50 protein-coding genes, 1 tRNA gene, 2 pseudogenes and 1 riboswitch (2 of these 54 running past the window's edge) are annotated in these 56,733 nt (G+C 70.2%); of the genes and pseudogenes, 26 read left to right on the forward strand and 27 right to left on the reverse strand.

What is annotated here, in order from left to right; genetic code table 11:
* Window positions 1-92, forward strand: the 3' end of a protein-coding gene (locus ABD901_RS03310; protein WP_345120956.1) for a sensor histidine kinase. Its footprint begins 1,405 nt before the window's first position; only the last 92 of its 1,497 coding nucleotides appear in the window; its start codon lies off the left edge, out of view; the stop codon is at window positions 90-92.
* Window positions 93-553: 461 nt separating this feature from the next.
* Here ABD901_RS03310 and ABD901_RS03315 read toward each other — a convergent pair whose 3' ends face one another.
* Window positions 554-1,216 (reverse strand): response regulator, encoded by a 663-nt coding sequence (locus ABD901_RS03315; RefSeq protein WP_345121158.1) that lies wholly within the window; start codon window positions 1,214-1,216, stop codon window positions 554-556.
* Window positions 1,217-1,496: 280 nt separating this feature from the next.
* Entirely contained in the window at window positions 1,497-3,317 is a 1,821-nt protein-coding gene (locus ABD901_RS03320) for a histidine kinase (RefSeq protein ID WP_345120958.1), read from the reverse strand.
* A 168-nt stretch (window positions 3,318-3,485) separates the two neighbouring features.
* Here ABD901_RS03320 and ABD901_RS03325 point away from each other — a divergent pair.
* A pseudogene (locus ABD901_RS03325) lies at window positions 3,486-4,220 on the forward strand (ABC transporter ATP-binding protein); the annotation flags it as partial.
* Between the two features lie 266 nt (window positions 4,221-4,486).
* Complete coding sequence (locus ABD901_RS03330; RefSeq protein WP_345120961.1) at window positions 4,487-6,952, forward strand: FtsX-like permease family protein; 2,466 nt, start codon at window positions 4,487-4,489, stop codon at window positions 6,950-6,952.
* A gap of 374 nt (window positions 6,953-7,326) precedes the next feature.
* On the opposite strand, the gene ABD901_RS03335 is transcribed toward ABD901_RS03330, so the two are convergent.
* From ABD901_RS03335 to ABD901_RS03345, 3 genes are all read right to left on the reverse strand, one after another.
* Entirely contained in the window at window positions 7,327-7,821 is a 495-nt protein-coding gene (locus ABD901_RS03335; protein ID WP_345120963.1) for a Rieske (2Fe-2S) protein, read from the reverse strand.
* A 17-nt stretch (window positions 7,822-7,838) separates the two neighbouring features.
* Complete coding sequence (locus ABD901_RS03340; RefSeq protein WP_380139880.1) at window positions 7,839-8,372, reverse strand: DUF6529 family protein; 534 nt, start codon at window positions 8,370-8,372, stop codon at window positions 7,839-7,841.
* 805 nt (window positions 8,373-9,177) lie between these two features.
* Entirely contained in the window at window positions 9,178-9,867 is a 690-nt protein-coding gene (locus tag ABD901_RS03345) for a hypothetical protein (RefSeq protein ID WP_345120967.1), read from the reverse strand.
* Window positions 9,868-10,097: 230 nt separating this feature from the next.
* On the opposite strand from ABD901_RS03345, the gene ABD901_RS03350 reads away from it, so the two are divergent.
* From ABD901_RS03350 to ABD901_RS03380, 7 genes are all read left to right on the forward strand, one after another.
* Window positions 10,098-12,002: an adenylate/guanylate cyclase domain-containing protein gene (locus ABD901_RS03350; RefSeq protein WP_345120969.1), complete on the forward strand. Its 1,905-nt coding sequence runs from the start codon at window positions 10,098-10,100 to the stop codon at window positions 12,000-12,002.
* Window positions 11,999-12,655 (forward strand): Crp/Fnr family transcriptional regulator, encoded by a 657-nt coding sequence (locus ABD901_RS03355; protein WP_380137562.1) that lies wholly within the window; start codon window positions 11,999-12,001, stop codon window positions 12,653-12,655. The genes ABD901_RS03350 and ABD901_RS03355 overlap by 4 nt, the downstream gene beginning before the upstream one ends.
* A gap of 153 nt (window positions 12,656-12,808) precedes the next feature.
* Window positions 12,809-15,172, forward strand: a complete 2,364-nt coding sequence (locus tag ABD901_RS03360) for an immune inhibitor A domain-containing protein (protein WP_345120971.1) — start codon at window positions 12,809-12,811, stop codon at window positions 15,170-15,172.
* A gap of 31 nt (window positions 15,173-15,203) precedes the next feature.
* The gene (locus ABD901_RS03365; RefSeq protein ID WP_345120973.1) at window positions 15,204-15,632 is read left to right on the forward strand and encodes a hypothetical protein; all 429 of its coding nucleotides are present in this window, start codon (window positions 15,204-15,206) and stop codon (window positions 15,630-15,632) included.
* Between the two features lie 58 nt (window positions 15,633-15,690).
* Entirely contained in the window at window positions 15,691-16,272 is a 582-nt protein-coding gene (locus tag ABD901_RS03370) for a DsbA family protein (RefSeq protein WP_345120974.1), read from the forward strand.
* A gap of 559 nt (window positions 16,273-16,831) precedes the next feature.
* Window positions 16,832-17,458, forward strand: a complete 627-nt coding sequence (locus ABD901_RS03375) for a GOLPH3/VPS74 family protein (protein ID WP_345120975.1) — start codon at window positions 16,832-16,834, stop codon at window positions 17,456-17,458.
* 59 nt (window positions 17,459-17,517) lie between these two features.
* A complete protein-coding gene (locus ABD901_RS03380) occupies window positions 17,518-19,026 on the forward strand; it encodes an APC family permease (protein WP_345120976.1) in 1,509 nt (502 codons plus the stop codon).
* Window positions 19,027-19,141: 115 nt separating this feature from the next.
* Here the strand turns inward: ABD901_RS03380 and ABD901_RS03385 are convergent, their stop codons facing one another.
* From ABD901_RS03385 to ABD901_RS03395, 3 genes are all read right to left on the reverse strand, one after another.
* Complete coding sequence (locus ABD901_RS03385; RefSeq protein WP_345120977.1) at window positions 19,142-19,336, reverse strand: hypothetical protein; 195 nt, start codon at window positions 19,334-19,336, stop codon at window positions 19,142-19,144.
* Window positions 19,333-20,403, reverse strand: a complete 1,071-nt coding sequence (locus ABD901_RS03390; protein ID WP_345120978.1) for a LacI family DNA-binding transcriptional regulator — start codon at window positions 20,401-20,403, stop codon at window positions 19,333-19,335. Before ABD901_RS03390 ends, ABD901_RS03385 begins: the two co-directional genes overlap by 4 nt.
* Window positions 20,404-20,542: 139 nt before the next feature.
* Window positions 20,543-21,655, reverse strand: coding sequence for an MBL fold metallo-hydrolase (locus tag ABD901_RS03395; RefSeq protein WP_345120980.1), 1,113 nt, complete (start codon window positions 21,653-21,655; stop codon window positions 20,543-20,545).
* A 271-nt stretch (window positions 21,656-21,926) separates the two neighbouring features.
* Here ABD901_RS03395 and ABD901_RS03400 point away from each other — a divergent pair, with 271 nt between their 5' ends.
* Both ABD901_RS03400 and ABD901_RS03405 read left to right on the forward strand, forming a co-directional pair.
* Window positions 21,927-23,216 carry a helix-hairpin-helix domain-containing protein gene (locus ABD901_RS03400; RefSeq protein ID WP_345120982.1) on the forward strand — a complete coding sequence of 430 codons (1,290 nt, stop codon included), beginning with the start codon at window positions 21,927-21,929 and terminating at the stop codon, window positions 23,214-23,216.
* Window positions 23,216-24,295, forward strand: a complete 1,080-nt coding sequence (locus ABD901_RS03405) for an OmpA family protein (RefSeq protein ID WP_345120984.1) — start codon at window positions 23,216-23,218, stop codon at window positions 24,293-24,295. Before ABD901_RS03400 ends, ABD901_RS03405 begins: the two co-directional genes overlap by 1 nt.
* Before the next feature lie 159 nt (window positions 24,296-24,454).
* Here the strand turns inward: ABD901_RS03405 and ABD901_RS03410 are convergent, their stop codons facing one another.
* Window positions 24,455-26,071: an alpha/beta hydrolase gene (locus ABD901_RS03410; RefSeq protein ID WP_345120987.1), complete on the reverse strand. Its 1,617-nt coding sequence runs from the start codon at window positions 26,069-26,071 to the stop codon at window positions 24,455-24,457.
* Between the two features lie 366 nt (window positions 26,072-26,437).
* Between ABD901_RS03410 and ABD901_RS03415 the strand changes: the two genes are divergently transcribed.
* Window positions 26,438-27,199: an RNA ligase family protein gene (locus ABD901_RS03415; RefSeq protein ID WP_345120989.1), complete on the forward strand. Its 762-nt coding sequence runs from the start codon at window positions 26,438-26,440 to the stop codon at window positions 27,197-27,199.
* Window positions 27,196-28,332: an AAA family ATPase gene (locus tag ABD901_RS03420; RefSeq protein ID WP_345120991.1), complete on the forward strand. Its 1,137-nt coding sequence runs from the start codon at window positions 27,196-27,198 to the stop codon at window positions 28,330-28,332. The genes ABD901_RS03415 and ABD901_RS03420 overlap by 4 nt, the downstream gene beginning before the upstream one ends.
* A 10-nt stretch (window positions 28,333-28,342) precedes the next feature.
* On the opposite strand, the gene ABD901_RS03425 is transcribed toward ABD901_RS03420, so the two are convergent.
* Window positions 28,343-28,639, reverse strand: a complete 297-nt coding sequence (locus ABD901_RS03425; protein WP_345120993.1) for a hypothetical protein — start codon at window positions 28,637-28,639, stop codon at window positions 28,343-28,345.
* 190 nt (window positions 28,640-28,829) lie between these two features.
* Here ABD901_RS03425 and ABD901_RS03430 point away from each other — a divergent pair, with 190 nt between their 5' ends.
* The 3 genes from ABD901_RS03430 to ABD901_RS03440 are packed head-to-tail and all read left to right on the forward strand — an operon-like array spanning window position 28,830 to window position 30,783.
* Window positions 28,830-29,891, forward strand: a complete 1,062-nt coding sequence (locus ABD901_RS03430) for an App1 family protein phosphatidate phosphatase (RefSeq protein ID WP_380139882.1) — start codon at window positions 28,830-28,832, stop codon at window positions 29,889-29,891.
* A gap of 41 nt (window positions 29,892-29,932) precedes the next feature.
* The gene (locus tag ABD901_RS03435; protein ID WP_345120997.1) at window positions 29,933-30,358 is read left to right on the forward strand and encodes a MarR family winged helix-turn-helix transcriptional regulator; all 426 of its coding nucleotides are present in this window, start codon (window positions 29,933-29,935) and stop codon (window positions 30,356-30,358) included.
* Window positions 30,355-30,783 carry a hypothetical protein gene (locus ABD901_RS03440; protein ID WP_345120999.1) on the forward strand — a complete coding sequence of 143 codons (429 nt, stop codon included), beginning with the start codon at window positions 30,355-30,357 and terminating at the stop codon, window positions 30,781-30,783. The genes ABD901_RS03435 and ABD901_RS03440 overlap by 4 nt, the downstream gene beginning before the upstream one ends.
* Before the next feature lie 71 nt (window positions 30,784-30,854).
* Here ABD901_RS03440 and ABD901_RS03445 read toward each other — a convergent pair whose 3' ends face one another.
* Window positions 30,855-31,877: a coiled-coil domain-containing protein gene (locus ABD901_RS03445; RefSeq protein WP_345121001.1), complete on the reverse strand. Its 1,023-nt coding sequence runs from the start codon at window positions 31,875-31,877 to the stop codon at window positions 30,855-30,857.
* A gap of 9 nt (window positions 31,878-31,886) precedes the next feature.
* Window positions 31,887-32,033: riboswitch (cyclic di-AMP (ydaO/yuaA leader) on the reverse strand.
* Window positions 32,034-32,280: 247 nt separating this feature from the next.
* Here ABD901_RS03445 and ABD901_RS03450 point away from each other — a divergent pair.
* Window positions 32,281-32,865: pseudogene (locus ABD901_RS03450) on the forward strand (chitinase); the annotation flags it as partial.
* Here the strand turns inward: ABD901_RS03450 and ABD901_RS03455 are convergent.
* Genes ABD901_RS03455 through ABD901_RS03465 form a run of 3 tightly spaced genes read right to left on the reverse strand, consistent with a single transcriptional unit; the run spans window position 32,862 to window position 35,789 of the window.
* Window positions 32,862-33,653 carry an SAM-dependent methyltransferase gene (locus ABD901_RS03455; RefSeq protein ID WP_345121005.1) on the reverse strand — a complete coding sequence of 264 codons (792 nt, stop codon included), beginning with the start codon at window positions 33,651-33,653 and terminating at the stop codon, window positions 32,862-32,864. The pseudogene ABD901_RS03450 and the gene ABD901_RS03455 overlap by 4 nt on opposite strands.
* A gap of 56 nt (window positions 33,654-33,709) precedes the next feature.
* Window positions 33,710-34,177, reverse strand: a complete 468-nt coding sequence (locus tag ABD901_RS03460) for a hypothetical protein (RefSeq protein WP_345121007.1) — start codon at window positions 34,175-34,177, stop codon at window positions 33,710-33,712.
* Window positions 34,178-34,226: 49 nt separating this feature from the next.
* Window positions 34,227-35,789, reverse strand: coding sequence for a tetratricopeptide repeat protein (locus ABD901_RS03465; protein WP_345121010.1), 1,563 nt, complete (start codon window positions 35,787-35,789; stop codon window positions 34,227-34,229).
* Window positions 35,790-35,832: 43 nt separating this feature from the next.
* Between ABD901_RS03465 and ABD901_RS03470 the strand changes: the two genes are divergently transcribed.
* Window positions 35,833-37,044, forward strand: a complete 1,212-nt coding sequence (locus ABD901_RS03470; RefSeq protein ID WP_345121012.1) for an ATP-binding protein — start codon at window positions 35,833-35,835, stop codon at window positions 37,042-37,044.
* On the opposite strand, the gene ABD901_RS03475 is transcribed toward ABD901_RS03470, so the two are convergent.
* Genes ABD901_RS03475 through ABD901_RS03485 form a run of 3 tightly spaced genes read right to left on the reverse strand, consistent with a single transcriptional unit; the run spans window position 37,010 to window position 39,931 of the window.
* Window positions 37,010-37,789, reverse strand: coding sequence for a protein phosphatase 2C domain-containing protein (locus ABD901_RS03475; protein ID WP_345121014.1), 780 nt, complete (start codon window positions 37,787-37,789; stop codon window positions 37,010-37,012). The two genes, ABD901_RS03470 and ABD901_RS03475, sit on opposite strands and share 35 nt — an antisense overlap.
* A gap of 22 nt (window positions 37,790-37,811) precedes the next feature.
* On the reverse strand, window positions 37,812-38,825 hold the full coding sequence (locus ABD901_RS03480; protein ID WP_345121016.1) for a UDP-N-acetylmuramate dehydrogenase: 1,014 nt from the start codon (window positions 38,823-38,825) through the stop codon (window positions 37,812-37,814).
* Window positions 38,826-38,836: 11 nt separating this feature from the next.
* Entirely contained in the window at window positions 38,837-39,931 is a 1,095-nt protein-coding gene (locus tag ABD901_RS03485; protein ID WP_345121018.1) for a hypothetical protein, read from the reverse strand.
* Between the two features lie 209 nt (window positions 39,932-40,140).
* Here ABD901_RS03485 and ABD901_RS03490 point away from each other — a divergent pair, with 209 nt between their 5' ends.
* Window positions 40,141-40,770: a hypothetical protein gene (locus ABD901_RS03490; RefSeq protein ID WP_345121020.1), complete on the forward strand. Its 630-nt coding sequence runs from the start codon at window positions 40,141-40,143 to the stop codon at window positions 40,768-40,770.
* A 74-nt stretch (window positions 40,771-40,844) separates the two neighbouring features.
* Here the strand turns inward: ABD901_RS03490 and ABD901_RS03495 are convergent, their stop codons facing one another.
* The 3 genes from ABD901_RS03495 to ABD901_RS03505 form a co-directional block, all read right to left on the reverse strand.
* Window positions 40,845-42,410 carry a tannase/feruloyl esterase family alpha/beta hydrolase gene (locus ABD901_RS03495; protein ID WP_345121022.1) on the reverse strand — a complete coding sequence of 522 codons (1,566 nt, stop codon included), beginning with the start codon at window positions 42,408-42,410 and terminating at the stop codon, window positions 40,845-40,847.
* 193 nt (window positions 42,411-42,603) lie between these two features.
* Complete coding sequence (locus ABD901_RS03500) at window positions 42,604-43,320, reverse strand: response regulator (RefSeq protein ID WP_345121024.1); 717 nt, start codon at window positions 43,318-43,320, stop codon at window positions 42,604-42,606.
* On the reverse strand, window positions 43,317-44,486 hold the full coding sequence (locus ABD901_RS03505; RefSeq protein WP_345121026.1) for a sensor histidine kinase: 1,170 nt from the start codon (window positions 44,484-44,486) through the stop codon (window positions 43,317-43,319). The genes ABD901_RS03500 and ABD901_RS03505 overlap by 4 nt, the downstream gene beginning before the upstream one ends.
* Window positions 44,487-44,600: 114 nt before the next feature.
* Here ABD901_RS03505 and ABD901_RS03510 point away from each other — a divergent pair, with 114 nt between their 5' ends.
* Both ABD901_RS03510 and ABD901_RS03515 read left to right on the forward strand, forming a co-directional pair.
* Window positions 44,601-45,335 carry an ABC transporter ATP-binding protein gene (locus ABD901_RS03510; RefSeq protein WP_345121028.1) on the forward strand — a complete coding sequence of 245 codons (735 nt, stop codon included), beginning with the start codon at window positions 44,601-44,603 and terminating at the stop codon, window positions 45,333-45,335.
* On the forward strand, window positions 45,332-46,102 hold the full coding sequence (locus ABD901_RS03515) for an ABC transporter permease (RefSeq protein WP_345121031.1): 771 nt from the start codon (window positions 45,332-45,334) through the stop codon (window positions 46,100-46,102). Before ABD901_RS03510 ends, ABD901_RS03515 begins: the two co-directional genes overlap by 4 nt.
* A gap of 966 nt (window positions 46,103-47,068) precedes the next feature.
* On the opposite strand, the gene ABD901_RS03520 is transcribed toward ABD901_RS03515, so the two are convergent.
* Window positions 47,069-47,140 (reverse strand) — tRNA-Lys (locus ABD901_RS03520).
* Between the two features lie 424 nt (window positions 47,141-47,564).
* On the opposite strand from ABD901_RS03520, the gene ABD901_RS03525 reads away from it, so the two are divergent.
* The gene (locus tag ABD901_RS03525; RefSeq protein WP_345121033.1) at window positions 47,565-48,458 is read left to right on the forward strand and encodes a hypothetical protein; all 894 of its coding nucleotides are present in this window, start codon (window positions 47,565-47,567) and stop codon (window positions 48,456-48,458) included.
* Between the two features lie 302 nt (window positions 48,459-48,760).
* On the opposite strand, the gene ABD901_RS03530 is transcribed toward ABD901_RS03525, so the two are convergent.
* A complete protein-coding gene (locus tag ABD901_RS03530) occupies window positions 48,761-49,444 on the reverse strand; it encodes a hypothetical protein (protein WP_345121035.1) in 684 nt (227 codons plus the stop codon).
* Between the two features lie 148 nt (window positions 49,445-49,592).
* Here ABD901_RS03530 and ABD901_RS03535 point away from each other — a divergent pair, with 148 nt between their 5' ends.
* Window positions 49,593-49,838, forward strand: coding sequence for a hypothetical protein (locus ABD901_RS03535; RefSeq protein ID WP_345121037.1), 246 nt, complete (start codon window positions 49,593-49,595; stop codon window positions 49,836-49,838).
* A gap of 547 nt (window positions 49,839-50,385) precedes the next feature.
* On the forward strand, window positions 50,386-50,784 hold the full coding sequence (locus ABD901_RS03540; protein ID WP_345121039.1) for a hypothetical protein: 399 nt from the start codon (window positions 50,386-50,388) through the stop codon (window positions 50,782-50,784).
* A gap of 229 nt (window positions 50,785-51,013) precedes the next feature.
* Here ABD901_RS03540 and ABD901_RS03545 read toward each other — a convergent pair whose 3' ends face one another.
* Window positions 51,014-51,361 (reverse strand): DNA polymerase ligase N-terminal domain-containing protein, encoded by a 348-nt coding sequence (locus ABD901_RS03545; RefSeq protein ID WP_345121041.1) that lies wholly within the window; start codon window positions 51,359-51,361, stop codon window positions 51,014-51,016.
* A gap of 301 nt (window positions 51,362-51,662) precedes the next feature.
* Window positions 51,663-52,517 (reverse strand): SDR family oxidoreductase, encoded by an 855-nt coding sequence (locus ABD901_RS03550; protein ID WP_345121043.1) that lies wholly within the window; start codon window positions 52,515-52,517, stop codon window positions 51,663-51,665.
* A gap of 118 nt (window positions 52,518-52,635) precedes the next feature.
* On the opposite strand from ABD901_RS03550, the gene ABD901_RS03555 reads away from it, so the two are divergent.
* Entirely contained in the window at window positions 52,636-53,046 is a 411-nt protein-coding gene (locus ABD901_RS03555) for a winged helix-turn-helix transcriptional regulator (RefSeq protein ID WP_380137583.1), read from the forward strand.
* A 423-nt stretch (window positions 53,047-53,469) separates the two neighbouring features.
* Here the strand turns inward: ABD901_RS03555 and ABD901_RS03560 are convergent, their stop codons facing one another.
* From ABD901_RS03560 to ABD901_RS03570, 3 genes are all read right to left on the reverse strand, one after another.
* Window positions 53,470-53,982 carry a HEAT repeat domain-containing protein gene (locus ABD901_RS03560; protein ID WP_345121163.1) on the reverse strand — a complete coding sequence of 171 codons (513 nt, stop codon included), beginning with the start codon at window positions 53,980-53,982 and terminating at the stop codon, window positions 53,470-53,472.
* 749 nt (window positions 53,983-54,731) lie between these two features.
* Complete coding sequence (locus tag ABD901_RS03565; protein WP_345121047.1) at window positions 54,732-55,658, reverse strand: hypothetical protein; 927 nt, start codon at window positions 55,656-55,658, stop codon at window positions 54,732-54,734.
* Window positions 55,659-55,938: 280 nt separating this feature from the next.
* Window positions 55,939-56,733 carry the 3' portion of a YwqG family protein gene (locus ABD901_RS03570; RefSeq protein WP_345121050.1) on the reverse strand. It continues 51 nt past the right edge of the window, so the window shows 795 of its 846 coding nt (coding positions 52-846); its start codon lies beyond the right edge, outside the window — the gene reads right to left on this strand; the stop codon is at window positions 55,939-55,941.

The raw sequence follows: 56,733 nt of genomic DNA on the forward strand, positions 1-56,733 counted from the left end.
TGGCAGCCCACGGCGGCAAGGTAACCCTGCAGACGGCCCCGAACGAAGGCGCCACCTTCCGAGTTTCCATCCCTCTTTTCCGCACCCCGTAGCCCTCTTTGTCGGCTGCCATCCGCTTTGGGTGGCGCCCGACAAGTCGGCGCGATCACGGCGGTCTGAGGTGGCGGCCTTGCTCTTTGGGGTCACTGGTTCGGCCTCTGCAGCGCGCCCGCCAAAATGCCTGACGCGTGTGGTTCTCGGCTGCGGATGGCCTGGACCACCGACTGATGACCACGACGGACCCGCCGGCGGCAGACGGCCCCGCAAGCACCCGGGACCCGGACCACGCTTACTGCTTTGGGTCGGGCCGGCCGAAGGCGCCCGCAACTCCCGGTTAGTTGTGGCTGTCAGCGCACAGTCGGCGTGAATCTGCGCTCGTGCCACAACGGCCCCGCCGCGCACCCACACGAAGCGACCACCGCTCTGGGTCCGCACGGAGGCCGCTGCACAGCCTTCACTACCGGGCTGAACAGCGTCCGGCAATTGCTGGCAGACAGCAGCTGATCGGGCGCTCTTACTCGCTCACAGCGACCAGCCCCGTCTCGTACGCCACGATCACCAACTGCGCCCGATCCCGAACGCCGAGCTTCGCCAGGATCCGCCCCACGTGCGTCTTCACCGTCGCAAGACTCACCCCGAGATGCTCGACAATCTCGCCATTGGACAGCCCGAGCCCAATGAGCATGAGCACCTCCCGCTCCCGATCGGTAACCCCATCAAGCCTCCGCGGCACAGGCCGAGCCGTATACGGCCGCCGCACAAACTCAGAGATCAGCCGCCGAGTAACCGACGGCGACAACAACGCCTCCCCGCCGGCCACCACCCGAACCGCATTGAGCAACTCCACCGGCGGCGTGTCCTTGAGCAGAAACCCACTCGCCCCCGCCCGCAACGCCCCGTACACGTACTCATCCAAATCAAACGTCGTCAGCATCAACACACGAGCGCCCTCTAGCGACGGATCCCCGCAGATCCTGCGCGTGGCCTCGATCCCGTTCATCTCCGGCATCCGCACATCCATGAGCACCACGTCAGGCTGCCGAAGCGCAGTGAGCCGAACCGCCTCCTCCCCAGTACCGGCCTCCCCAACGGTGGTGCAGTCCCCACTGAGATCGACCAGCGCCCGAAAACTCCCTCGCAGCAGCGCCTGATCGTCCGCAATCAACACCCGAATCACGCGCACCACCCCTCCACCACGCGCCCACATCCCCAACCACAACCATCCAGGAGCGCCTTGCCACGTGCCCTGACACCGCTTCCTGGCAGTGCCTCGCCGCCTCGCCGGACGTCGTCCGCTCCCAACCGTCGGACGTTGCTGGCTCCCCACCGCCGGGCGTCGTCGGCTTTCGACCCTCGGCCGTCGTCCGCTCCCGACCGCCGAGCGCTGTGCCGCGCGTTGTTTCCCGGACGCGCACTCCTACACGCGGCGCCGCCGTTCGCCGACGCAGCCGGCGGCATCATGTTGGACTCCCGACCGGCAGCCTCGCGGTCACTCCGAAGCCACCACCCTCCCTGGGCCCGGCGCTGAACGTCCCCCCGTGCATCGCCACTCGCTCCCTCATCCCGATCAGCCCGTGCCCGATCCCATTCACGCGCACCGACCGGCTTCCGTCATCGGTCACCTCGACCCGTACCTCATCCCGCCCCACCACAACCCGCACCCGACACTTTGCTGGCGCCGCGTGCTTGACCACGTTGGTGAGGGCCTCCTGCACAATCCGGTACACAGCCAGCCCCACCGCCTCAGAAACCTCTGCCCTTCCACACGCCCCGCGCTCGTCCCAGACGTCCCCTGCATGGCCCACCGCGCGCAGGTCCTTGCCGCCTCGCGCTTTACCCGCCCCGAGCTCATCTCCGGCGCTCCCCGCCTGACCCACGATCCGTTCGTTTCCGGTGCCCCCTGTTACACCCGCCGTGCGCTCGTCTCCAGCACTCCCCGGTAGACCCATCGTGTGCCCGTCTCCGGTGTCCCCTGTTGAACCTGCCGCGTGCTCGTTGCTGCCGTTTCTCGGCTGGTCCACCGTCTCTTTGTCTCCGGCGCCGGTTGTCTGATCTACCGCGGCGCGATCCGTCGCGTGCCGGTTGCCCGTCTCGCCCGCTCTACGCTCGTCGTTCGCGGCGCTGCTCAACGTCTGCTCGTTCAATGGGCGTTCGACGATGGGCTGTTCACATTCCTCTCCGGCGGCGCTCATGTCCGGGCGTGCGCGTTGCCGATGGAGTGCGCTGATCTCTGCGGTGTCGCCGTCGCTGTCGGCGGTTCCCGTCATGCCATGGTCGCCGTTGCGGTCGGCGGTTCCCGTTGTGCCGTGGTCGCCGTTGCTGTCGGCGGTTCCCGTCGTGCCGTGGTCGCCGTCGGGTTCCAGAGCGGCGGCCAGGCGGTGTGGCTCACGCGTCGCGGCGCGCTCGGGGTGTTCGACCTCGAGCTGCACCTCGACGCCGCCCACTGTCGCCTGTTCGGCGAGGTGCGACAGGTCGCCGAGTCCTGGCGTCGGCGCGTATGGCGTGTCCTCCCGCAACATGTCCAGGACCCGGCGAACCTCGAACATCGCCGACCGGCCCGTCGTCTCGATGACCCGGAGCGCGTCGCGGGCCTCCGCCGGGTCGGCCTCCGCGACGTGGTTGCCGATCGACGCCTTCACCACGATGAGCGTCATCGTGTGCGCGACGATGTCGTGGAGCTCCCGCGCGACCCGGAGTCGCTCCTCGACGGCGGCCTGGCGCACCAACTGATCGCTGAGTTGGTGCGACTGATGCCGCCGCTCGCCGACGCTGTAGCCGATGGCATACGCGGGCACGACGAAGAGCAGGCCCAGTAGAACGGATAGGAGTGACACGTATGGATCCGACGGCGGGGCTTCCTGCGGGTGCAGGAACGTCGGCCAGGCCATGCCGAAGCTGACCAGCGCTGCGCAGCCGAATGCGGTGCCGCCGCCGTTCCAGTCCCGGGCGGCCGTGCCGAGGCTGTATGACACCAGCGCCAGCGCGCACGCCGGCGCGAGAGAAGCGAAAGTCGGGATGATCGCCGTCAGTAAGGCGAGCGTGCTCGCGATCGAAACGATGATCGCGACCGTGTAGGGCCAGCGACGCCGGACGGCGACCGGTAGGCCGATCACCAGACCGGTGCTGACGGAAAGCCAGATGGGCTCGTGCGGGCCACCGCTCTGCGGCGTCGCGTCGGCTGCGGTTACACACAGCAGCGCGACGAGCGACGCCACAACGACGTCGATCGCATAGAGGTCGACCGGGCGGAGCCGCCTGGTCAGCAGGGCAGTGGCCATGGCGTCGACGGTAGCGGGCAGGGGTGGATTGCGCGTCGGCCCGAGAGCCGTCATACCCAGGGATGAAGAACGGGCCTCCGGAGGCCCGCTGTACCATCCTGGTCCGAACAGAAAGTGACCATCCTGGTCCGATGCGCAACCCCGGCGCCCCGCGGCATGGTTTCAGCCATGACGACGCAGACGGTGGTCCTGGAGAACGTCCGGGCCACATACGGTGAGGGCGCCAGGCGGCTGGTTGCGCTCGACGACGTGTCGGTCGGGTTCGAGCGCGGCACCTTCGCCGCGGTGATGGGGCCCTCCGGCTCCGGCAAGTCGACACTGCTGCATTGCGCGGCCGGGCTCGACCGACCGGCGGTCGGCTCCGTCACCGTCGACGGGGTCGCGCTCGACGAGCTGACCGAGGACGACCTGACGCGTCTGCGCCGGGACCGGATCGGCTTCGTCTTCCAGGCGTTCAACCTGGTGTCGTCGCTGACCGCCGAGCAGAACGTCGCCTTGCCAATGCGGCTCGCAGGACGCCGACCGCCCGTATCGGATGTGGTCGCCGCGCTCGAAGCGGTCGGGCTCGGGGAACGCCGCCGCCATCGTCCCAGCGAGTTGTCCGGAGGCGAGCAGCAGCGCGTGGCGGTCGCGCGGGCGCTGATCAGCCGGCCGGCGGTCGTCTTCGCGGACGAGCCGACAGGCGCGCTGGACAGTGTCACCTCGCGGCACATCCTCGACCTGCTTCGGGCGCTCGTCGACGAGCACCAACAGACCGTCGTGATGGTGACCCACGACCCGGTCGCCGCCGCTCGCGCCGACCGCGTGGTGTTCCTCGCCGATGGACGGATCGTCGAGGACCTTCAAGGCCCGTTGACCGCGGAGGAGATAGCCGCGCGCACCGCGATCCTGGAGTCCGGTCAGACAGAGAGCTTGGAGTCCGGTCGCACCGCGAGTCTGGAGTCCGGTCGTTCCGCGAGCCTGGAGCCCGGTCACACAGCAGGATCCGAGTCCGGTCGTACAGAGAGCCTGGAGCCCGGGCGCAAAGCGAGCCCGGGGTCGGAACGCATGGCGGGCGCAGCGTGTCTGGAGCCCGGGCCCGCGGCGGGCATATCGCGTCCGACGCACCGACGCGCGACGGGCACTACGGACCGGCCGTCCGGTCGCAGGCCACAGATCGAGGACGACCCATGCTGACCGTTCGACGAGTCGTCGGAGCGCTCGTCGCAGTAGTTGTCGGCGTTGCGCTCGTCGCGCTCGCCCTGCTGCTGCTCGTGTCAGGGCGACCGAAGATTCCGGACCGGCTCGCCGAGGCCGCGATCGTGGTGAGCGGTCCGGAGAGTCAATCGGCGGCGGATCCGTTCACACCGGCGCGGCCGTGGTCCTCGTCCCGGGCGGAGGAGCTGAGCGCTCGGTTGGCGGGTCTGCCGGGGGTCGCCGCCGCCATTCCTGATCGCACCTTCTACATGCAGGCGCTGATCGACGGGCGGCCGCCGGGTGTGGAGGGACAGCGGCAGGACACGTACGAGGGGCACGGCTGGTCGTCGGCCCGCCTGGGTGGGCTGCAGCTGACGGCGGGCGTGCCGCCGGAGAATGCTGGCGAGGTCGTGGTCGACCGCGCGCTCGGGCTCCGGACCGGCGACCCGGTGACGCTGCTGACGGCCTCGGGACCGGCGTCGTACACGGTGACGGGGCTGGTCGATGCGCCCGGGTACTTGGTGGCGGATGACGTCGCTGCTGAGCTCGCGCCCGGCGTGCGAGCGATCGGGCTGGTGCTGCAACCGGGGGCCTACGTCGAACAGGTGGCCCAGGCTGCGCGGTCGGTGGTCGGGGCCGACGGGCGAGTGCTCGACGGAGACGCGCGGGGCGACCTGGAGCCGCGGGACGACGCGCGAACGCGGTGGATCGGCATGCAGGTGCTGACCGGGGTCGCGGTGCTGGCCGGGTTCGTGACCGTGTTCATCGTGGCTTCGACGTTCGCGTTCAGCGTTGCGCAGCGCAGGCGGGAGCTGGGGTTGCTCCGCGCGATCGGAGCGACGCCGCGGCAGGTGCGGCGGATGGTGTACGGCGAGGCGCTGCTCGTCGGGGCGGTCGGCGGCGTTGTCGGCGTTGTTGTGGGCGCGGCCACGGCACCGGCGGTCGGGTGGGTGCTGGTGGATGCCGGGTTCGAGCCGGAGACGTATGCGGTGCGGTACTCGCCGTTGCCGATTGTGGGCGCGCTCCTTGTGGGACCGGTGGTTGCGCTGTTGGGGGCATGGTCGGCTGCGCGGCGTGCGTCGCGGGTTCGGCCCTTGGAGGCGCTGCGAGAGGCGGCCGTCGAGCAGCGCGCGATGGGGCGGGTGCGTTGGATTCTTGGTGGGGTGGTGCTGGCGATCGGCGTTGGGTTTGCCGTCGCCACTGCGGGCTCGAGCGATGCGCAGGACGGTGCGAATTTCGCGCTTCTCAGCGCGATGGCGTTGGTCACGGGGGTGGTGGCGCTCGCGCCGGCGGTGGTGCCGCCGATCGTGCGTCTGTGTCGCAGTCCGTTGAAGAGGGGCGGTGGCGCGATCGGTCTGCTCGTTCGCGAGGGCGCGCTGACGGCGTCGCGACGGACGGCGTCCACGGCCGCGCCTGTGCTGCTGACGGTGGCGTTTGCGGTGCTGGTCGCGGGCATGGTGCGGACGAGCACGGCCGCGTACGCGGCGGGTCGGGTGGCCGATGTCGATGCGGACTGGGTGCTTGTTCCCGATCGCACGCCTGGGCTGTCCGACGCCGCGCTGACCGCCACGGCGGCTGTGCCGGGTGCGGGTTCAGGGGACGCCGTTGTGTCGGGGGCCGCACTGTTGCCGACGACGCTGTACACGGCCGGGGAGAACAGCGTCCGAGCGTTGAGCGGGGTCGGGGTCGATCCTGCCGCCTTCGTCAGTGCGAACCGGGCGGTGCAGGTCGTTGCGGGGGCGCTCGACGGGCTGGCCGACAAGGATGCTGTCGCCGTCGCCGAGGGAGCGCAGCGGGGTGTCGGGGAGACGTATCCGGTCGTGTTCGCCGACGGGGAGCGGGTCTCGCTGCGAGTGGTTGCCGTCGTTGCCGACGGGGTGATTCCCGGCGATCTGCTGCTGGGGCGGGCGACGGTGCGCGGGCATGATCCGTCGGCGTTGACGTCGGTCGTGTACCTACGCGGCGGCGATGCGGGGAGGTTTGCGCCGGCTACGGAGTCCGGCGCGCGAGTGATCGACGTGGCGACCTGGGCGGCTGAGGTGGATGCGGCCGAGGACCGGCTCGTGTGGTTGTTCACGTTGATGCTGATCGGGGTGTCGGCCGGGTACGGGGCGGTTGCGGTCGCCAACACGCTGCTGATGGCGGCCGAGGGGCGGGCGGCCGACCTGCGGGTCGTGCGGTTGGCGGGGGCGACGCGGCGGCAGGTCGTCGGGTACGTCGCGGCGGAGTCGGCGCTGGTGGTCCTGATCGGCGCGGTGCTCGGCGGGGCGGTGGCGTTCGGGGCGTTGCTGAGCATCAGGGCGGGGCTCAGCGAGCAGGTCGGGGCGGCGGTCGAGCTGGTGGTGCCGTGGTCGGTGATCGGCGGGGCCGTCGGGCTCTGCCTCTTGCTGGCGCTGCTCGCGGCGGCCCTGCCCACTCGGCGAGTGCTCCGCGCACCCACGGCCAGGATGCCGTCATGAGCGTTGTCGAGGTGCAGTGCGCTCATCGGTCGTTCGTCGGGCGGGTCGGCGCCGTCCACGTGTCCATCGAGCTCTTGCGCACCTCCTGGGCGCGCTCCTGTATCGCCGCCCGCTCCTCGGCGGTGAATCAGTGGTTGAGCCCCTTCGAGTGGACGGAGTTGCGGCTGGCGGACGGCGCGAAGGTTCGTTGGGTGGGCGGTGGCGGTGGCGGGCGAGGAGGTCGAGGTGCGCGTGGACAGGCTGTGTTGGAGCGACACAGGGGCGTGGGGTGCGACGGGGTGTCTGGGGCGACGGGCGGTGTGCTGGGTTCGGGCAGCCGATCGCCCGCCGCACGTCCTGTGTGGACGGTCGGCGGGCGGTCGACCCTGTGGGAGTTAAGCCTTGGAGATGGAGTCGCCGTTGACCTTGATGTTGATCTGGGACAAGGGCTTCTTCGCGGGGCCGTTGGCTACCGAGCCGTCGGCGACCTTGAACTTGCTGCCGTGGCAGGGGCAGTTGATGGTGCCGTCGGAGACGTCGCCGACTACGCAGCCGGCATGGGTGCAGACCGCGGTGAAGCAGCGGAAGGTGCCGGCCGTGGGCTGGGTGACGACGATCTTCTGGTCGGCGAAGATCTTGCCGCCGCCTACCGGGATGTCGTTGGTTCGGGCGAAGCCGGCGGGTGCGGCGTTGCCCGCCTGGGCCGCGTTGTCATCGTTGCCACTGCCGCTGGCCGCTCCGCCCGCGTTGGCGGGGTTGTCGTTGCCGGCCGCGTCGGGCGCCGGAGGTGCTGCTGCGTCGACACCGTAGGCCGCGCATCCGGTCAGGGCCGTAGTCAGACCGATCGCGCCGGCGCCGGCCAGCAGGGTCCGTCGAGAGGGGGTGCACATGGTTCTTCGCGTTCCCTTCAGAACTTGACGCCGAACGTGGTGAAGAACCACAGGGCGGAGGTGACGAACAGGCCGGACAGCGCGGTGAAAACGAGGCCGCCGAAGAGGGGTAGCGCCCAGTTCGGGACGCCCTTCTTGGTGAGGATCAGCATCTTGGCGGCGAAGGTGCCGTAGAAGAAACAGCCCAGAAGGGAGTGGATGAGGACGCGGGTGTTGTAGTCGTCGAAGCCGAGGGCGTAGAGGCAGTGCAGGGCGACCGGGATGGAGGCCAGGAAGGCTAGGCGGCCGGACCAGCGGTGGACGGTGCCGAGCCAGTTGGCGTTCTTGAAGAGTTGGATCTTGCCGTACATGACGAGGGCAGTGAACAGCTGGACGACGGCCAGGACGAAGGCGAGCGTGGCCAGCCAGACCTTGACCGTTGCCGGGCTGGAGAAGCCGGCGACGTTCACGGCGACGCCCGTCGGCTCGTGGAGCTTGCCGTAGACGCCTAGGCCCGCGGCGACCAGGCAGGCGACCAGGAACGGGACGATGAGCGCCGTCACGGTCTTCAGGCTGGGCGGGGTCGCCGCGGCGGCCGCAGGTGCTTCCGGGGCACCCGCGACCGGGGCACCTACGACCGGGGCACCTACGACGACCGGGGGAGCTGTCGAGACCCGGGAAGCTGCCGAGACCGGGGAAGCTGCCGGAACCGATGCAACCGCGACGACTGGTGAACCCGCTTCGCCGACGTTGGGGGCACCTGCGGCGCCCGCGATGCCGGTGCCGATGCCGGGCGCAGTGGGGGCCGCGAACGGAGGCGGAGCCAGGCCGGGGCCGGTCGCGGGCTGTGCCGCGTACGTGCCAGGCGAAGGCTGTGGTGGGAAGCCGCCGGGTGCGGGCTGGGGCGCGAAGCCGCTGGGTGTGGGCTGTGCTTGGTAGAGGGGCGACGCGGGTTGGGGAGTGAAGGGCTCCGAGGTGGCAAGCGGCTGGGCGTACGAGCTCAGCGACGGGGGCGGGGAGTTCGGGTCCGTCAAGGGGTCGACCGTGTAGGCGACCGGGGTGGACAAAGAGGCGGACAGGGTCGGGTCGGGGAGAGGGGCGTAGGCGTTTGACGTGGGCTGTGGTGGGGTCGGCGTTGCGGCGAGAGCCGCTGCGTCGAAGTGGTCGGTCAAGGAAGGGAGTTGGTCGGTCTGCGGAGGGAGAGTGAACGACGGCGCGCCTGAAGGGGGGAGGGGGCCGGGCTCGGGGATGGGAGGGAACTGCAGGCCGCCCTCCGACGGGCTGGGCTGGTCCGAGGCCGCCGGGGTCGGCGCCGGGATCTGGCCTGCCTTCGGGGCGGGCTGGTCGATCGGGGCGGTCATGTCGGGGCTCCTGACGTCAGTATCCGGTGGCGGGGGAGGTGGCCTCGATGGTCACCGCGGTGCCGTCGACCGTTGCGGTCTTCGCGTTGATGTCGAAAGGCGGGGCGGCCGTGAGGGTGCCGTCGGGGCGGGTTTCGACGCCCACCTGCTTGCCGTCGGGGAGGACGACCCAGCTCGCGTCGAGCTTCTTGCGGAGGCTGGCCTGCGAGCGGTAGAGGCCGGACGGGGGAGCCACGACCTTGACGGTGAAGGTCCAGGTCTTCGTGCCCGCGGTCACGGTGCCCTTGAGCTGGCCGTTGGCGTAGGTGCCGGTCAGGGTGCCCTTGGCGCTCTGCAGACGGGCCTCGCCGTTGGTCATCGAGCCGTCCAGCCAGGCCTCGGCTGACTTGCCGTCGCAGACGTACGCGATCGCCTTGCCGTTGTTGACGACGATGCCGAGGGAGGCCGCGCCGCCGTCTACGGCGCCGGCGTACGTGACTGTGCCCTGCTGGGCGGCGTTGCCGGTGCCGTCGCCCGGAGGCGGGGCGGAGGTGCGTGGGGCCGCGGGAGACGCGGCGGAAGCGGCCTGCGAGGCGGCCGCGGTGGTGGGGGTGGCCGCGGTCTTGTTGCGGGCCACGTCATTGCTGAGGTCGACGTTCATCGCGTACAGGACGCCGGCGACCGCTAGGCCGGCGCCGAGCGTGATGATCGGTGCCTTGAATTTCATCGGGAACTCCCACAGGTTGGTCGCACCGTTCAGGTGCTTCGCGACTATGAGACCGAGGTTGGCGTAGCGTGTCTGCGTCCAAAGACGCAGAACGCTCGTGCAGCAAATGCGACAGAACGGCCGAGCGGTGCCAGCCGTGGAAGCAGACGGACGGGCGCAGGCCGCGGAAAGCCAGCCGCGGCCATCCAGTAACCCGGGAACCAACTGCCGAGAAGCAAGGGAAGCGGACAATGGCACGCGTCGTCGTCTGGGCAACGCATCTCGCGCTGCCGCTGGCCGGGCTGTGGCTGTTGCTCAGCCGGCCGGGGGCCGATGTCATCTGGCAGCACCACGAGACGCACTTCTGGCTGGTGCTGGTGGTCGCGGCGGTCAACGTCGCGATCGGGGCGGCGATGAGCGTCGCGGCGCGGCGGCGCGGGGACGGGCGGCTGTTCCTGGTGTCGCTGGTGTTCCTCGCCGCGGCGGGGTTTCTGCTCGCGCACGCGCTGGCCACGCCGGGGGTGCTGATCGGGCACCCGAACGCCGGGTTCGACCAGGCGATGGCGGTCGGGCTGATCATCGGCGCGGTGCTCGCGGTGCTGTCGTCGCTGCGGCTGCCGGCGCGGATCACGCGGTGGCAGCTCTGGCTGCGGAACGCGCTCGGGCTGGCGCTGTTCGCGTGGATTGTGCCTTCGCTGCTCGACGTGCCGCCGTTTTCGAACCAGACGCAGATCCGCGACGTCGAGGGGCCGTTGGTCTGGGCCGCGTGGGTCGCCGTCGCGCTGTACGTCGCGGCCGCGGTTCGATTTTTCATCTTGTACCGCAGGACGCCCGGCGCCGTCCTGATCTCCGTCGTGACGGCGTTCGCGCTGCTGGCGGAGGCGATGGTCGCGGTGACGCTCGCCGACAAGTGGCGGCTGTCGTGGTGGGAGTGGCACCTGATCCTGACGGCCGCGTTCCTCTTCGTCGGGTACTCCGCCTACGTGCAGTACCGCCGCGAAGGCAGTGCCGCAGGGCTGTTCGACGGCATCGCGATGGCCGAGACCACGCGGCGGATCCGCAAGCAGTACGAGGACGCGCTGGAGGAACTGGTCAGCGCGCTGCAGGACTCGGAGCGCGGCGCGGCGCCCGAGCGGCTGGCGGCGCGGATGGCCGAGCGGTTCGGGCTGACCGAGAAGCAGGCGGAGGTGCTGGATCGCGCGGCGGCGGCGCTGGTGGCCGAGCGCGAGCTGTCGGAGCGGCTCGGTGCCCTGGTCGCCGTGGGCGAGCAGGCGCGGGTGGGTGCGGGCGAGGAGGAGTTCCTGCGGGGTGCCCGGGCGGCCGTGGCAGGCTCATTCGGTACCGTCGATATCTCATTGATCCACGATGGACGGATGGAGCCCGTGGAGGGCGCGCTGCCCCTGACGGTGAAGGGGCAGCTGGCGGGTGCGGTGACGATCCCGTCCACCACGCGGCCAGAGCTGCGCCAGACGCTGGCCAACCAGCTGTCGATCGGGCTGGAGAACGCCCGGCTCTACGGCGAGCTCGCCACGCTGTTCCGCCAGTACATGTCGCCCGACGTCGCGGCGGCGCTGCTGGCCGATCCGGACCAGGCGGCGCTCGGCGGGCGGCTCGTCGACGTGACCGCGCTCTTCGCCGACCTGCGCGGGTTCACGACGTTCTCGGAGGCGGTCGAGCCGGGCGACATCGTGGAGATGCTCAACCGGTACCACGGCGTCGCCGTCCCCTGCATCCTCGACAACGGCGGCACGATCGTGCAGTTCGTCGGCGACGCGCTGCTGGCGCTGTTCAACGCGCCGGCCCGGCAGGAGGACCACGAGGCGCGGGCGGTGCGTGCGGCGCTGCAGATGCAGGAGGCGGTGCGCGGCATCGCCGAAGGGCATCCGGACTGGCCGCGGTTCCGGGTGGGCGCGAACACCGGGCCGGCGCTGGTCGGCAACATCGGCAGCGAGCTGCTGCGCGGGTTCAACGCGATGGGCGACGCGGTCAACGTCGCCGCGCGGCTGCAGACGATCGCCGAGCCGGGGCAGGTGGTGATCGGCGGGGCCACGTACGACGCGGTTGCCGATCGGGTGACCGCCACGCCGCTCGGGGACCTCGAAGTGAAAGGTCGCCGACAGACAGTGCGCGCCTACGCGGTAGAGAATCTGGTGTGACCGAGTTCTTCGATCTCCTGCACCCCGACGAGCAGGCCGCCCTCGAGGCCGCCGGGCACCGCCGGCAGTGGAAGCGCGGCACGGTCATCTTCCGCGAGGCGAGCGTCTCGGAGACCGTGATCGTGCTGCGCTCCGGGCGGGTCAAGGTCTCCTCCGACACCGCGTCGGGCACCGAGGTGCTGCTGGCGGTGCGCGGGCCGGGCGCTCTGCTGGGCGAGCTGTCCGCGATCGACGGCGGGCCCCGGGCGGCGACCGTCACCGCGCTGGAGCCGGTGACCGCGCTGTCCGTGCCGTCGGTGGACTTCGAGCGGTACCTCCTGGGGCACGCCCGCGTGTCGTTCCTGCTCATGCGGGAGCTGACCCGCCGGCTGCGCGACGCCGACCGCAAGCGCATCGAGTTCGGCGCCTACGACACGACCGGGCGGGTGGCGGCGCGACTGGTGGAGCTGGCGGAGCGCTTCGGCGAGCGGACCGAGGAGGGGCTGCGCATCAGCCTGCCGCTGTCGCAGGACGAGCTCGCCGGCTGGACCGGGTCGTCCCGCGAGGCGGTGACGAAGGCGCTGCGCACGCTGCGTGAGGAGGGCTGGATCCAGACCGGGCGGCTGCACGTCATCATCCACGACCTCGATGCCCTCAGAGACCGGGCTCAATGAGGGGGCAGACCCTTGTTTTGACCCTTGCAACTATGCGCATATCCCGTTGTTGATCTTTGGTGGCCATCCCGCTCCCCTACTCTCTCGCGACAGGTGCACCGAGGCATCGACGCGGGTGCCTCGGTGCTGACACGCCCCACCAGGGAGGTACCTGTGCGTAAGTTGACCGTGGGACTGCTGAGTCTCACGCTTGCGTCGGGGATGGGGGTGCTTGTCGGCGGGGGAGCCGCCCACGCCGTACCGGCCCAACAATCACCATCCGTCGATGCCGCGTCGCCCTCCGACGAGTTGCCCAACCCGTTGGAGGACAAGCGGCGCGATGCTCGTGAGGTCGCGCTCTCGCAGGTCCTGACGGGCCAGGCCGCACCGGAGAAGCGCGGGGCGAGCACGGTCGTCAAGATCGGCAACGGTAGCAAGACGAAGGGTCACGTCGACAAGTACGTCGAGCTCAGCCGCGAGAAGACCGACAAGATCTTCGTCGTGCTCGCCGAGTTCGGCGACCAGCGTCACCCGAGCTACCCGGACCAGGACACCGCGCCCGCGGTTCCGGGCCCGGCGCGGTTCGACGGCCCGCTGCACAACCAGATCCCGCAGCCGGACCGGACCAAGGACAACTCGACAATCTGGAAGCAGGACTTCAGCAAGCAGTACTTCGAAAACATGTACTTCGCGTCCGGCAACGGCGCGGAGTCGCTCAAGACGTACTACGAGAAGCAGTCCTCCGGCCGCTACAGCGTCGACGGCCTGGTCACCGACTGGGTGAAGGTCCCGTACAACGAGGCCCGCTACGGACGCAGCAACGGTTACCCGTGTGCGAGCAACGTCTGCAGCAACACCTGGTACCTCATCCAGGACGCGATCAACGCCTGGGTCGACGGGCAGCACGCCCAGGGCAAGTCCGACGCCGAGATCAAGGCGACGCTGGCCTCCTACGACCAGTGGGACCGCTACGACTACGACGGTGACGGCAACTTCAACGAGCCCGACGGGTACATCGACCACTTCCAGATCGTCCACTCCGGTGGCGACCAGGCCGACGGTGACCTGATCCAGGGCGAGGACGCGATCTGGAGCCACCGCTGGGCGGCGTTCCAGAACTTCACCAGCGGCCCGGACTTCAACAAGCTCGGCGGCACCCAGATCGGCACCACGGGCCTGTGGGTGCGCGACTACACGATCCAGCCGGAGAACGGCGGCCTGAGCGTGTTCGCGCACGAGTACGGTCACGACCTCGGCCTGCCGGACCACTACGACACATCAGGTGCCGGCGGCAACGCCGAGAACCCGGTGAACTGGTGGACGATCATGGCGCAGAGCCGGGTCAGCCTGCCGAGCGACAACGGCATCGCGGCCCGCGCCGCCGACCTCGGCGCGTGGGACAAGCTGCAGCTGGGCTGGCTGGACTACAAGACCGTCCAGTCCGGGCAGACCAAGCTGGTCGACCTCGGGCCACACGAGTACAACAGCAAGAAGGACCAGGCGGTCGTCGTCGTCCTGCCGAAGAAGCAGGTCGCCACGCCGCTGCCCGCCCCGCCGCAAGGCAGCAAGTCGTGGTGGAGCGGCGCCGGCAACAACCTCGACAACTCGCTGAGCCGCACGGTCTCGATCCCGGCCGGCACGACGACCCTGACGTTCAAGGCCAACTGGGACATCGAGGACTGCGGTCCCGACGCCTGTGACTACGCCTACGTCGAGGTCGACGACGGGAGCGGCTTCAAGGCCATCCCCGGCTCGATCACCACCGCGGCCGAGGGCAACGGCATCGACGGCACCAGCGGCGCGTGGGTCCCGGCGACGTTCGACCTGTCGAACTACCAGGGCAAGACGGTGGGCCTGCGGTTCCACTACTTCACCGACCCGGCGGCCGGCGGCCAGGGCTTCTTCGCCGACGACATCGCCATCACCAACGGCGGCACCACAGTGTTCGCCGACGGTGCCGAGTCGGGCGCCAACGGGTGGACCGCGGACGGCTTCAGCGCCGTCGGCAGCCAGCTGGTGACCGAGTACGACAACTACTACATCGCTTCGCACCGCACCTACGAGTCGTACGACCGGTACATGCAGACCGGCCCGTACAACTTCGGGTTCCCGGCCACGCCCCAGTGGGTCGAGCACTTCCCGTACCAGACGGGTCTGCTGATCACGTACTGGGACACGTCCTACAGCGACAACAACACCAGCCAGCACCACGGCGCGGGCCTGATCCTGCCGATCGACTCGCACCCCGACCTCGTCCTCAAGGGCGACGGGACCCCGTGGCGCCCGCGTATCCAGGGCTTCGACGCGCCGTTCTCGATGAAGCGGACGGACTCGTTCTCCCTGCACTACGGCACGGCGGGTGCGACCAGCAAGCTCGGCGGGCAGTGGGGCAACCCGCTGTTCGACGACAGCAAGAGCTACTACCGCGAGGACCCGGCGACCAGCACGTACTACGGCGTCAAGGTCCCGAACGACGGCGTCAAGATCCTCGCCCTGTTCGAGAACGGCACCTCCATGACGGTGCTGGTCTGCGCGTAGCGGGAACCTAGTGCGGCGGGAGGAGGTCCAAGTGGGTATGAAAGCGCCCCTGGGCCTCCTCCTTGCCGTTGCCGTCCTGACTGGTTGCGCCGCTAAGACCGACCAAATAGCGCAACCATCGCCAAGTGCCGAAAAGTCCGGACAAATCGCCCCGACAGGGGGCGTAACGAACAAAGCAACGAACGAAGCCACCATCAGTGTCCCGCCCAAGGCGCCGAAGACCACGAAGGTCGAGCCGCCGGTCGACGATTTCCAGCAGGTCAAGGCCGAGGGCAAGGTCCGCGTCACGGGCACGTGCACCGAGCTCGTCACCGATCAGCTCACCTGGACCCTGATCGGCCCCGCGGCCGCAAACCTGCGCGACGGCCAGCGGGCCAGGGTCGTGGGCGTGCCGGACCCCAACCGCGAGACCGGCTGCCCGGGCAGTCCGCTGCTGGTGTCCCTGGCTTCGCCCCAGTAGATCAAGTGCGCCCCAGCTGGGTGACGTGGCCGGGCGGGTCCCGGCGAACCGTTGAAGAATGACCACGCCCTTCCAGGTCACGGTCCCCCGGCTCGCGGTGCCGGTGGGCCCCGACGACCACACGATCGGCCCTGCGGACGCCCCCGTGTCCCTGGTCGAGTACGGGGACTTCCAGTGCCCGTATTGCGCCATGGCCCACACGATCCTGCAGGACCTGCTGCGGTTGCGCCGCGACACCGTCCGGTTCACCTACCGCCACTTCCCTCTGACCAACGTGCACCCCTACGCCGACCTGGCCGCCGAGGTGGTCGAGGCGGCCGGTCGGCGCGACGCCTTCTGGCCGATGCACGACTGGCTGTTCGAGAACCAGCGCAGCATCAACCCGCGCCAGCTCATGGTCGGCGTCGAGCGGCTCGGCCTGCCCTCCGCCGAGGTCGGCGACGAGGTGGGCCCGCACCTGTACCTCGACCGCGTCCGCCGCGACCTCGTCGGCGGCGTGCGCAGCGGCGTCGGCGGCACCCCGACCTTCTTCGTCAACGGCATCCGCCACGACGGCGGGTACGCCCTCGACGAGCTCCTCGAGGCCGTCGACGAGGCCGCCGAGGCGGTGGGCGCGGATCAGCGCCACGACGGCTACTGAGACCGTCTGTGCCGATCAGTGTCAGACGGCTACCGAGCGTGTCCGGGTCGAGGCGGCCCGGCGATCGCGGGGCGTTACGGCAGGTCATCTGCACGAGAAAGTTTCCTGATCAATTCGGCGGGCGGTGAGATCACCGTCCGCCGATTCTTTGGCGCCCAAAGAACCTGCTCGCCCGATGCCGCACGGAAAATGCTCTCTGATCCGCTCGCATCAAATCTTCCGTGCCCGCGAAACGATCAATGTGGCTCTGTCACTGACCGTGCTCCGGCATCGGAAATTCCGGGCATCACGCTCGGTAGCGCAGGTCGCCGCCGACATGCGTCAATTCAACAAACGCTGAGCTGCGTTAACACGATTGTGCATTTTGGCAGTTGCGTACCGGCCATCACGCAGTGCATGCTTTCGCGTTGGGTCTCATAGTCTTTCGGGCCCTAACTGTTGCGAACCTCGGGCTTGGGGAACCCGGGAGGCGGCCGGTCCGTGGGGGTCCGGTCGTTGAGACGAAAGAGCGGTGACGTGCGCGGTCGATCGAAGACCGGTCGATTAGAGGTGCGGGCCAATGCTGCTGGCCGATGACTTCTTCCTGATCGCGCACGACGACCGGGACGGCAAGTCCCGGCTGTCGCAGCGCGCGGTGGAGTTCGGGCTGGCCGGCGCGATGCTCGGCGAGCTGGTCCTGGAGCAGCGGATCCTGGTGGAAGGATCGCGCCTGCGGGTGATCAACCACGATCCGCCGTCCGACCCTCTCGCCCACACCAACCTGGCCACGATGATCGCCGAGGTGCAGCACCGCGAGGTGCGCACGTGGCTGCTGTTCCTGGGGCGGACGGCGGTCGAGGCGGTGGGGCAGCGCCTGGCGCGCGTCGGGCTGGTCGAGCAGACCCAGGTCCGGCGGCTGCTGCGCAGCGAGACCCGATGGCTGGCCACCGACATCAACCTGCCGGCCGGGCGTGTGGTGCGGCTGCGGCGCCTGATCACCGGCTTTGAGCCGATGCGCGTCGCCGACACGACCCTTGCCGGGCTGGCCGAGGCGACCGGGCTCACCGGGCACGTGCTCTGGGAGCGCGACCCGGTGGGCATACGAAGACTTCAACAGGCGATTGCCACCCTGCCGCCACCGCTGCGCGACCTGATCCTGCAGGTCGAGTCGGCGATCGGCGACGCGGTGATGTCGCAGCGCGGGTGACGACGCGGCAACGGACCTTCCCTCAACCCTTCCCCCCACTCAATATCCCTGGAGGACCGATGTCCGCAACGTCGCCAACGCGACCGAGCGTGGTATCTCAGGCACTGGCCCGTGACCGGCTGGGCGTGCCATCCGTCATCATGTTCGCCCTTACCGCGGCTGCCCCGCTGATGGTCGTCGGCGCGCTGGTCTCGACCGGCTGGGGCGTGGTCGGCACGACCGGCTTCCCCCTCGCCTTCCTGATCATCGCGGTGATCCTGGCGCTGTTCAGCTTCGGCTACGTCGCGATGTCGCGGCACATCACCAACGCCGGCGCGTTCTACTCCTACATCGCGCAGGGCCTGGGCAAGCCGCTCGGCGTCGCCGGCGCGATGGTCGCGCTGGTGGCGTACAACCTGCTGCAGGTCGGCCTGTACGGCGCGTTCGGATTCTTCCTGTCGCAGTTCCTGGCCGACAAGGCCAAGATGGACGTCGACTGGTGGGTCCTCGCGCTGGTGCTGTGGCTGTTCGTCGCGGTGCTCGGCCTGCTGCGCGTCGACGTCAACAGCAAGGTCCTCATGGTGCTGCTCGGCGCCGAGCTGATCGTGGTGACGATCTTCGACGTCATCTTCTTCAGCCACCCGGCCGGCGGCTCGATCAGCTTCGAGCCGTGGACCTGGGGCGCGCTGAAGGACACGGCCGGCCCGGCGTTCGCCGTCGCGGTCACCGCGTTCGTCGGCTTCGAGGCCGCGCCGGTCTTCTCCGAGGAGGCCCGCAGCAAGAACCGCACTGTCTCCACGGCTACCTTCCTCGGCCTCGCGGTAATGCTGCTGTCCTACGCGCTGACCAGTTGGGGCGCGTCGGTGAGCATGGGCGTCGACCAGACCGTGGATCTCGCCCAGAAGAGCCTGGACAGCGGCGGCCCGTTCTTCCCGACCCTGATCGAGAAGGGCGGCGCGTGGGCCGGCGACGTCGGCAGCGTCCTGCTGATCACGAGCATCGCGGCCGCGGCGCTGAGCTACCACAACACGACCGCGCGCTACGCGTTCGCGCTCGGCCGCGAGCGGGTTCTGCCGTCGTTCTTCGGCCGCACCCGCGCCCGCTCCGGCGCACCGGCGTCGGGCTCGCTGTTCCAGACGATCATCGCACTCGCGGTCATCGTGCTGTTCGCGATCGAGGGCTGGCACCCGCTGGTGAACCTGTTCTTCTGGCTGGGCACCGCCGGCGGCATCGGCGTGCTGCTGCTAGTCACGGCGACGTCCCTGTCGGTGATCTTCTACTTCGCCCGCGACGCGCGCGGTGAGGGGGCTTGGGCCCGGCTCATCGCGCCGATCCTGGCCACGATCGCCCTCGGCTACGTGATGTGGCAGGTCTTCGAGAACTTCGGCCTGCTGCTGGGCATCCCGCCGGACCAGAAGAGCGACGCGGTCTGGGCGTTCCCCACGGCATACGGCGTGGCCGCCGCCATCGGCCTCGTCTGGGCGTTCGTCCTGCGCGGGATCAACCGGCAGGACTACGACGCGATCGGCCTCGGCGCGCAGGCCAACACCGCGCGCATCGAGTCGGCCGAGTCCGTCGAAGTCGGTTAAGAACAAGATCCAGATTTAGCGGTACCGCCAGAGGGAAGACGGCACCACACAGCGAGGGAGGCAGGCGGTGGCCTGCCTCCCTCGACTGTTTTCAAGCACGCTTACCTAGTGGGTGTTACCCGTAGGTCAGCGCCGGCGTGGGCTCGACTCGGTCGGCGGCCCGGCGAAGCGTGCGGGCGGTGAAGCCGCGCACCTTGTTCATCGTGGCCGATTCCGCGCGGCGGTCGTCGACGACCGGGGCGTTCGGCATGGCCGACAGAACCTCGGTGCGGACGGCCTCGAGCGAGACGAGCAGTGCGATCGGGGTCATTGCTTCTCCTTGGCTGGATTGGGGCCGGTGGTCGCCCGGACCACCAGCGAGACGGGCAGCGTCAGGCGACGCAGCGCCGGATCTTCGGGCGGGTCGAGCAGGAGCTCGCCCGCGAGCCGCCCGCGCTCGACGCTGGGCTGGCGGATCGTGGTGAGCCCGGCCGGCTCGGCCTCGTCGATGTCGTCGAAGCCGGTGACCGAGACGTCCCGGCCGGGGTGCAGCCCCCGCACCCGCAGCGCGTCGAGCACGCCGAGCGCGAGGACGTCGGAGGTGGTGAGGATCGCGGTGGCCCGGCCGAGCCGGTCCAGCGCGTGCGCCGCGGCGGCCGCACCCTCCTCGCGGTCGTTGTGGGCCGCGTTGATGAGCAGCACCCGCTCCCACGGGATGCCGGCCTCGGCGAACGCGTCCCGGAAGCCGCGCACCCGCTCACCGGTCACGTAGTAGCGCAGCGCGTCCGGGTCGGCGTCGACCGGGCCGGTGACGCCGCCGTGGACGATCCAGTGCGCGACGACCGCGATGTCGCGGTGGCCGAGGTCGGCGATGTGCGCGCCGAGCCGGCGCGCGGCCGCGCGCTCGTCGATGCCGACGTAGCCGGCGTCGGGGCCGAACGCTTCCGGGTCCTCGCCGATCACGATCGGCACGCCGCGGCCGCGGATGAGCTCCAGCGCGCCGTGCCAGTCGGGCACGCAGTAGAGGCAGAACGCGTCGACCGCGGCGTTGCTGACCACCCGCCGGCCGGCCTCTTCGTCCTTGGGCAGGTTGAGCAGCAGCAGCGAGGTCTCCCGCGCCGACGCCGCCTCGGCCAGCCCGCGCAGGTAGGCCACCGCGTAGGGGTCGGTGAACGCCATCGACAGGTCGTCGGTGAGCAGCACCCCGATCGCGTTGACCTTGCCGCGGCGCAGCGACCGGGCCGTCGGGTTGGGGCCCGAGTAGCCCAGTCGCTCGGCCGCCGCGAGGATCCGAGCGCGCAGTTCGGGCGAGAGCTGATCCGGCCGGCTGTACGCGTTGGAGACGGTGCTCCGCGAGACGCCCAGCTCGTCGGCGATGGTTTGCAGTGTTGCTGCCATGGTCGGATCCTCCCTCCGGCTGCATCGATTCAGAACCTTCTGTATCGATACAGTACGCCGGGCGTGATCCGCCTGCCAGTCGTTTGTCGGGTCCTGGCATGTGTGCCGCGACACGTGCCCTGACCTGCTGAATTAATGGTCACGCAATGGCGCGCCACCATGGTTCAAGAGCCGGTAACGCGTCGATGTTCACTCGGTCACCTGGGCGTGGCACGACGAGCTCGATGTCGCGGGCCCCGGCCTCCTCGACGAGCCGCTCGACCGGCTCGGACCACGCGTGCAGTGCCAGGTTGAAGGTGCACCAGTGCAACGGGATCAGCACCCGGGCCCGCAGGTCGAGGTGTGCGCTCGCGCCGTCCTCGGGCTTCATGTGGATGTCGGGCCATGCGTCGTTGTACGCACCGACCTGGATCAGCGACGCGTCGAACGGCCCGTGCAACTCGCCGATCTGCTTGTACCCCTCGAAGTACCCGGAGTCGCCCGTGTAGAACAGGCTCCGGCTCTCGCCCCTGAGCACCCAGGACGCCCACAGGGTGCCGTCGCGGCTGAACCGGCGGCCGGAGAAGTGCCGCGCGGCGGTGGCGGTCAGCGTGACGCCGCGCACCGTGGTCTCCTCGTCCCAGTCCAGCTCGACGATCCGCTCCGACGGCACGCCCCAGCGCTCGAGGTGCGCGCCGACGCCCAGGGGCACCAGGAACGGCGCCTGCTGGGTGCGCCGCAGCTCGCGGATCGAGGCCAGGTCGAGGTGGTCGTAGTGGTCGTGCGAGATCACAATGGCGTCGATGCGCGGCAGGTCCTCGATCGGCAGCGGCATCGGGTGCATCCGCTTCGGCCCGAGGAACGACGTCGGCGAGCAGCGCTCGCTCCACACCGGGTCGAACAGCACCCGCACACCCTCGATCTCCACCAGCGCCGTGGAGTGCCCGAGCCACGTCACGTGCAGCCCGTCGGGCTCGAGCCGGCCGCCCAGCTCCGGCCGGGTCACCGGGATCGCGCCCATCGGCTTGCGCCGCTGCTGCCCGGTCAGCAGCTCGACGAACGCGCTGCGCATCGCGTGCGGCGGCAGCACGTCGGCCGGCACCGTGTTGCGGAAGCGCCCTTCGTCGTACTGCGCAGATCGGCGCATCCGTTCGGCCCGCGCGCCCGCCGGTATCGCACCGAGCTGCGCCGGCAGGTCGCGCAACGCCCACGCGACGCCTCCGGCGGCGGCCGCCACCGCGGCCAGGGCGAGCACCCGAGTCGTCTTCCCCATAGCTCTGTCGCCTCCAGTTGTCGTGAGGTTCAGCACCCGTCCGTTTCGATTTTCTCTCGGTACTCCGGGCAGCCCGACACCGGCAAACCCCCTTTGAATGCCCCCGATCTGCGCAAACGCCCTCGGCGCCGGCCATGAAAGGCCCAAACGGGCCGGTGAACGGCACCGCGCGGCATCTGTTGTCAGACATCCAGGTGTGGAAGGCTGCCCGCGAACTCCCTCTTCACGCGCTTCCTCTTTGCGTTAGGTCACATTCCCCCGGAGGCCTGTCGTGGTCTGGTACACCAACCAGTCACTCCTGTTGATCCTGCTCGCCTTCCTTCTCGGACTGCTGGTCGGCTACCTCTGGTGGGGTCTGCGCCTGCGCCGCGTCCGCTCGTCCGAATCCTCCACCCAGTCCACCATCACCGAATCCCCGGCGCCCGCCGCCCTGGCCGCCGTCGCGTCCGAGCCCGCGCCGGAAGCTCTCGTCTCTGAGCCGGAGCCGGTCGCTCTCGCGTCCGAGCCCGAGCCGGTCGCTGTTGCGTCCGAGCCCGAGCCGGTGGCTCTCGCGTCCGAGCCCGAGCCGGTTGCTCTCGCGTCCGAGCCGGTTGCCGAGGCCGAGCCGGAGCCCGAGCCCGCGGCGGTCGCGGTCGCCGAGACCGAGCCTGAGGCAGAGCCTGAGCCCGAGGCGGTTGCCGAGCCCGACGCTGTGGACGCCGAGCTCGTCGCGGACGTCGAGTCCGCGTTCGAGGCCGAAGCGCCCGCCGAGGAGCCGGTCGCCGAGCGCCACGACGAGCTCGAGCGGATCGAGGGCATCGGGCCGAAGATCGCCGCGGCGCTGCGTGCCGCGGGCATCCGCACGTTCCAGCAGCTGGCCGACGCCGACCGCGCCGCCGTCGAGACCGCCCTCGAGAACGCCAACCTCCGCTTCGCGCCGAGCATCGCGACCTGGTCCCGCCAGGCCCGGCTGCTCGCCGACGGCGACGAGGCCGGCTTCAAGGAGCTCACCGACCGCCTGATCGCCGGCCGCGAGGTCACCGAGAAGCCGGCGGCCGAACCCGAGCCGGTCGCGGAAGAGCAGGTCGCGGAAGAGCCGGCCGTGGAAGAGGTGGTCGCGGCCGAACCCGAGCCCGAGCCGGAGCCCGAGCCCGAGCCCGAGCCCGAGCCGGTCGCGGTCGAACCCGAGCCGGAGCCCGAGCCCGAGCCGGTCGCGGAAGAGCCCGAACCCGGGCCGGTTGCGGAAGAGGCCGAGCCGGAGACGGTGGCCGAAGAGCCGGTCAAGGTGCCGGCGCAGGCGGGTGCGGCGGAGGACGGGCCGGTCGACGATCTCAAGCGGATCGAGGGCATCGGGCCGAAGATGTCGGCCGCGCTGGTGGCCGCGGGCATCCGCACGTACGTGCAGCTGGCCGACGCCGACGTCGACACCCTCCGCGGGGCCATCGAGGCCGCCGGGCTGCGGTTCGCGCCGAGCATCGTCACCTGGTCCCGGCAGGCGCGGCACCTCGCCGACGGGGACGAGGAGGGCTTCGCCGACCTGACCCGCCGCCTGGTGGCCGGCCGCGACACCGGGCGGGCCTGATGACGGGCACCACCCGGAACACGACGACGAGCGGCATTCGCTGGGAGGTGCGCAACCGCCACCCCCTGATCCCGATCGGCGCCGCCGTCGTCGGGCTGGCCGCGCTGCTGATCACGTTCGAAGTGCCGCACCGGCACGCGGTCGAGGACAACCTCACCGACCGCACCAAGGTGGCGCTGGCGGGCGCCGGCATCGACGCCGACGTCCGCTTCGTCGGGCGCGACGGCACCGTGCGGGTCGGCTCGGCCGAGGAGAAGGACAAGGCGCGCGAGGTCACGCTCGCCGTCGAGGGCGTGCGCGTGGTCGACGTCCAGGCGCCGCCGAAGGTCGAGAAGCCGCCGGCGCCACCCGCGCCGCTGTCGGTGAAGCTGCTGGTCGACGGCGGCAAGGTCACGCTGACCGGCACGGTGCCGGCCGAGGGCGACCGCGGCAAGATCGCCGACGCGGCCAAGCAGGCGCTGGGCGCGGAGAACGTCCAGGACGACATCACCGTCGACGCCGCGCGGGCGAGCGACGACACCGACCTGACCGCGCTCGGCGCGGTCGTCGGCGCGCTGGGCAAGGACACGAAGGCCGGCGTCGTCGACCTGACCGACCACGTGATCACGCTGACCGGCACCGTGCCCACGCAGGAGGTCAAGGACAAGGCCGAGGCGGCGGCGAAGGCCGCGACCAAGAGCGGCTCCGTGCGCAACGAGCTCGTCGTCGGGCAGGCGGCCGCACCGGCTCAGGTGCAGACCCAGCTGGTCGCGCTGCCGACGGTCGAGTTCGAGAACGACAGCGCGACGCTGACCGCGAAGGGCCGCGCCGTGGTGGAGAACGCGGCGTCGATCCTCAAGTCCAACCCGAACGTCAAGGTCAGCATCGAGGGGCACACCGACCTGACCGGCACCGCGGCGCACAACCAGACGCTCAGCGAGGCCCGTGCCAAGACGGTCCTCGACACGCTGGTGTCGCTGGGCATCGCGCCCGACCGGCTGACCTCGAAGGGCTTCGGCGAGAGCCGGCCCAAGGTCCCCGGCACCGACGACGCGGCCAACGCCGTGAACCGCCGGGTCGAGTTCATCGTCCAGCAGTAGCCGCAACCAAAGACGGCTCAGTAGTAGCCGCAACCCAAGAAGGCTCAGTAGTAGCTGCAACCCAAGAAGGCCCAGCGGCAACCACCAGCCCGAGCACAGCGAAGGGGCGCGGCCACCAGGCCGCGCCCCTCCTTGTTGCCGTAAACCAGCCGGTGGAGCCTAGTGGCGCACCGGGTACAGCGGCTCGCGCGCCGTGCTGTCGGCCCGCAGGGACTGCGTCGACTGCGCGGAGAACGCGGTCGCCGCGGTCGGGTCGGGCCAGGGCAGCGTGTCGCAGGTCTTGTCGGGGCGGTCGCCCGACTTGCGCTGCGGCAGCTTGCCGGTCGCGAGGTAGTCCGCGATCGTGTCGTCGATGCACGCGTTGCCGTTGAGCGAGTTGGCGTGCGTGGTCTGGTCCTTCTCGGCGAGAAGGGCGCTGTGCGGGAACAGGCGGCGGGCCTCCAGGCTGCCCTCGAACGGCGTCGCCGCGTCGAGGGTGGTGCCGACGAACAGCACGCTCTTGACCTTCGAGCCGTCGACCTTGACCGGCTTCTGCGCCTTGGCCGGCCAGTAGAGGCACGGCGCGTTGAACCAGGCGTTGCTCCAGGTCATGTACGGCGCCTGCAGGAACGTCCGCCAGTTGTCGATCTTCCACTGGTTCCAGCTCTGCGGCCACTGCACGTCGGTGCACTGCACCGCGTTGTACACCGCGAAGCCGTTGTCGTCGCCGGGTGCGATGTAGTTCTCGTACGCGGCCACGATCACGTCGGTGTCGCGGTTGTTGGCCCAGCCCGCGAACGCGTCGGCCAGCTCCAGCCACGTCGACTGGTAGTAGCCGGCGTAGAGGAAGATGTCCGTCCACTCGCTCGCGCCGACGACGCCGCCGGCGGGCGCGCTACGCAGCTTGTTCTGCTCCGCGTAGAAGCGCAGCTCGACCTGCTTCGCGGTGGTGCCGAGGTGATAGACGCTGTCGTACTTGGCGAGCCAGCCCCACCAGATTTCCTCGTTGCGCTGGAAGTTCAGGTCCTGGTTGAGGTTGGCCTTGTACCACACGTCGCGCACGTCGACGTTGCCGTCGAGCACCATGCGGCGGACCTTGTCCGGGTGCAGGGTGCCGTAGACCTGGCCGAGGTACGTGCCGTAGGAGAAGCCGTAGTAGTTGATCTGCTTCGCGCCGAGCGACTTGCGGATCGACTCCATGTCGTTCACCGAGTCGACCGTGGTCATGTGGCTGAGCAGGTCGCCGCCGGCCGCGCCGCACGCCTTCGCGTAGTCCTTGGACTTGCTCAGCCAGGTCTTCTCGATGGCGGAGCTGACCGGGACGTACTCGGGGCGGGGGCCGGCGAAGTAGTCGTCGTCGCAGTGCAGGGCGGGGACGCTGGAGCCCACGCCGCGCGGGTCGAAGCCGATCCAGTCGTAGGCCTCGCCGGCGCCGTTGGGCACGAACTCGCCCAGGACCGACAGCGTCAGCCCGGACCCGCCGGGGCCGCCCGGGTTGACCAGCATGACGCCCTGGTAGTCCTTGTCGGCCACCTTGTGCTTGATGCGCGAGACGGCGATCTGGATCTTCTTGCCGTTGGGCTTGCTGTAGTCCAGCGGCACGGTGAGCAGGCCGCACTCGGCGCCGCGGCGCTGCAGGCCGGGGCTTGCGCACTGGCCCCACGGGATCGACGCCGCACCGGCGAAGTCGCCGCCCGGCGAGGCGGGCGCGGCCAGGGCGCTCGAGGCCGGTGCAACGGCCGCGAGCGTGGCCGCAGCGGTGAAGAGGACCAGCCCCTTCACGGTTCTTTTCTCCAAGACAACCCTCCCAAATTTGCCCAAACGGGATTCTTTGAGCAAGTGATTCGGGTCAAACAATGTCACGCCGATGCTTTCGGTCTCGGGTGCCGCGCGGAAGCTCCAACACCCTTTCCCTCACCCGAGAAAAAACGGGTGTCGAGCGGGGCTCTGAGTGAAACCCGTGCCGTGCGCGGTTCGCGAGGAGGCGCTGGCCGAAAACCCGTGCCGCGCGCGCGGTTCGCGAGGGGGCGCTGGCCGAAAACCCGTGCCGCGCTCGGTTCGTGAAGGGGCCCTGGACGAAAACCCGTGCCGCGCTCGGTTCGTGAGGGGGCCCTGGACGAAAACCCGTGTCGCGCGCGGATCGCCCTCCGGTACAACGGTGTGATGCTGCGCAAGTACCCCCGGACCCCGCACCTGCAGGGATCCCGCCTCCAGCCGGGGGACCACGACCTCGCGCAGGTCCCGTTCGCCGAGCTGGCCGGCCGCCCGCTCGTGGTGGAGGAGAAGCTCGACGGCGCCAACGCCGCAATCAGCTTCGATGCCGATGGCGAGCTGCGGCTGCAGTCGCGCGGGCACTACCTGACCGGCGGGCCGCGCGAGAAGCAGTTCGCACCCTTCAAAGCGTGGGCCGCCGGCGTGCGCTATCAGCTGTGGCCGGTCCTGCGCGATCGATTCATCCTGTACGGCGAGTGGCTTTACGCCAAGCACACCGTCTTCTACGACGCGCTGCCGCACCACTTCTGCGAGTTCGACGTCTACGACCGCCAATCCGATGCGTTCATGTCCACGCCACGGCGCCGCGATCTGCTCGACGGCCTCGGCATCGCGTCGGTGCCGGTGCTGCACGAGGGCGCGTTCGCCGACCTGCCGGCGCTGACGAAGCTGGTCGGCCCGTCGACGTGCCGCACCGGCGGCTGGCGGGCGGCGCTGCGCGAGGCGGCGGTGGCCGGCGGCGCCGACCCGGACCAGGTCGAGCGCGAGACCGATCTGTCCGAGGACATGGAGGGCCTGTACCTCAAGCTCGAGGACGCCGGCACCGTGCTCGGCCGCTACAAGTGGGTCCGGCCGAGCTTCCACACCGCGATCCTCGACTCGGGCAGCCACTGGCAGGACCGCCCGATCGTCGCCAACCGGGTCCGGCCGTGAACCCGTTCGAGCGGCTGTGCCCGGCCCCGCCGTCGTGGTCGTTGCCCTGGGACGCGATCCCCGCGGCCGTGCCACGGCTGCGCGAGCTGCCGGACGGCGGCGCGCACACCCGGTCCGCGGCCGAGGCGCTGGCCGGCCTCGCGCAATGGCGCGCCCGCCCCGAGCCCGAGCGGGTCCGCGTCTTCGCCGCGGTCGTCCTGCACGACACCGGAAGGACCGCGGAGGAGTCCGCGGTCGTCCTGCGCAACACCGGAAGGACCGCGGAGGAGTCCGCGGTCGTCGTGCACGACAGCGGAAGGACCGCGGAGGAGTCCGGGCGCGCCCGCCGGGGCGAGCACTACGCGCGCCGGCTGCTGTGGGAGACGGGCGCGCCGATCGCCTGGCGCGAGCACGTCGCCGCCCTGGTGCGCCACCAGCGGCTGCCGTTCGGCGCGCTGGAGCGCACCGACCTGGACCGGGTCGCGTTCCGGGTCAGCCTGCTGGCCCGCAACGACGACCTCGCGCTGGTGGCGACCGCGGACGCGCTGGGGCGCGACGGCGGCGAGCGCGATGCGGGCGAGGTCGCGCTCTTCGTGGAGTACACCCGGGAAATAGGCTGCCTGGACGGACCGCGCGCCTTCGCCTCGGACCATGCGCGGTTCGAGTATTTCCGGCACCCCGGCCGGGATCCGGGCTATGCGGCCTTCGACGACACCCGCACCACGGTGACCGTGATGTCCGGGCTGCCGGGCGCGGGCAAGGACCACTGGATCGCGGCCAACCGCCCCGGCGTGGCGGTCGTCAGCCTCGACGACCTGCGTGACGAGCTCGGCGTGCGCCCGACCGGCGACCAGGGCCCGGTGGTCGCCGCCGCCTACGAGCGGGCCCGCGCGCACCTGCGGTCCGGCACCCCGTACGTCTGGAATGCGACGAACGTGACCCGCGCCCTGCGCTCGCGGTGCATCGGGCTGGCCGCGGGGTATCGGGCTCGGATCGAGGTGGTGAGCGTCGAGGCGCCGCCGGACGTGGTGCACCGGCGCAACCGGGCGCGCGCGGCGCCGGTGCCGGCCGGGGTGATCGACCGGATGGCCGCGCGCTGGGAGCCGCCGGACCCGACCGAGGCGCACGAGGTGCGCTGGGTCCGCAACGACTAGCGGCTGGTGGTTATGCGGCGATCACGGCGCCGGGGCGGCGCAGGGAACGGATCGCGCGCACGGTTCTGGTCTCGGCGGCCGGGTAGGTCGCGCGGACCTGGGCCAGCGCCCACGCCATGCGGGCGACGGCGGTCTCCGGGTGGTCGCCGAACTCGCTCGCGACGCGCGCCGCGCAGCCCTGGATGCCCATGCTGCGCAGGGTCGCCGCGACCGCGCTGCGGATCTCCCCGCCCGCCGGGAACTGGGAGGACTGCAGATCGGACGCGAAAAGCGCCTCGGCCCGAACGGCCTCGAATGTGGTAGCCATCTCGCACCTCCTGTGCGCTTCTGCGGAACGCCTTCAGTGAAATCGATGTGTTCCTGATGACATTCACGCTACGCGGGCCCGTCCAGTTCAGGTTCACGGTTTCATGCCAGCGTCGTGTGTTGGTCACTCGCCGTTGATCGCTTAGCAGGGTGCGGTCGTTGGTTCGCTGTGGAAGGGTGGGGCGGTGTCGCTGATCCCCAACGCGCCGACCAGCGCGCCGTTGCCGCTGCACCGAGCCGCGCGTGTCGAGGACGCGATCCACAACGTCCTCGAGCGGCGGCTGCGCCGGCGCGGGTGGAAGGTCGCCGTCACCGCCTACACCGGCTACGGCGCCTGCGCGACGGCCGACCGGCCCGGCTGGGTCCGGGTGCTCGGCCGGGTGCTGCTGGCCCGGATCGACCCCAAGCCGGGCAAGCGCCTGAAGAAGCTGCGCGGCTGGCGCTCGTTCACCGCGGTGTCGGTCATGGACGCGGTGGTGCGCATCGAGGCGGGCGGGCGGACCTGCGAGGTGCGCTGCGACCGGGGCGGGTTCATCGACGTGGTCGTCGAGGCCGACCTGGCGCCGGGCTGGGCGAGCGTCACCCTGCAGAGCGAGAACAGCACGCCGGTCGAGGCGCCGATCCGGATCATCGACCCGGCCACCACCCGCTTCGGCATCGTCTCCGACGTCGACGACACGGTCATGGTGACCACGCTGCCACGGCCGCTGCTCGCCGCGTGGAACACGTTCGTGCTCGACGAGCACGCGCGGGCCTCGGTGCCGGGGATGGCGGTGTTGTACGAGCGGCTGGTCAACGCCAACCCGGGCGCACCCGTCTTCTACCTGTCCACCGGCGCCTGGAACGTGGCCGCGACGCTGACCCGGTTCCTGTCCCGGCACCTGTACCCGGCCGGCCCGCTGCTGCTGACCGACTGGGGTCCGCAGCCGGACCGGTTCTTCCGCAGCGGCCAGGCGCACAAGCGGGCCTCGCTGGCCCGCCTCGCGGAGGAGTTCCCGGACATCCGCTGGCTGCTCGTCGGCGACGACGGCCAGCACGACCCGGAGATCTACGCCGAGTTCGCGGCCGAGCACCCCGACAGCGTGGCCGCAGTCGCCATCCGGCACCTCTCGCCGACCCAGGCGGTGCTGGCCGGCGCCTTCCCGGGCGTCGCCGGCAGCTCGAAGCGCTTCCCGCCCAACGAAGCGCGCTGGCTGTCCGCGCCCGACGGCGCCGGCCTGTGGCGCCTGCTGCGCGACACGGAGATCCTCTGAATTAGTAGCCATGGCTACTATAGCCATGTACTGTTTCTGGCATGACGACGCCCGGTTCCCTGGTCTGGCGGCTGTCCATGCGCTGGCGGGTGCTGGTCGACCGTGCGCTCGCGCCGCTCGAGCTCACCCACGCGCAATACACGCTGCTGGCCAACCTCTACGGACGGCCGGAGCGGCCGAGCCAGCGCGGGCTGGCCGACCGGACGGGCCTGGAGCCGTTGTACGTGTCCAAGCTGGCCCGCGCGCTGGAGGCGGCCGGCCTGATCGAGCGCGAGCCGGACCCGGCCGACACGCGCGCGGTCCGGCTGGCACTGACCGAACGGGGGCGCGCGGTCACCGGGGAGGCGGTCGGGATCGTCCGCGGGCTGCAGGAGCGCCTGCTGGCCCCGATCGGGGGTCCCGGCTCGCCGCAGACCGAGGCGTTCGTCGCCACGCTGGAGAAGCTTCTCGAAGGAGACCCGTCATGACCACACCAGTGCTCAACGGCCAGCTCATCGGGCAGGCCCAGATCGCCACCGGCGCGCTGCTCGAGCGCATCCTGGCGCGCACCGGCACCACGTTCCACCAGTGGGTCGCGATCAACGTGGCCACGCTGTCCGGCGGCGCGGTCGAGCGCGCCGGGCTCATTGCCCGCATGACCGACGGGCTGCGCATCGAGGCCGGCGCCGCCGAGGCGGCCGCCTCCGGGGTAGTCGAGCTGGGGCTGGCCGAGCTCGACGGCGAGCGGCTGGTGCTGACCGAGGCGGGCCGGGCGCGGCACGCCGAGATCAGCGCCGACACGGCCGAGCTGACCGGGCGCCTCTACGGCGGCATAGAGGCCGACGACCTCGCCGTCGCCGGGCGCGTCCTGGCCGAGGTCACCGCCCGCGCGCAAGCGGAACTGCGGCGCTGACCTCCCGACCGGCGTACGAGAACGGCCGGTCGACAGGAGTCCTGTCGACCGGCCGCTCGCAGACGCAAGGGTCAGAGCACGGAGAGATGCACGTGGTTGGTGTGATCGCTGGATGGGTCACCTGCGACGCCGCTGTAATGGTGCCAGCCGGCCGCCGGTGTCCAGATCTGTTTGAACCAGATCACGTACATCACGCCTAGGTTGTAGGCGTTCTTGACGAAGTACGCGGCCAGCGTCGAGCCGTAGACGAAGTCGTCGCCGGTGGCCACCCCGCCGAATCCGCTCGTCTTCTGCACCGAGAAGTCGCAGGCGCGCCCCTTGGGATGCTCATACGGCCCGCTCGGGCGGTAGCAGGACACGAACCGCTTGAAGCCGTCCTTCTGTGCCGTCTGCATGTCGTGCAGCGTGCGCGGCGTGAGGCAGCCGGTGGTGGTGGGGTCGTCCTGGTTGCACGACTCCTTGGGCAGCGACCCGTCGGAGTTGCGCTTCACCGGGTCGGCGACCGGCAGGTTGGCGGAGACGAAGCCCTTGCTCGGCCCGCCGGCCAGCGCGAGCGCCTTCTCCGCCTCCTTCTTCTGCTGCTCCATCGTCGCGACCTGCTGTTGCTGGGTCGCGACCTCCTCGTCGAGCGCCTTCTTCTGCGAGGCCTGCGCCTCGCGCAGCACCCTGAACTGGTGCAGCAGGTTGTCGTTGTGGTGTGCGAGCTCGTTGATGGAGCCGGCCCGTTCGGCGAAGCTGTCGGGGCTGTCGGCGTCCATCAGGGCCGCGAACGTGGTGAGGGGGCCGGTGCGATACGCCGCGACGGCGATCGAGGACACCTGGTCCTGCAGCGAGGCGAGCTGCGCCTCGGTGGACTGCAGCTGCGTCGTGAGCTCGGCCTGGTGCTTGACGGAGGCGTCGAAGCGCGCCTTGGCGTCGGTCCAGGCCCGGGTGGTGTCCTCCAGCACGGAGCCGAGGGTCGGATTGGCGGCGGCGCCTTCGTCGCCCGGGTCGCCACTGGGCTCGGCCGAAGCGGGCGTGGCGGCGAGCCCACCCAGCACGAGTGCCGCCAGCAGCGTGATCAGAACGCGCCGGTGGGGATGTCGCGATGACATCTGGTTCGTTGTTCCTTCCGTCGGCCGCCGACCGAGTTAGCTGACGGGTTCGGGACGGAACGACCCCTACCACCCTTCCGAAGAAGGGTGGATTCACCCCAACGTAACGGTGGGTCCCCGGTTCGCCACGGTGCGGCGATTGGGCGGCAGCCACGCCCGGCACCGTGGGGCGGTGCCCGCATGGACGTGACCGTGGGTCACTGTACCCAGGGCGCGGAAAACGCGCACCGCACCGTTTGTGCGAAGATCCTCGCTAGCTCCCGCACTGCGGCCGAGTGTGTCTCAGATCACATTGATTACTCACGGTGAGTGACTCTGTCGCTCCCGATCGTGGGGCCGTCGCGCAGGCTCAACGGTACCGTAAATATTATTCATAAAACGATGATGTTCACTGCTTCGGTGATTCCCGGGCCGGAACTCGTTCTATACGTACTCGGGCCTGGTGGCCGCCCTGTCCGCCTACCCCGCGTTCGCCAGGACCGGCTCCGACGCGGTGCGCAAGCAGGAGGCCGCGGCGTTCCTGGCCAACGTCAACCACGAGACCGGCGGGCTGGTGTACATCGTCGAGCAGAACACCGCCAACTACCCCCACTACTGCGACGCGAGCCAGTCCTACGGCTGCCCGGCCGGCCAGGCGGCGTACTACGGCCGCGGGCCGATCCAGCTGAGCTGGAACTTCAACTACAAGGCGGCCGGCGACGCGCTCGGCATCGACCTGCTGCACAACCCCAACCTGGTGCAGACCGACGCGGCCGTGGCCTGGAAGACGGCGCTGTGGTACTGGAACACGCAGAGCGGCCCGGGCACCATGACCCCGCACAACGCCATGGTCAACGGGGCCGGATTCGGCGAGACCATCCGCAGCATCAACGGCAGCCTGGAGTGCAACGGCCGCAACCCGGCCCAGGTGCAGAGCCGGGTCTCGGCGTACCAGCGCTTCGTGGGGATTCTCGGCGTGGGCGTGGGTAGCGGCGCCCTGTCCTGCTAGGCCTTCCTGGCAACCCCGCCGTAGAGGGCGGCCTGGGCGTCGGTGAGCGACTCACCGGCGTCCGGCCGCCACCGCAGGATCGGCACCACGCCGGGCTCCACGAGCTCGAGGCCGTCGAAGAAGCCGGCGACCTCCTCGCGGTTGCGCAGCCGGGTGGTGATGCCCTGCTTGCGCATGATCGCGGTGAAGCGGGCCCACTCCTCGGGCTCGAAGTCCGCGGTGATGTGCGACAGGACCAGGTAGCTGCCGCTGGGCAGGGCCGCCATGAGCCGCTCGACCAGGCCGTAAGGGTCGTCGTCCTCGTCGAGGAAGTGCAGGATGGCGAAGAGCAGCAGCGCGACGGGGCGGTCGAGGTCGAGGTTCTCGAGCAGCTCCGCCGCCTGCAGGATGCGGTTGCCGTCCTGGAGGTTGGCGTCGACGTAGGCCGTGCGGCCCTCGGGCGCGCTGGTGAGCAGCGCGCGGGCGTGCGCCAGCACGATGGGGTCGTTGTCGACGTACACGATGCGGCAGGACGGATCGATTGCCTGTGCGAGCTCGTGGACGTTCGGCGAGGTCGGCAGGCCCGTGCCGATGTCGAGGAACTGCCGGACGCCCGCCTCCTCGGCGAGGAAGCGCACCGTGCGGCGCAGGAACGCCCGGTTCTGCAGCGGGGCGGTCGCCGCGTTCGGGTTGACCTTCAGCCCCGCCTCGGCCGCCGCGCGGTCCGGGGCGAAGTTGTCCTTCCCACCGAGCAGATAGTCGTAGACGCGCGCGGGATGCGGCCGATCGGTGTCGAAGGGTGCGGCCATGCGGTCCTCCATGTCCTGCCATTGACCGACGTTGCCGACAGCATAGGCGCGACCGCTCAGCCGCAGGCCTTGTTCAACGCGGTGGTGAGGGCGGCGCCGGCCTTCAGCACGTCGCCGACGGTCACGCCCAGCGTCTCCGCGTAGCGCTTCAGCGCCGCCAGCACGGCGTCCGCCGCCGAACGCAGCTCGGGATCGGTGACCTTCGGCGCGAGCGGCTCCAGCTTGGCGTTCCAGTCCTTGGCCGCGGCAGCCTCCTGCGTCTGCAGCGACTCGGCGGCCGCGTGGTCGTTGTGCTGGATCGCATCGAGCGCCTTGGCTGAGACGTCGCTGAACTTCGCGAAGTACTCCAGGTGCACCGCCTTGACGTCGCGGCAGGCCTGCGTGCCCGGATCGGCCGACGCCGGTGCCGCCGCGCTCGTCGCACCGGCGGCGGCCTGCGCGGTGCTGTTCGCGGTGTCGCCGCCGCACCCGGTCGCCAGCACCAGCACTGCCGCCGCGACGGCGGCCGCCGTGAGGAATCGCATTTCGAGCGGTCTCCTTAGATCGTTTGACGCCGCCCGATCTTACGGAGGTTCACCGCCCGGCGGGTGCCCGGAACAGCCTGGCCACGGCGCGGAAGGCGACCCACGGCAGCCAGCCGCCGAACAGCAGCAGCCCGCCGGCGATGGAGATGAACGCCGGCACGCCGATGAAGTCCGGCAGGGGCATCAGCGAGGGCGGCAGGACGCCGCAGGCCACGATGACGGCCAGCTGCGCCGCCGCGCCCAGGACCAGCGGCACGCGCATCAGGCCGAGGAGCGCGTTCGGCGGGCCCGGGCGGCGGATGAGCCGGCGGCGCGACCACTGGGCGTTGGCCAGGAACAGGACCAGCACTACGGCCGCGACGATCGCCCGGGCCGGCCACGGGCTCGGTGGGTCGATGCACAGCAGCCACGGCACCGCGGCCACGAGCGCGCCGTTGCGGACCATCCACAGCGCCCAGCGAGCCACCAGGGAGGACTCGCGGTGCTCGGTCAGCAGGTCGGTGGTCAGCGGCGCCTCGACCGGTGCGGCACCATCGGCCCGCTGCCGGGGCACGGCGGCGGTCGGGTACAGGGCCGGGTGCGGCGGGCCGGCGACCTTGCGGTCCACGGCCAGCGCGGCGCCGCCGGAGGCGAGCAGGGCGACCAGGTGCGCGCCGATCGCGATCCGCAGCGCGTACGACGTCGGGCCGTCCGGGTCCTGCATGATCCCGGTGACGGTCATGGCGGTGGCGGTGGCGGCGGTGAACGCGATGCCGAACAGCCGCGCGCGGGCGCGGATGTCGGTGCGCAGCAACTGGCGCGCATACGACCGGGTGCCCGGCGACAACGAGCGCCAGGTGCGGATCACCCACACCACCCACAGCGCGGGCAGCGCCAGCGCCACGATCGCATACTGCGGTTGCCTCGAGAACGGCCCGATCAGACCGGCGACCCAGAGGCTCATGATCCCCCAGCCGCCCAGGGCGCCGATGAGCAGGCGGTCCAGGACGGTACGAGCGGCGTGGTCGGTCGGCGCGGCGGCGAGGACGGCGCTGATGTGCCCGGCCGCGTCGGGCAGGCGGCCGCCGGTGAGCGCGATGCGGCCGAGGCCGGTCAACGCCGCAGTGTTCTCCGGGTCGATGGCGAGCGCGCGCCGATACGACCGCTTTGCCGCGGCGCTCCAGCCGATCGCGTCGAAGAGCAGCGCGCGGATGTGGTGCGGTCCGGCGGTCTCCGGCGCGAGGCGCACCGCGCGCTCGCTGGCCCGGAACGCCCGCAGCCGGTGTCCGCGGTTGAACTCGGCCAGGGCCAGCGCCGCCTGGGCCCGCCAGTCCTCCGGCGCCAGGCGGACCGCCTCCAGCGCGCTCACCTGTGCCGGCTCCGGCTCGTGCAGGCCGACCAGCGCAAACGCGAGGAGCAGGTGGGCGTCTGCGTGCTCGGGATCGGCGGCGACCGCCTGAGCGGCGGCGTCGCGCATCGGGCCGTAGCCGTTCTCGGCCTGGTGGGTGCGGGCCAGCAGGCACAGCGCCTCGACGTCGTGCGGGTCATCGGCCAGTAGGGCCAGGACCTCCTGCCGCGCCGCGTCGGCGCGACCGATCTCCAGTAAGGCCGTGGCGCGCGCCAGCCCAGTCACGGAACAATCGTAAGCTGGTCGCAAACTTTACGGGGGCCGCCGAATGACTGACTCGCCGTTGATCGCGTCCCTGCTCGCCGCGCTCGAGGGGCGCCCCGACGACCTGGTGCTGCGCCTGCACGTCGCCGAGCTGCTGGTGGACGCCGGCCGGGCGCAGGAGGCGATCGTCCACATAGGATTCGTCCTCAGCCGCGAGCCTTCCAACGCCACCGCGCTCGCCCTCATGCGGCGCTCGCTCGGCAACGCCGCGCCGCCGCCACCTCCTGCTGCCGATGATCCCCTGGCCGCCTACGAGCGCGAGCTGTCCGACGTGCTCCCGCCCCGTTACGCCGCCGGAGACAATGTCGCGCCGGTCGAGGGCGAGACGGACCGGATCTACGACGTCGAGGTGCCCGCCGTGCGCCTCGCCGACGTCGGCGGCATGGTCGAGGTCAAGAAGCGGCTGGAGCTGGCGTTCCTCGGCCCACTGCGCAATCCGGAGCTGCGGAAGTTGTACGGCAAGAGCCTCCGCGGCGGCCTGCTGCTCTACGGCCCGCCGGGCTGCGGCAAGACCTTCCTCGCCCGCGCGGTCGCCGGCGAGCTGCGGGCCAAGTTCCTGTCGCTGTCCATCGTGGACGTGCTGGACATGTGGATCGGCAACTCCGAGCGCAACCTGCACGAGCTGTTCGAGTCGGCCCGCCGCAACGCGCCCTGCGTGCTGTTCCTCGACGAGGTCGACGCCCTGGGCCACAAGCGGGCGCAGCTGACCTCCTCGGCGATGCGGACCCTGAGCAACCAGCTCCTCGCCGAGCTCGACGGCATCGAGGGCAACAACGAGGGCGTCTTCGTGCTGGCCGCGACCAACACGCCCTGGGACGTCGACGCGGCGCTGCGCCGGCCGGGCCGCCTCGACCGCATCGCGCTGGTGCTGCCGCCCGACGAGCCGGCTCGGGAGGCGATCCTGCGGTACCACATGCGCGACCGCCCGATCGCGAGCATCGATCTGGCGAAGCTCACGGCCGAGACCCCGGACTTCTCCGGCGCGGACCTCGCGCACCTGTGCGAGACGGCGGCCGAGTATGCGATGGCCGACTCGATCGAGCGGGGCGAGGTGCGCATGATCGAGCAGCGGGACTTCGAGCGGGCGCTGAAGGAGGTCCGCCCGTCGACCGGGCCGTGGTTCGCCACCGCGCGCAACGTCGCCCTGTTCGCCAACGAGGGCGGCGCCTACGACGAGCTCGTCAACTACCTGAAGCGCCGTAAGCTGCTGAAGTAGCCAGCACCAGGGTGGCGTCGTCGTGCTGCTTGAAACGGCGCCCGGCGCGCTGCAGCCGCTCCGGCCAGCCTGTTTCGAACGTGCGCACCGCCCGGATCGCGGCTCGGGGCCCGCCCCGCTCGGCGAGCTCGAAGACCTCCGGCCAGCCCAGGCCGAAGAACTCCACGAGGCGCGATACGCCGTCGGTGCAGGCCATCATGCGGTACACCGTGTCGCTCGGCACCGCGCCGACCAGCGCCTCGCCCGCGGCCTCCGGCGCCGTCGACGCGACCCAGAAGCCACCGGGCCGGTTGCGGACGAGCGCGACGCTGTGCCGGTCGTAGGCGGCCAGGTGCGCGGTGCGGTCGTCGGTGATCGCGGTGACGCCGTCGCCGTCCGTGAACACGACGGTCGAATCGCAGAGCACGAGGTAATCCAGGAAACCCGGACGTTCCCGGACGATCGCGACCGTCGTCGACGGGCTGTTCGGGTTGGTCAGGTCGCAGGTCGCCGCGTGGCGGTCGCGGACCGCCTCGATCGCGCCGGCCAGCGCCCGGTCGAGCGCGACTTCGCCGTCGTCCGACAGCACCGCGGCCAGCTCGGCGCCGAGCGCCCGGACCAGCCAGTTCGGCCCGTGCACGCAGCCGCTGTCGATGCCCGGCAGCTGCGTGACGCCGTCGAGGACGATCGCGAAGCCGGGCGCGAGCACGACATGGTCGTCGTTGCGCAGGCCCGGTGCCGCCTCGGTGGCGAAGGCCAGGTCCATGACTGCCTTTGGTGAAGCGGTCTCAGTACGAGCAGTTGATCAGGTCGCACTCCGGGTTGAGCCTGATCTGGTACTTCGCCGCCACCCCGTCGCTGATGTGCGCGGCGAACTTCATGACGTCCGCCGTCGTGGCCCCACCGCGGTTGGTCACCGCGAGCGTGTGCTGGCTGGACAGCGCCACCGTGCCGTTGCCGAAGTCCAGCCCGTAGCCGGGATTGAACCCGGTGTGCTGGATCAGCCATGCGGCGTGCAGCTTGGTGCCCTTGACGTCCGGCTGCGACGGGCAGTCGGCGGCCTCGGCCGGCACCTCGGCCAGCACCGGGTTGATGAAGAACGACCCGACGCTCCAGGTGTCGTGGTCGTCGGCGTCGAGCACCATCTTCTTGCTGCGCCGCTGCGCGATGATCGCCGCCCGCACGTCGGCCAGCGCGGCGGTGCCGCCGACCTCGATGCCGAGCCGCTCGGCGATCGGCGCCGCCTTCACCGGCCCGGACTGCTCGGCGCGGCGCAGGCGGTAGGTGACGTCGAGCACGACCCAGCGGTCGCTGCGCTTGAAGACCGACATCCGGTGGCTGCCGAACCCGCACTGCTCGGGGAGCCAGCGCTCGACCGCGCCGGTCTCCCGGTCGTACACCGTGATCGCCTCCAGCACGTCGGAGGTCACGGTGCCGTAGGCCCCGACGTTCTGCACCGGCGTGCCGCCGACCGACCCCGGAATGCCCGACAGCGACTCGATGCCGGCCAGCCCTTGCGCGACCGCGAGCGCGACGAGCCGGTCCCACTCGACGCCGGCGTCGGCCCGGATGGCGGTACCGTCGACGTCGATCTTGTCCGACTCCATGCGCACGACGGCGCCGTCCCAGCCGACGTCCCCGACGACGAGGTTGGACCCGCCGCCCATCACCAGCAGCTGCTCGCCGGCCAGGTCGGCGGCGCGCACCAGCTCGACCGCGTGCTCCGTGGCGGTGGCGACATGCAGCTGCCCGATGGGTCCGCCGACCCGCATCGTGGTCAGGTCGGCAAAGGTGATGCTCACGGCTGCGAAGCTTACCCAGTCGAGCCCAACGCCCCCGGCGCGAGCACCTTGGCCGCGGCCACCAGCAGCCGCCGCGCCGACCGGATCGCCGAGAGCGTCTCCTGCAGCAGATACTCGGCGTTCTGGGGCCGATCCCCCCATTCGGGCCCAAAGCCGACGGTCTCCACCTCCGCGCCATACGGGAGATAAATGCGGCGCAACGCGTCGAACTGCTGGAACGGCACGAACACCTGCGTCGTGACCAGCAACACCCGCTGTCCTGCTCTTGGTTCGGCACACCGCGCCCACAACCCGAGCGTGTCGGAGGTGTCCGGCCGGTACGGCGGCCGGCTCGTGCACGCCGACAGCACCGAGCCAACCATCTCGCCGGTTTCGTTCGTGAGCGGCGCCCGCCGCTCATGCGTGAATTCGGCCGGCGTCCGGTCCGCGTTCTCGGCCTCGCGGTAGGGCCATTTCGGGCAGGGCTCGGAGTCGGACGTGCAGCCGCACAGGAACTCGATCCCGCTGGCCCGCAGTCCGAGCTCGGCCCGCGCGGCCCCCAGCATCAGCCCGAACTCGTCGGTCGCCCCCGGCGCGTACCGCTCGGCAACGGGCCGCTCGGGCCGCGCCGCGTCCTCGATCAGGAACCGCGGGCTCCCGAGGAAGCTGACCTCCCCGAGCTGTGTTCCACGCTCGCGCAACAGCGCCGCGTACTTCGTCCGAAGCAACGGCGACCGGTACCCACCCCCGAGCACGAGCGTCTTGTCGTACGCCCGGAAGCGCGGCTCACGCGCCTCGACCAGCCCGAGCTCGTCGGCCAGCCGCGCAATGCGCTCGCGGGTGGCGTCGTCGAAGTCGGCACTGACGGCCTGGGAGCGTTCGCGATAGCTGGATCCGTCAGGGGTACGAAAGTTGAAGGCCCCTGCGGCGGCGCGCTCCACCACGAGGACGTGCCGCAGCAGCTCACCCTGCGCTGTTATGCCTTCGGCGCCCTGGAACGGCCCGTCTATACCTTCGGCGTCCTGGAACAGCCCGTCGAGCCAGCCCGGCAGCTCCTCGTTGAGGTGCAGCCACCCGACCATCTCGCCACCGTCACCGTCGGCGAACATCCCGAGCAGCTCCACCATCGGCTCGCTGCGCAGCCATCGCTCGACCTGAGTGAACGCGTACTCCGCCCGCTCCACCTCACTCACGCCGATCACAGTACCGAGGTCCCGTTCGATTCCCGGCACCCGCCAACGGGGCGTAATCCGTCCATCGCGCACGGCGAGGACGACCCGGGCCTGCCGGTTGGGTCGATTGACCCCGGGTGAGGGTGAGAGAAGGATTCTTCGGCATGCGCAACCGCCGGGTGAGTCTGCTCGACATAGGATTAGATCAGTCGTTCGACGCGTCGATGGCCTTCGTGCAGTCAACCTTGCAGAGCATCAACGCCGGCTGGTCCGAGCCGATCGTCGACATCGACTTCGTGCGGTCCCGCGATCCCGACACCGTCCTCGCCGCCTTCACCGCACCTTGCGATGTCTTGCACGTGATGGCACACGGCGACCAGGATAGCGAGACGCCGACGTTCAGCAGCACCGACGCCAAAACCACCATCACCCTGTCCGAGCTGGGCGACTACGCCGCGGAGCGCGGCCACGGCCTGAACGCCAGCGCCGTCGTGGCCGACGGTTGCCGGACCGGCATCGGCTCGTGGCAGAAGGCCCTGCGCGACTGCCTGCACGGCGACATCGTCTACATCGGCACGTCGGCCTTGATCGGCTGGCACGAGAGCACGGTGTTCTGCTCCGCGTTCTACGGCGCTCTGTTCCGCAACAAGGGCAAGGGCTTCACCCCCTTTGAACAGGCCTTGGACGCCGCAGGCCGCGCAATCGACGCCTACGCGGCGATCACCGACCGGATCTGCCCGTACAAGGTCATGGTCCTGCAGCCCAGCCGCCAGGCCCGCCTGGCTTTCCGCTAGCTGTTTCAATAGCTCGCTCGCCGGGTGCGCCAACGGGCGCTGCTTTAGCAGGCGGTCGGCGGTCGGCCGGTCCGTCAGTGGCACGGGCGGTCGGCGGTTGCCTGCTGCGGGTAGCGGCACAGGGCGCCGCTGGTGTTCGGATGCGCGCCGGTGGTGGCGGCCGGCAAGGTGTCGGGCGCGCGGCCGTGTTCGACCCAGTCCACGAGCGCCGCGAGCGGGTCGGTGGGGACGGGGCCGGCCCCGCCGGAGCAGTGCCGCACGCCCGGGGCGAGGAAGACGCGGTAGAACCGGTCGGTGGCCTCGGCGCCGCCCATGGCGGATTCGACGCGGCGGCGGTAGTCGACCGTGCCTTGCGGGAAGATCGCCTGGTCGGCCAGGCCGTGCCAGGTGATCATTTTGCCGCCCGCGGAGCGGAATGCGGACAGGTCGGGATCGTCGGAGCCGATGACGGCGCTGTAGCGGGCCCGGGACTCGTCGAACAGGCGCTCGAACTCGGCGTAGCCGATGGTGGAAACGTCGCGGTGCGGTTGCCGCAGCAGGAAGTAGCGGATCCAGTCCGCGGCGACGGGGAACGGCGCGCCGTGCCGTGAGCCGAACAGAGGCTTGGATGTGCCGGCCAGCCAGCTGAAGGACGCGCCGCGCGGCAGGCCGTACCACTGCCGTTCGCCGGCGCGGGTTGTCGGGCCGTCCCAGATCCTGCGGACGATGTCGGCGTCCGCCTGGCTGATCCGGATCGTCCGGCCGTGACAGCGCAGGCTCGTGCCGACGAGCCGGCCGGGGTCGAACCGACAGGTGTCGGGCCGCCCGATGATCCCGTCGAGGCGCCCGTCGTCGCCGTCGCACGCGGCGATCGCGGCGCGGTTGAAGGCGGCGAACTCGCATGCGGTCGGGTGGACACCCGCCTCGTTCATGACGACCTGCGGCCAGAACTGGGCCGGGGTGAGGCGGTTCCAAGCGATGGCAGGCGCGTCGGCGAGGATGCCGTCGAAGTCGCGGGGGTAGCGCTGCGCCTCGATCAGGCCCTGTCGGCCGCCGGTCGAGCAGCCGGTGAAGTATGAGTAGGCGGCCGGCCGGCCGTAGAACCCGGCGATCACCTGTTTCGCGATCTGGCTCATCTCGTGCACCGAACGGTAGGCGAAGTTGGCCAACAGCCCCTCGTTGATCGTCCTGTCACGGCGCAGCGCCCAGACGGGCGGGCTCTTGGCATTGCCCGGCTCACCGGCATCGGTGGACGCCGCCGCGTATCCTCGCCGGACCGCCGGGACGAGGGCGCGCTGAAACTCGCCCGCGGCGAACGCTCCGCCGCCGGTGGCCTGGAAGCGGCCGTTCCACGTCGATCGCGGCAGCCACACCTCGATGCGGACCCGGTCGCGAAGCGGCGGGTGCGTCAGGACGACCGTGACGTCGCAGAACGCCGGAACCCCGCTGGCAACGGGCCGGCCGAGACGGGGGGCGCGTGCGTTCATTTCGCCCGGGCGGCCGACCGTGGACATCGCGAGAATCCGCGCGCCGGGCAGGTACGGCCGGGACGGGCGCGGGCAGCCGCCGTGACCGGTGAGCAACACGGTGCTGACGACGGCGGACACCGTCAGCGCCACCGGCAGCAGGAGTGCGCCGATGATAACGACAGCTGTTCGCATCGCAGCTCCCGCAGGGATGGCCCGCGCGGGCGGACGTGCACGTGCACCGACGCCCCACCGGCTACCCGCCGCGACCCGCGTCACACTCCGGCGGAGCGAACGGCGCCGGGCCGGGCGTGCCAGCTGTAGGGGCTACGCGGCGGCCGCCGACCTTGCGGCAAAGAATTTTCTCAAGGCAACAGCGCCGATTACGTCAGGTGATCAGGCCGCTGCGATGGGCGAGGATTACCAGGTGGATTCGATCCCGGACATCCAGCTTGGTGAGCAGGTGGGCGACGTGGGTCTTGGCGGTACCGGGAGTGATGTGTAGTCGGACCGCGATCTCTGGATTCGACAGCCCTTCGGCGACAAGTAGCAGCACCTCGCGCTCGCGGTCGGTGATCCGTTCCAGCCGGTCCGGGTCAGGCCGCGCGCGGTGGGCCGGCACGCGGCCGGTGTCGGCCGGCGTCGGGTCCGACACGATCGCCGTCTGGCTGGGCAGGAGCGCGGGCGACGCGACGAACCGGGCGATCAGGCGTCGGGTCACGGTGGGCGCGAGCAACGCGTCGCCGGCGGCGATGATGCGGATCGCTGCCAGCAGGTCGGCCGGTGGAGTGTCTTTGAGCAGGAAACCGCTGGCCCCGGCGCGCAGTGCGGCGTAGACGTACTCGTCGAGGTCGAACGTGGTGAGCACAAGCACCCGTGCGATGGCCGATTTCGTGACGAGCTGGGTGGCACGGATGCCGTCGATGTCGGGCATCCGGATGTCCATGAGCACGACGTCCGGCCGGTGCCGCAGGGCCAGGTCGACGGCTTCCCGGCCGGAGCCGGCCTGGGCCACGACAGTCAGATCCGGTGCGGTACCGATGATGCCGGAAAGGCCCGCGCGGACCAGCGGTTGGTCGTCGGCGACCAGGACGCGTACGGTCACGTCACCGGTTCCTCGCGGGCGTCGACGGCCGGCGTCGGCAGTTGGGCGGCGACCAGGAACCCGCCGCCAGGCAGCGGCGCGGCCTCGAGATGGCCCCCGCAGAGCTGGACCCGCTCCCGCATGCCGGCCAGGCCGAGACCGGTCGAGGCGACCGGGCCGCCGCGGCCGTGGTCGGCGACCTCGATGGTGAGCCCGTCCGGGCGGTAGCCGAGGGTGACCCGCGCGGACGTCGTGGCCGCGTGCCTGGCGACGTTGGTCAGCGCCTCCTGGACGATCCGGTACGCGGACAGCTCCACCCCGGCGGGTAGGCGCCGGGACCGTCCGGTGATCGTCAGCTCGACCTTGACGCCGGCCTGGCCGGCCTGCGCGACGAGCCGTTCCAGGTCGGCCAGCGTGGGGGTGGGCGTCATGTCGGCGTCCGGGTCCGGGGTGCCGTCCGCCCGCAGCACGCCGAGCAGCCGGCGCATCTCGTCGAGCGTCTGGCGGCCGGTGGTCTCGATGGCGGCGAGCGCGGCACCGGCTTCGTCCGGCCGTTCCCGCACCACCAGGCGTCCGAACGCGGCCTGCACCGTGATCACGCTCATGCTGTGCGCCACCACGTCGTGCAGCTCGCGCGCGATCCGCAGGCGCTCCTCCGCGGCCCCTCGCCGGGCCCGTTCCCGCTCGCCCTCCGCTCGTCCGGCGTGGTGGCGTACGAGCTCCTCGCCGTACCGGCGGTGCTCGCCCCGGGCGTACCCGACCGTCCAGGCCACGACGAGCGCGACCGCGAACGGCAGCACTCCGCCGGCATGGCCCGTCAAGGCGGTGGCCGCCGGGCCGGTCAGCGCGACGGCCAGCACCGGCAGCCCGATCCGCACCGGGTGCCGCCCGGCGACCTGGTACAGCACGTACGCCAGCGGAGCCACCGCCAGGAAGCCCAGCAGCGGCGCCACCGGAGCCAGCCAGAAACCGCCCAGTGCGGCGGCGAAGGCAAGCATCGGCCGGCGCCGGCCGACGGCCACGGGCAGCGCGACAAGGGCGGTACCGCCGAGGGCCAGGGGCCATGGACTGATCTTGTGGGCGAACAGCGCCCACGCCGCCAGCGCATAGCCGAGACCGGCCGCGGACTCCAGGGCCAGCCGCTGGCCGGGTCGCAGCCGCTCCAGCAGCGGCGGACGGGGTTGCACAGGCCCAGCGTACGGAGCCGGCGGGGGTATTTCGTCTGCCGCGCGGCATAGCCCGGCCGGCGCATGCCCGCGGGCCGATGACGGGACGTGCCCCGGCCCGGCACGGTGATGCCCATGATCGAGGCACAGGAACTGACCAAGCGGTACAGAACGACGGTCGCGGTCGACCGGTTGTCCTTCCAGGTCCGGCCCGGGCGAGTGACCGGGTTCCTCGGACCCAACGGGGCGGGCAAGTCCACCACGATGCGGATGATCCTCGGGTTGGACACCCCCACGGGCGGGCACGCGCTGGTGGGCGGCCGGCCCTATCGCAGCCTGCCGTACCCGCTGCGGGAGGTCGGCGCGTTGCTGGACGCCGGGGCGGTGCACGGTGGCCTGTCGGCCCGGCAGCACCTGGCCTGGCTGGCCGCCAGCAACCGGCTGCCCCGCGCCCGGGTGGCCGACGTGCTCGGCCGTACCGGCCTGGAGGTCGTGGCCGGCAAGCGGATCCGCGGCTTCTCCCTCGGCATGCGCCAGCGCCTCGGCATCGCCGCGGCACTGCTCGGCGACCCACCAATCCTGATCTTCGACGAGCCGGTCAACGGCCTCGACCCGGAGGGCATCGCCTGGATCCGCGGGCTCCTGCGGGCCTTGGCCGCCGAGGGCCGAACGATCCTCGTCTCGAGCCACCTGATGAGCGAGACGGCGCTGACCGCCGACCACCTGCTGATCATCGGCCAGGGCCGGCTGCTCGCGGACACCGGCATCGACGAGCTCCTCCGGTCGGCCGGCGCTGCCACGTTGGAGGACGCGTACCTGCGGCTCACCCAGAACGCCGTGGAGTACCGCAGCATGGACGTGCACCGGTGACCGCCGCCCTGCACGCCGAGTGGATCAAGCTGCGGTCGCTGCGATCGACGTATCTCACCATGCTGTGCGCGATCGTCCTCGGCGCCGGGCTCGGCTGGCTGGACACCACCTCCGTCGCCCGTCACTGGGCCACCATGAGCGCCGAGGACCGGGCCGGGTTCGATGCGGTGGGCAACTCGTTCACCGGTCTGGTGTTCGCGCAGCTCGCGTTCGGGGTGCTGGGGGTGCTCGCGATCAGCACCGAGTACGGCACCGGCATGATCCGGACCACGCTGGCCGCGACACCCCGCCGGGGCACCGTCTTCATCGCCAAGGCGCTGGTCGTCGGTGCCGTAACCCTTGTCCTCGGCGAGGCGTTCGCCTTCGGCACGTTCCTGCTCGGCCAGGCGATGCTGGCCACGAGCCGTCTCGACGTGAGCCTGACCGATCCTGGCGTCCTGCGCGCGGTGTCCAGCGCCGGGCTCTACCTCTGGGTGGTGGCCCTGGTCGGATACGGCGTCGGTGCACTCCTGCGACACACGGCCGGGGCCATCGCCGTGATGTTCGGCGTCATCTTCCTGGCGTGGCCGGCGGCCCGGGCCCTGGAGAGCTGGTCGTACCTGCCGGACAAGCTGCTCCTGAGCAACGCCGCCGACGTCCTGGGGCAGGTGCACGCGCTTGCCGTCAAACCGCGTCTCCCCTCGTTGGGGCTGGCGTACCTCGATCTGCTGCTGTACCTCGTGGTCGCCCTCGGCCTCGGCGCCTGGCGCACCAGCCGCGACGCGTGACGTCCCGGGCGGAAATGTTGTCAGGCGGGGTTGTCGCGCCGGCGGATGGTACCGATGCGGGAGCATCGAGCCGCCGCTGGCGCTTCGGCCGTTGAGCCGCCACGCGGGCGAACAAGAGCGGCTAGGCTGGCCGAACCGACGGTCAGCACCGGGTGTCGGCTGGCGTCGCGGTTGCTCGATGGTTACTCGAGCGTTGGGCGGCTAAGGTGCGGATCACCTGCCCACGTCGCCGCATTCGGCCCTGGGCTTCGTCACGTGCACGTGATCAACGGTCACCGCGCCTGACCCCCGCCGGCCGATGCCCGGCGTGAACCCTGACTCCCTCGATGCGAACAAGGGCAACTCGGTTACGCCACCTGCAGCGTGGCACAAGCGTGCTCGTTGCGCTGCTGGTCTGTGTTGGTTGCGGGGCGTCGAGGGTTCTAGTGCAAGATCGTCTCCCAGATTTCTCCCAGCAGAGTGCACCGCTGCGGGCTTGGCTGTGCGGATGGCTGTACAGCTAAGGCCCGTCGCTGTTGGTCGCCAGTGCCCACCATCGGGGGTGGCTTCGCTGACGTTCCGGTGGCTCGGGTCCGGTGATGTTCTCGGGCGGGTACCAAACGCCCCGCCACACTGGAACTCCAAGCGTCGTCCAGCCGCCTGGCAGCGCTCCGGGTTGGAAGTCCGTCAGATCTGGATCCTCGACCACCTTCGTCACGGGTGGCACGTGCATGCCGTACCGGTGCCTGAGGATCTCCACGCAGTCGTCAACGTCGTGGCCAGTCACGCCCGCCACAGGGGGCCAGGCGCGTGGGTAACTCGCGGAGATGTCGAAGTAGAGCCAGTACCTGTGCATCTCTCCCCGGCCTAGTCAGACCCGGGACGCGCTCAACCGCCTGGGTGAGAACCTCGGATCAGCTCCACTGCTGTATCCGGCCCAAACGACAGAGCCGGTGCTCGTCGCACCGGCTCTGACCTGCGGATATGTGGGCCGCCAGGGACTCGAACCCTGAACCAATGGATTAAAAGTCCACTGCTCTGCCATTGAGCTAGCAGCCCGAGGGTTACAGGGTACCGGGCCAGTCGCAGATGCCGGCACCGACTTTCCACTCACCGACGTTTGCCCAGCTCAAACGCCATGCCATGCCGCCTGGTCTCGGTCCGGCGATCTTGCTGGTCAGGCCGCCGGGTGGTCCATGGAGGGCAGTTGCTCAACTCTCGAGCAACCAACGAGCAACCACGAGGCGAGCGACCCGCAGCCCCGTGACCCTTGCCTGTCGCGCACAGAAACCATCGGTCAGCGCGCGATCTGGCCGCTCGGGACAGACGTCGACGGCGGTGCATGGCTTGCGTTCGGGTCCGTACGATCTGGCGTGGGCGTCGCTTCGCAGCGTCGGATGCGCGTTCAGGACGAGGGCCGAGAGGCGGCGGAGGAAGCCACTCGAGGCACGGCGGGACGGCACCCCCTGGGTACCCTCCGCGGATGACCGCGAACTTCCACCCTGTGCGGACCGTACACGTCGGCACCCGACACGCCGAGATCGACGAGCTGCTCGCACCCGTCATCGAGGCCGTCTGGCGCAACGACCTCGTAACGCTGACCAGCTGCCAGGACGCCGGCGAGAGCAACGCCAGCTGGGTCGACCTCCTGCCCCACATGGCAGGCTACGTCGAGTCACGCCGAGGCTGGGCGTTCATCGACTTCCCACAGGACGACGGCCTGGAGTTCCTCACCGTCCTCGCCAACGCCGGTCCCCGGGACGCCTTCTACGCCCGCATGACCCACTGGGCCGCCCCGTCGGCGTGGGACATCAAGATCAGGCCGCGGGACGTCGCGATGCGCGACTGGCCTCAGCCCTCCCGCTTCGTGACCCGCATGCTGCAGGTCTGCTTCCCAGTCACCGACCTGCCCGAGATGCTGCGCCGGCTGCAGGCCGGCGAGACCGTCCCGCCGGCTCCCGCGGACTGGACCAACGTCGGCGGCTCCCGCCCGTCACCGGTCACGTTCCCTGCCTCCCCGCCGTCACCGTCACCGCCGGTGATCCGCGCGATCGAGAGCTCCGGCGCCACCTGGGACGCCCCCGACCGCACCACTCTGGCCCGTCTGCTCGGGGACCTGAACCTGACCTGGCGCCACCTCGTCCTCGAACGCTGCGATCTGCCCGGCAGCGAGCACTACCTGCAGATCTACCTCAACAACGACTTCAGCTATCAGGTCGAGTTCCGCGAGGGCGGCGCGGAGCGCCACTACCGGGCCCACTTCCCGGCCCAGCCGGAGGCCGGCGGCACCGAACCCCTCCTCGACCTGATCCTCGCCTGGTCCGCCGCCCACCCCGGCTGGCGCGACACCCTGCAGTGGTTCCTCCTGGACACCTAAGGCGTGGTTGGTACGTGGATGCCGGGCTGCGGTGGACCCAGGCGTCGCCTCGCTCCGACCCGACTTACCAAACACGCCTTAGGCCTGTTCGGCGTGGGTCAGCGGGTTGGGCAGGCTGCGCAGCAGGCCGCCGTCGAGACGCACGGTCAGGCGGCGGCCGGCGAGTTGTAGCCGATGGGGTGTTGCCGACCGGCCAGGCTGACCAGGCCGGTGGCGTTGGCGGATCGACGAGTTCCTCAGCGGCACGTCGGGCTGACAGAAAGTCGGTCAGGATTCCGCAGCTGACCTCCAAGCCTGCAGGGTCAGTCGGAGTCCTCCCACTCAGCCTCGGTGAACCCGCGCCACGCGCCTGTGTTGGGGTCACGGACAAGCCAAGGTTGATGCAGCCGGTCCTGCGTCCACCGCAGCAGCCACGAAGCCAGGGTCATATCCTGGCGGAACAGGGCCGCCGCGAACTCGTCCTCGGGCGGAGGATTGGGATCTACTGCCCACATCGACCCGAGAGGGTCACGCAGGTCGACGAACGAGGTGATGCCGCAACCCCAACGGCAGATCGTCAACAGGTTGCGCGCCTCTGGCGGGAACCCCTCCGGCCATGGATGATCGAGATAGCTAGGCGCGAGCTCAGCGACCGGGAGCAATCCGTAACCGGGGCCGAAGCCCCCGTCGCCCAACTCCAGGTAGCAGCGACGCAGCAGCCGGGGCAGAGACCCCCCGATGGCTGCTTCACACCCATTGACCGCATCGACCGCTGCCGGTTCTAACGGCGGCAGCGCCGGAATCCGCCCGGCCGCTCGCGCCGCCCCAAATCCTGGCTCCCACCGGTGGTGCATGCGCGCGAGCTGACCGTCCGGCGCGTACCTGACCGAGCCGCCGCCCTCGAGGTCTTCACCCGGAACTCCGAGCATCGAGTCCAGGTACTCGCCAGCCTCAATGCGTCCCCGGACGGCCTCGAACGCCCTCTCCTCTTCCTCGTCTTCCGTCACGCCACGATCATGCCCGAGGGGTACGACATCGATGGGCGCTATGTATGTGCTGGCATACGCGTCAAACATCTTTGCGCCGAGGTGGTCGACGCCCGAGTCCCATCGGCAACTTGCTATGACTCCGTACCGTTGGGTGACGGAGGTGGCGATGGCGGTGCGTCGAACCCGCGGGGAACGGTACCGGTTTCGTCGGCTGCTGTTGCAGGTCTGGCTCAGCGCCGGTCTGGTTGCTGCGGTGGTCGCCTCGCCCCTGCTGCTGGCCTGGGTGTCGTCGTGGCCGGTGCGGTGGCCTGAGCTCAGTGATGTCGGACAGGCGTACGGCACCGTCTCGGCGGTGCCGTCGGCGCTCGGCTTCTGCGGTATCGCGATCTCTGTCTACATGCAGCGGGAGTAGTACCGGGTTGCCGAGCAGCAGGCCGTCCGCCAGCGGCACTTCGACCTGCTGACGTTCACGATCCACAACCCCGAGTACCTCGACGTGTGGGGTGCCCCGGCGCCGGGCGGCCGGCCCGCGCAGTACGGCAGGGGCTGCACACCTTCAGCAACCTGGTTGTCTCGCACTGGTACATGCTGTGGCGGATCGACAGCATCAGCGAAGCGGATCTTCGCAGCGAGGCAGCCAACCACCTTCTTCCGCGGCGCCATCGGCCGTGAGTTCTGGTCCTGCAACGGTGCGACGTGGATCCTCCAACCGGATCCGATCGCCCGCCGGTTTCTCGCCGTGCTCGACGACGAGTACGCCCGCGCCTAGCGCGCGGGTCCGCCAGCCCCTGCGATGCCGGCGCCGCCGGCCGTTCCGTTCGACCGCCCGGCACGACCAGGCAGGTCAGGACGGGGCGCTCCGAAGGCCACAGCACTTGGCGCAGGCCTTTTCGCCGCAGCAGTGCTCGGGTACCTCGCCGGGCGGCGCTTGCGATCCCGACCGGCGTATTATCGAACACATGTACGATGATCGCGTTGGCGACGAAACCCGCCGCCTGGCGAGCGTCAGTGATGCCGCGCTCGTTGCGGAGATCCGGGAGGCGCTCATTGCGGTCCTGTGGTGCGGAGATGCCTGGCGTGCGGTGCTGCCGAGCACGGCGGAACGTCAGGACCGCGCTCGTGTCGAGCTCCTCGCCGCGCTTCGTGAGGGGCTAATACTTGCCGGGCCGGCAGCGTCCATGCACGAGCTTGCCGTCATGGCCGCCCCGGTCTTGAACCCGTTCTGGCCGGGGTCAGCCGGCGCGGCTGCAGCGCTGGCCGAGTCGGTCGAGATGTTACGCGTCGTGGTGATGCATCGGCTCCCGCACATCCGCGCAGCCCGTGCTGAGGCCGCCGGTCGGGGCGCGACGCGGCCGTAGCCCAGCAGCAGTGCACGCGCTCAACGGTCGCCGTGTACACCTGGTGCAACCACGTCCGCCCACGCCTTCCGTTGCCCTACATCACGAAGCTGACAGCGCGCCGGCACATCGCAACGGTCGGCTGACCGCGGACGTTGCCGACGAGGACGCCCGGCGGCCCAGTGCTGTTCGGCCGCACCCTTCGCACCGGTCATCGGTGATCGGATGTCCACTCACTTCGAACCGATCTCTAGTCCTTCACGAGATGCAGCAGCCAGTCCGAGCCTGTCCTTATCAGCGCGTACGTTCGCGGGGCGCCCCGGCCATGCAGTGTGAACACGATGCGCTCGTCGTTGCGATCCACCTCTTTCCACCAGCCGATGTCGGCGATCTCTTTGTCGGCGTCGGTGTACGTGAGGTGCTCGAGGCCGTGATCCGGCACCGCGACCGCCAGCCGGTTGTGCTTCGGGTCCTCCGGCAGGCCGCGAGGCACCGCCCACGAACGCAGGATGCCGTCCTCTTCAAGACGCAGGTCGAAGTGGTGCCGCGGTTTGTGATGCTCGTGCAGCACAAACGTCGCCCGCCCCTGATCATCCACGCCTGCCAGTTTGCCTCATAGGGGCGTTCGGACCAGGGCTACGCCGATCTCCACCGCCGATGACGAGGTGAAACAGCGCCTCCACCATGCGGTCGACTACGTCGTTGCGCCTAAGCCCTCAGCGTGTCCCAAGTGCGCACATCTGCCGCAATCCACGCGCTACAGACCGCGATGGCCCAACTGGTGGCTCGGCGCGCGGATCTGCCGAGAAGAGCGCGTCACTGCGAGACGCAGCTGTTAGACCTTCCGGCCATGCGGGCGTCGTGACGGCCAGGGCGCCGGATGACGGCGGGTCTGCCGGTCAGCGCAGTGCGTCGGTGATCGCCTCGGCGGGGGTTGTGGTCGGCCGTCCGATCAGACGCCGCAGGTCGCCGGAGTCGGTGAACATCTCGTCACGGCTCATGGCCAGGTCGGCGCTGACGAGAACGTTCGCCAGTTCCGGGGGTACGCCGGCGTCGAGCAGCGCCCGGGTGAACGTGTCGGCCGGGAGGTCGGTGTACTGGATGCGCCGGCCGGTGACGACCGAGATGGCCGTGGCCAGCTCGGCCAGTGTGAAGGCGTGGTCCCCGCCCAGTTCGTAAACCTCGCCGGTGTGGCCGTCGGTGGACAGCACGACCGCGGCGGCGTCGGCGTAGTCGGCGCGCGTCGCGGCGCTGATCCTTCCCCGGCCGGCGGCCCCGATCAGGGCTCCGCCCTGCATCACCCGGGGAAGCTGGGAAGTGTAGTTCTCCAGGTACCAGCCGTTGCGCAGCAATACGCTGGGCAGGCGCTCGCGTAGGTACTTCTCTGTGGCACTGTGGGTCGGGGCGAGTCTTGCCGTGGACGTGTCCGCGTGAAGCATGCTCGTGTACGCGACCAGGGAGATGCTCGCCGCGACGGCGGCGTCGATGGCGCGCCGGTGGTTGGCGACACGCTCGCTCGGAGTCGTGGTGGAGATCAGCAGAAGTTTCTCCGCGCCCTCGAAGGCCGCCGCGAGGCTGGCAGGCTCGGCGAAGTCGGCCCGGCGGACCGTGACACCGCGGTCAGCGAGGTCCTTGATCTTCGTGACGTCACGGCTGGTCGCGACGATCCGGGAAGCTGGGACACCGCGGTTCAGAAGCGCTTCGACGGTGTGCCGGCCCAGCTGTCCAGAGGCGGCGGTAACAACGATCGACATGGTGATGGCCCCTTCCGCCGCGGAACATCCGCAGCGCTGCCCCCACGATGACCTGCTCGCTCTCTTTTGGTAAGGACGCACTTGCGGGTAAGGTGACCACCTCGACGTAAGGATCGAGGTGGGGTTGGTGACGACATACCGGGACGTGAACGAGCACACATTCTCGTGGGACCCCTACGTCCGTGGCTGTCCGTCGCGTGACGTGCTCGACCAGATCGGCAGCAAGTGGGCGGTTCTCGTGCTGGGGGAGCTCGGCCGGCATGGGGCGTGCCGTTTTACGCAGCTGCGGCAGCGGCTTTCAGGGATCAGCGAGAAGATGCTCGCCCAGACGCTGCGTACGCTTGAACGCGACGGCCTGCTGCTCCGGACGGTGTACCCGGAGACGCCGATCCGCGTGGAGTACGAGCTGACATCGCTCGGCGAGACCCTGCGAGGCCCCCTGAAGGCGCTCACGGACTGGTCGGTGCAGCACATCAGGGAAGTTCTCGAAGCTCGTGAGGAGTACGACGAGCGCGCCGGGAAGCGATAGGGGGTGCGCTTCTCTCTGAGTGACTTTCTCGGGATCTGCAACGACAGGGGCGAAGACGCCTAGATCGGTCGGTGCTGGAAAGGGGCGCGGAGCCCTCTGTAGGTAATTCTCCCCCGATCGGCGCCGCGGGCAGGGGGCCGGAGGATTTGCCAATCAGGAGCCGCGGTCTGTTCAGCAGCGTCCCGGTGCCGTTCGTCGGCGCCGCGCGATGCGTTGCCCTACAGCGCCGCCGGCCATGGCGACCCAGCCCTGCCAGAGCCCGTCGAACCACTGCGGCCCAAGCCCGAAAAGCCAATGCGTAGTGGCATACAAGCAGACGAGCGAGACGCTCGCTGCCAACCCGCCCCAGGCGAACGGCACCCAGCCCGACTTGGTGGAAGGCCAGTCCGGGTAAGTCGTCGGCACGGCAAGATCTTGTCAGAGCTACGCGGTTGCCGCCATCGGCCGCAGGGACACGGCCGGTATCCGGATTTGCCGCTGGGCGCTCGTGGTGCGCAGTCGCGATTGGTCGGCACCCAGCGGTCGACTACTTGCTGTTAACCTCGCGAGGCCGCGAGCTGCGAACTTGCGCACCTGCTCGTCCGGATCGGCGAGCAACGCACGAAGCGTGGGTTCGGCTGCCCGATCGCGCAGCCCGCCCAGATACCAGCCGAGGACCATCCGCACGTGCGGAACCGGATCATCAGCGAGCGGCAGCAACACCTCCAGTGCCCCAGGCCTCGCCCGGAAGGACACCATACCGGCAGCCTGTGAACGGACCATCGGGTCAGCATCGTCAAGCAGCGACCGGGCCACAGCGTCGGCCCGCTCGACGTCCGGTTGGTTCGCGAGGCCCTCCAATGCCGTGGGCCGTATCCGCTTCTGCCGCCGATCGGGCGTTGGCCCTCGCCCACGATGGTCACGCTCCGTACATCGCTTCGGCAGCTCGATCTGCAGAGCGGCTCACGGACATGCCGATGTCCGTGCGTGTTCAGGTCAACCTGTGGAGTCGTACGACCAATGTAGGAAGACGTCCGGCTTCATCCGCAGCCACAGCGTGGCGGCCGGTGCATCGTAGGGAAAGTCGACCCGTAGTAGTTCGTGCCCGTGCGTGCGGTCGGTCCCGACGGTACGGACACCGGTCAAATCGAGTTGCACTAGCTCAGGGCCTCCAGCTGCGGCTCGCAGCCGCAATCGGACCTGTTCGTAAGCCGGTTGGATATCCAATTCGATGCCGTACCCGGCCCGGACGGCCCGAAACGTCACCGATGTGTACGGCCACGGAGAGCGCCAACCGTGTCGGCTGTCCGCCGGACGTTCTTAGGCTGCGTCCAGGTAGCTCGGCTCAGCCTCGAACAACCATACGAGATCGTCGTAGCTCGGGATCGGTTCCATGACCACCGTGGAATGCTCACACATGCCGGGTCACAACATCGCACCCAGGCGCCCGCCCATAGCCGCGTTCCGCGCGCTACGCGGCGTGACGACCGCAACGGACCTTGGCGAACTGATCTGCCGAAAGTAGTGCGCTCGCATCCGACCGTGTCAAACGGTCGACAATCCGTGGTGTCGGCTGTCCGTTCTCGGTGAAGTTGAGCCAGTCGCGCAGGGTGGGAGCCATTCCGCTTCGCTTCTCACCGAGATGAGCCACATGAAGGGCGCCGGGCGCTCGGTGGTTCGGTGGAGGCGTCAGCGTGACACTAACTTCACGCCTCGATGCGCACCCAGGTGTCTCCGGCACGAAGCCATAGGACCCCATCGCGACCTTGACCGCATCGCATGACAACGGGACCTGGTGTCTCAACGATCTGGCGTTCCGTCGTGGCCCATGAACCGTCGACCAACTCGGCCCGGGTAACCGCGGTCGAGTTCTTGTTGTGGACTCGCCGAGTCAAAATGGCGTGATGGCCACGTACGGCCAAACCGTCCGGGGCCTCGACCGGACAGGGCCAACTGGTCACCTCGCCGGTCGCGGGGGTGATCCGGGTCAAGAAGGTGCCCCCGGCACCGGGTCGCGAGTACCAGGCCAGCCACACCTGATCACCGTCTGTGGCGGCGCTGAACCCTGCCAATGGCCACTCTGGGAGGCGTCCGTTCGGCGCCCAGAGGGTCTGACCCCGGCTATCCCAACCGGCGAGTCCTGCCGCGGATTGCGGATGGCTGCCGTAGATACCTTCGTCGCCGTAGGCCGTCCAGATTGATCCGTCCTGACCCGACACCAGAACATCGATGTCATCACCGATGCAGAAGGAGTCCTCCACCGCACCCTCCGGGGAATATAAAAGGGCGTTCGGCTTCCAAAATCCTTTCTCATCCTTATGGGCTCGACCACTCACGATGAGGAGCCGGCCGCCTGGCGGGAGGGCGATGTGACTGGGCCGTACAGGGATCGATCTGATGATGCGGTGATCTACCGACCCGTCGGCTTGCCGGATCACCAGCACGCCGTCGAAGGGCACCTCGGGCATCCAGCCCAGCCATCCGGCGATGGACGAGGCATGGCTCAACTGCCCTTGATTGACGAACAGCACTGCAAGCTGCTGTGACGGGCTCACGGTCCACCACAGCGGCCGCCCCCGCATCCGAAGGTCAGCTGCAGCCGGCTCCCACACCTGTTGCACCGCGACCGCCACTCAGTCCTCCAACACGACGTTCCGTAGGCCCACGGAGAGCGTACGGATTAGGGGAGAGCTGATGCCACGGCCTCAGCCTCAGCCCGCGACTACCTGTTGCACGGGCATAGCGGCGTGGCGGACGAGGCCCTCTGATGGCGCGACCAAACCTGCCGTGGCGTGCTGATCTGCCGCGGGTCTCGCGCAAAGGCTGGCCGAAGATCGTCACCCTCCGCTGCGACGGCTTAAAATGCCGCCGACGGGCACTCGTGCCGTGGAGGGGACGCCGAGACGCTTGGTCTCAACCCTGCAGGATGACCCAGACCCGGTCGAAGCGGCCGGCAGCAAGGTCCTCGCTGCGGATCCAGAAGTACAGCACGCCCGTGTCGCCCCACATCCAACCGAGCCCGTCCTCATCGGTGTCCACCTGCCACAGCAGCCGCCAGTCCGCGGCGCCGGCCTGCAGGCCTGGGACGCGAGGGTCGTCGCCGTAGCCGCGCATCGCCATGAGATCGACGCCGTTGGAGACCAGTTGACAGTCCAGGTGCATCGAGCCCTGCTGCAGGTCCGGCCATCCGAAGATGCGGTGCACGGGCCCGGGTCCATCGTCGAGCTGAAGGCGCTGGTAGGCCCAGGCCGCCGGGGTGTCCTTGGCCCAGACCGCCCTTATCACCGGCTCCCACTCGTCTGGCATGCTCAGCACCCGGCGCCCCGCCATACACCTGGCCGGGAACGTGACCGCGCCGTCGGGGACTCGCGCCGGGGCGGCGGTGACCGCGTCGGCGGCAACGACCCGCCAGAGCCGGGCGTCCTGCGGAGCGAGGCCCCAGCCCGCTTGCTCGTCAACATCGAAGAAGAAGGCGAGCAACGTCCCGGCGGGCAGGACCGCCGCGCCGACCCACGTGTTCACCTCGTCGCAGTGCCACTGCCCGACCAGGCACAGCGGCCGCCCGTCCTCTGTACGCGGCCAGGCGAAGTCCGCGCCGACGAGGGGCACACCCCCGAACCGGGTCACCGCAGCGTCCGACGCGCACGCTTCGGGCGCCCGGAGCCGTACCGACGGCAGCTGCAGGCCGGCCAGGGCCGTCGCGACGCC

The sequence above is a fragment of the Dactylosporangium darangshiense genome (genome assembly GCF_039537565.1).
Classification (GTDB): domain Bacteria; phylum Actinomycetota; class Actinomycetes; order Mycobacteriales; family Micromonosporaceae; genus Dactylosporangium; species Dactylosporangium darangshiense.

Coding starts and splice junctions, on each gene's coding strand:
- ABD901_RS03435 (WP_345120997.1), top strand. CDS start 29,933: ATGACGACGCCCGGTTCCCTGGTCTGGCGGCTGTCCATGCGCTGGCGG.
- ABD901_RS03425 (WP_345120993.1), bottom strand. CDS start 28,639: ATGGCTACCACATTCGAGGCCGTTCGGGCCGAGGCGCTTTTCGCGTCC.
- ABD901_RS03475 (WP_345121014.1), bottom strand. CDS start 37,789: ATGGACCTGGCCTTCGCCACCGAGGCGGCACCGGGCCTGCGCAACGAC.
- ABD901_RS03485 (WP_345121018.1), bottom strand. CDS start 39,931: ATGGTGGAGCTGCTCGGGATGTTCGCCGACGGTGACGGTGGCGAGATG.
- ABD901_RS03390 (WP_345120978.1), bottom strand. CDS start 20,403: ATGGCAGCAACACTGCAAACCATCGCCGACGAGCTGGGCGTCTCGCGG.
- ABD901_RS03440 (WP_345120999.1), top strand. CDS start 30,355: ATGACCACACCAGTGCTCAACGGCCAGCTCATCGGGCAGGCCCAGATC.
- ABD901_RS03350 (WP_345120969.1), top strand. CDS start 10,098: ATGGCACGCGTCGTCGTCTGGGCAACGCATCTCGCGCTGCCGCTGGCC.
- ABD901_RS03370 (WP_345120974.1), top strand. CDS start 15,691: ATGACCACGCCCTTCCAGGTCACGGTCCCCCGGCTCGCGGTGCCGGTG.
- ABD901_RS03375 (WP_345120975.1), top strand. CDS start 16,832: ATGCTGCTGGCCGATGACTTCTTCCTGATCGCGCACGACGACCGGGAC.
- ABD901_RS03455 (WP_345121005.1), bottom strand. CDS start 33,653: ATGGCCGCACCCTTCGACACCGATCGGCCGCATCCCGCGCGCGTCTAC.
- ABD901_RS03395 (WP_345120980.1), bottom strand. CDS start 21,655: ATGGGGAAGACGACTCGGGTGCTCGCCCTGGCCGCGGTGGCGGCCGCC.
- ABD901_RS03495 (WP_345121022.1), bottom strand. CDS start 42,410: ATGCGAACAGCTGTCGTTATCATCGGCGCACTCCTGCTGCCGGTGGCG.
- ABD901_RS03345 (WP_345120967.1), bottom strand. CDS start 9,867: ATGAAATTCAAGGCACCGATCATCACGCTCGGCGCCGGCCTAGCGGTC.
- ABD901_RS03330 (WP_345120961.1), top strand. CDS start 4,487: ATGCTGACCGTTCGACGAGTCGTCGGAGCGCTCGTCGCAGTAGTTGTC.
- ABD901_RS03445 (WP_345121001.1), bottom strand. CDS start 31,877: ATGTCATCGCGACATCCCCACCGGCGCGTTCTGATCACGCTGCTGGCG.
- ABD901_RS03405 (WP_345120984.1), top strand. CDS start 23,216: ATGACGGGCACCACCCGGAACACGACGACGAGCGGCATTCGCTGGGAG.
- ABD901_RS03535 (WP_345121037.1), top strand. CDS start 49,593: ATGGCGGTGCGTCGAACCCGCGGGGAACGGTACCGGTTTCGTCGGCTG.
- ABD901_RS03525 (WP_345121033.1), top strand. CDS start 47,565: ATGACCGCGAACTTCCACCCTGTGCGGACCGTACACGTCGGCACCCGA.
- ABD901_RS03550 (WP_345121043.1), bottom strand. CDS start 52,517: ATGTCGATCGTTGTTACCGCCGCCTCTGGACAGCTGGGCCGGCACACC.
- ABD901_RS03320 (WP_345120958.1), bottom strand. CDS start 3,317: ATGGCCACTGCCCTGCTGACCAGGCGGCTCCGCCCGGTCGACCTCTAT.
- ABD901_RS03470 (WP_345121012.1), top strand. CDS start 35,833: ATGACTGACTCGCCGTTGATCGCGTCCCTGCTCGCCGCGCTCGAGGGG.
- ABD901_RS03540 (WP_345121039.1), top strand. CDS start 50,386: ATGTACGATGATCGCGTTGGCGACGAAACCCGCCGCCTGGCGAGCGTC.
- ABD901_RS03415 (WP_345120989.1), top strand. CDS start 26,438: ATGCTGCGCAAGTACCCCCGGACCCCGCACCTGCAGGGATCCCGCCTC.
- ABD901_RS03510 (WP_345121028.1), top strand. CDS start 44,601: ATGATCGAGGCACAGGAACTGACCAAGCGGTACAGAACGACGGTCGCG.
- ABD901_RS03490 (WP_345121020.1), top strand. CDS start 40,141: ATGCGCAACCGCCGGGTGAGTCTGCTCGACATAGGATTAGATCAGTCG.
- ABD901_RS03460 (WP_345121007.1), bottom strand. CDS start 34,177: ATGCGATTCCTCACGGCGGCCGCCGTCGCGGCGGCAGTGCTGGTGCTG.
- ABD901_RS03380 (WP_345120976.1), top strand. CDS start 17,518: ATGTCCGCAACGTCGCCAACGCGACCGAGCGTGGTATCTCAGGCACTG.
- ABD901_RS03385 (WP_345120977.1), bottom strand. CDS start 19,336: ATGACCCCGATCGCACTGCTCGTCTCGCTCGAGGCCGTCCGCACCGAG.
- ABD901_RS03335 (WP_345120963.1), bottom strand. CDS start 7,821: ATGTGCACCCCCTCTCGACGGACCCTGCTGGCCGGCGCCGGCGCGATC.